At 72.7% G+C, this 57,671-nt stretch carries 48 protein-coding genes (2 of these 48 only partly in view); 33 read left to right on the top strand and 15 right to left on the bottom strand.

Going from position 1 to position 57,671, the window contains the following annotated elements; translation table 11 throughout:
- Together ACIHAA_RS12705 and ACIHAA_RS12700 are read left to right on the top strand one after the other, a co-directional pair.
- Nucleotides 1–184, top strand: the end of a protein-coding gene (locus ACIHAA_RS12705; protein ID WP_399816105.1) for a FecCD family ABC transporter permease. Its footprint begins 854 nt before the window's first position; 184 of the gene's 1,038 nt are visible here — the last part of the coding sequence; the start codon falls outside the window, past its left edge; the stop codon is at nucleotides 182–184.
- The gene (locus ACIHAA_RS12700; RefSeq protein ID WP_399816104.1) at nucleotides 181–1,050 is read left to right on the top strand and encodes an ABC transporter ATP-binding protein; all 870 of its coding nucleotides are present in this window, start codon (nucleotides 181–183) and stop codon (nucleotides 1,048–1,050) included. The genes ACIHAA_RS12705 and ACIHAA_RS12700 overlap by 4 nt, the downstream gene beginning before the upstream one ends.
- Before the next feature lie 56 nt (nucleotides 1,051–1,106).
- Here the strand turns inward: ACIHAA_RS12700 and ACIHAA_RS12695 are convergent, their stop codons facing one another.
- Complete coding sequence (locus ACIHAA_RS12695) at nucleotides 1,107–1,454, bottom strand: alkyl sulfatase C-terminal domain-containing protein (protein ID WP_399816102.1); 348 nt, start codon at nucleotides 1,452–1,454, stop codon at nucleotides 1,107–1,109.
- A gap of 42 nt (nucleotides 1,455–1,496) precedes the next feature.
- Between ACIHAA_RS12695 and ACIHAA_RS12690 the strand changes: the two genes are divergently transcribed.
- From ACIHAA_RS12690 to ACIHAA_RS12670, 5 genes are all read left to right on the top strand, one after another.
- On the top strand, nucleotides 1,497–1,820 hold the full coding sequence (locus tag ACIHAA_RS12690; protein ID WP_399816100.1) for a hypothetical protein: 324 nt from the start codon (nucleotides 1,497–1,499) through the stop codon (nucleotides 1,818–1,820).
- A 7-nt stretch (nucleotides 1,821–1,827) separates the two neighbouring features.
- Nucleotides 1,828–2,643, top strand: a complete 816-nt coding sequence (locus ACIHAA_RS12685) for a TlyA family RNA methyltransferase (protein ID WP_399816098.1) — start codon at nucleotides 1,828–1,830, stop codon at nucleotides 2,641–2,643.
- Nucleotides 2,640–3,545: an NAD kinase gene (locus ACIHAA_RS12680; protein WP_399816096.1), complete on the top strand. Its 906-nt coding sequence runs from the start codon at nucleotides 2,640–2,642 to the stop codon at nucleotides 3,543–3,545. The genes ACIHAA_RS12685 and ACIHAA_RS12680 overlap by 4 nt, the downstream gene beginning before the upstream one ends.
- Before the next feature lie 88 nt (nucleotides 3,546–3,633).
- Nucleotides 3,634–5,376 carry a DNA repair protein RecN gene (recN, locus tag ACIHAA_RS12675; RefSeq protein WP_399816094.1) on the top strand — a complete coding sequence of 581 codons (1,743 nt, stop codon included), beginning with the start codon at nucleotides 3,634–3,636 and terminating at the stop codon, nucleotides 5,374–5,376.
- 560 nt (nucleotides 5,377–5,936) lie between these two features.
- A complete protein-coding gene (locus ACIHAA_RS12670; protein WP_399816092.1) occupies nucleotides 5,937–7,073 on the top strand; it encodes a glycosyltransferase family 4 protein in 1,137 nt (378 codons plus the stop codon).
- Between the two features lie 3 nt (nucleotides 7,074–7,076).
- Here ACIHAA_RS12670 and ACIHAA_RS12665 read toward each other — a convergent pair whose 3' ends face one another.
- The 3 genes from ACIHAA_RS12665 to ACIHAA_RS12655 form a co-directional block, all read right to left on the bottom strand.
- Nucleotides 7,077–8,726: a PucR family transcriptional regulator gene (locus tag ACIHAA_RS12665; RefSeq protein WP_399816091.1), complete on the bottom strand. Its 1,650-nt coding sequence runs from the start codon at nucleotides 8,724–8,726 to the stop codon at nucleotides 7,077–7,079.
- Between the two features lie 67 nt (nucleotides 8,727–8,793).
- A complete protein-coding gene (locus ACIHAA_RS12660; RefSeq protein ID WP_399816089.1) occupies nucleotides 8,794–10,182 on the bottom strand; it encodes an FAD-binding oxidoreductase in 1,389 nt (462 codons plus the stop codon).
- Between the two features lie 286 nt (nucleotides 10,183–10,468).
- Nucleotides 10,469–12,271: a glycoside hydrolase family 15 protein gene (locus ACIHAA_RS12655; RefSeq protein ID WP_399816087.1), complete on the bottom strand. Its 1,803-nt coding sequence runs from the start codon at nucleotides 12,269–12,271 to the stop codon at nucleotides 10,469–10,471.
- A 470-nt stretch (nucleotides 12,272–12,741) separates the two neighbouring features.
- On the opposite strand from ACIHAA_RS12655, the gene ACIHAA_RS12650 reads away from it, so the two are divergent.
- From ACIHAA_RS12650 to der, 14 genes are all read left to right on the top strand, one after another.
- On the top strand, nucleotides 12,742–14,430 hold the full coding sequence (locus ACIHAA_RS12650) for a CTP synthase (protein WP_399816085.1): 1,689 nt from the start codon (nucleotides 12,742–12,744) through the stop codon (nucleotides 14,428–14,430).
- An 86-nt stretch (nucleotides 14,431–14,516) separates the two neighbouring features.
- Nucleotides 14,517–15,143, top strand: a complete 627-nt coding sequence (locus tag ACIHAA_RS12645; protein WP_399816084.1) for an NUDIX domain-containing protein — start codon at nucleotides 14,517–14,519, stop codon at nucleotides 15,141–15,143.
- Nucleotides 15,144–15,300: 157 nt separating this feature from the next.
- Complete coding sequence (locus tag ACIHAA_RS12640) at nucleotides 15,301–17,370, top strand: tetratricopeptide repeat protein (protein WP_399816083.1); 2,070 nt, start codon at nucleotides 15,301–15,303, stop codon at nucleotides 17,368–17,370.
- Nucleotides 17,371–17,515: 145 nt separating this feature from the next.
- A complete protein-coding gene (gene ald / locus ACIHAA_RS12635) occupies nucleotides 17,516–18,631 on the top strand; it encodes an alanine dehydrogenase (RefSeq protein WP_399816146.1) in 1,116 nt (371 codons plus the stop codon).
- A gap of 408 nt (nucleotides 18,632–19,039) precedes the next feature.
- Nucleotides 19,040–20,173: a ParA family protein gene (locus ACIHAA_RS12630; protein ID WP_399816081.1), complete on the top strand. Its 1,134-nt coding sequence runs from the start codon at nucleotides 19,040–19,042 to the stop codon at nucleotides 20,171–20,173.
- Complete coding sequence (locus ACIHAA_RS12625) at nucleotides 20,158–20,733, top strand: hypothetical protein (RefSeq protein WP_399816079.1); 576 nt, start codon at nucleotides 20,158–20,160, stop codon at nucleotides 20,731–20,733. Before ACIHAA_RS12630 ends, ACIHAA_RS12625 begins: the two co-directional genes overlap by 16 nt.
- A gap of 20 nt (nucleotides 20,734–20,753) precedes the next feature.
- Nucleotides 20,754–21,947 carry a segregation/condensation protein A gene (locus ACIHAA_RS12620; RefSeq protein WP_399816078.1) on the top strand — a complete coding sequence of 398 codons (1,194 nt, stop codon included), beginning with the start codon at nucleotides 20,754–20,756 and terminating at the stop codon, nucleotides 21,945–21,947.
- Entirely contained in the window at nucleotides 21,944–22,600 is a 657-nt protein-coding gene (scpB, locus tag ACIHAA_RS12615) for an SMC-Scp complex subunit ScpB (protein WP_399816076.1), read from the top strand. Before ACIHAA_RS12620 ends, scpB begins: the two co-directional genes overlap by 4 nt.
- Nucleotides 22,600–23,667 carry a pseudouridine synthase gene (locus ACIHAA_RS12610; RefSeq protein WP_399816074.1) on the top strand — a complete coding sequence of 356 codons (1,068 nt, stop codon included), beginning with the start codon at nucleotides 22,600–22,602 and terminating at the stop codon, nucleotides 23,665–23,667. The genes scpB and ACIHAA_RS12610 overlap by 1 nt, the downstream gene beginning before the upstream one ends.
- 185 nt (nucleotides 23,668–23,852) lie before the next feature.
- Nucleotides 23,853–24,215: a chorismate mutase gene (gene aroH, locus ACIHAA_RS12605; protein WP_399816073.1), complete on the top strand. Its 363-nt coding sequence runs from the start codon at nucleotides 23,853–23,855 to the stop codon at nucleotides 24,213–24,215.
- Complete coding sequence (locus tag ACIHAA_RS12600) at nucleotides 24,212–25,306, top strand: prephenate dehydrogenase (protein ID WP_399816071.1); 1,095 nt, start codon at nucleotides 24,212–24,214, stop codon at nucleotides 25,304–25,306. The genes aroH and ACIHAA_RS12600 overlap by 4 nt, the downstream gene beginning before the upstream one ends.
- 120 nt (nucleotides 25,307–25,426) lie before the next feature.
- Nucleotides 25,427–26,122, top strand: coding sequence for a (d)CMP kinase (gene cmk / locus ACIHAA_RS12595; RefSeq protein ID WP_399816069.1), 696 nt, complete (start codon nucleotides 25,427–25,429; stop codon nucleotides 26,120–26,122).
- Nucleotides 26,119–26,766: a lysophospholipid acyltransferase family protein gene (locus tag ACIHAA_RS12590; protein ID WP_399816067.1), complete on the top strand. Its 648-nt coding sequence runs from the start codon at nucleotides 26,119–26,121 to the stop codon at nucleotides 26,764–26,766. Before cmk ends, ACIHAA_RS12590 begins: the two co-directional genes overlap by 4 nt.
- 72 nt (nucleotides 26,767–26,838) lie before the next feature.
- Complete coding sequence (gene der / locus ACIHAA_RS12585; RefSeq protein WP_399816065.1) at nucleotides 26,839–28,320, top strand: ribosome biogenesis GTPase Der; 1,482 nt, start codon at nucleotides 26,839–26,841, stop codon at nucleotides 28,318–28,320.
- Between the two features lie 72 nt (nucleotides 28,321–28,392).
- Here der and ACIHAA_RS12580 read toward each other — a convergent pair whose 3' ends face one another.
- Both ACIHAA_RS12580 and ACIHAA_RS12575 read right to left on the bottom strand, forming a co-directional pair.
- Nucleotides 28,393–28,890, bottom strand: coding sequence for a hypothetical protein (locus tag ACIHAA_RS12580; protein ID WP_399816063.1), 498 nt, complete (start codon nucleotides 28,888–28,890; stop codon nucleotides 28,393–28,395).
- Between the two features lie 197 nt (nucleotides 28,891–29,087).
- On the bottom strand, nucleotides 29,088–29,858 hold the full coding sequence (locus ACIHAA_RS12575; protein ID WP_399816061.1) for a hypothetical protein: 771 nt from the start codon (nucleotides 29,856–29,858) through the stop codon (nucleotides 29,088–29,090).
- A gap of 540 nt (nucleotides 29,859–30,398) precedes the next feature.
- On the opposite strand from ACIHAA_RS12575, the gene ACIHAA_RS12570 reads away from it, so the two are divergent.
- Complete coding sequence (locus ACIHAA_RS12570) at nucleotides 30,399–31,085, top strand: transglycosylase family protein (protein ID WP_399816060.1); 687 nt, start codon at nucleotides 30,399–30,401, stop codon at nucleotides 31,083–31,085.
- 85 nt (nucleotides 31,086–31,170) lie between these two features.
- On the opposite strand, the gene ctaD is transcribed toward ACIHAA_RS12570, so the two are convergent.
- Nucleotides 31,171–32,856, bottom strand: a complete 1,686-nt coding sequence (gene ctaD / locus ACIHAA_RS12565) for a cytochrome c oxidase subunit I (protein ID WP_399816058.1) — start codon at nucleotides 32,854–32,856, stop codon at nucleotides 31,171–31,173.
- Nucleotides 32,857–33,293: 437 nt separating this feature from the next.
- On the opposite strand from ctaD, the gene ACIHAA_RS12560 reads away from it, so the two are divergent.
- Nucleotides 33,294–33,509 carry an I78 family peptidase inhibitor gene (locus tag ACIHAA_RS12560; protein ID WP_399816056.1) on the top strand — a complete coding sequence of 72 codons (216 nt, stop codon included), beginning with the start codon at nucleotides 33,294–33,296 and terminating at the stop codon, nucleotides 33,507–33,509.
- A 79-nt stretch (nucleotides 33,510–33,588) separates the two neighbouring features.
- Here the strand turns inward: ACIHAA_RS12560 and ACIHAA_RS12555 are convergent, their stop codons facing one another.
- Entirely contained in the window at nucleotides 33,589–34,614 is a 1,026-nt protein-coding gene (locus ACIHAA_RS12555; protein ID WP_399816055.1) for a phosphatase PAP2 family protein, read from the bottom strand.
- A gap of 238 nt (nucleotides 34,615–34,852) precedes the next feature.
- On the bottom strand, nucleotides 34,853–36,019 hold the full coding sequence (locus tag ACIHAA_RS12550) for a glycosyltransferase family 39 protein (RefSeq protein ID WP_399816054.1): 1,167 nt from the start codon (nucleotides 36,017–36,019) through the stop codon (nucleotides 34,853–34,855).
- Nucleotides 36,020–36,273: 254 nt separating this feature from the next.
- On the opposite strand from ACIHAA_RS12550, the gene ACIHAA_RS12545 reads away from it, so the two are divergent.
- Together ACIHAA_RS12545 and ACIHAA_RS12540 are read left to right on the top strand one after the other, a co-directional pair.
- Nucleotides 36,274–37,887: an MFS transporter gene (locus tag ACIHAA_RS12545; RefSeq protein ID WP_399816052.1), complete on the top strand. Its 1,614-nt coding sequence runs from the start codon at nucleotides 36,274–36,276 to the stop codon at nucleotides 37,885–37,887.
- 156 nt (nucleotides 37,888–38,043) lie between these two features.
- Nucleotides 38,044–39,234, top strand: a complete 1,191-nt coding sequence (locus tag ACIHAA_RS12540) for an acyl-CoA dehydrogenase family protein (protein WP_399816050.1) — start codon at nucleotides 38,044–38,046, stop codon at nucleotides 39,232–39,234.
- An 89-nt stretch (nucleotides 39,235–39,323) separates the two neighbouring features.
- On the opposite strand, the gene ACIHAA_RS12535 is transcribed toward ACIHAA_RS12540, so the two are convergent.
- Nucleotides 39,324–39,761 (bottom strand): cell division protein SepF, encoded by a 438-nt coding sequence (locus ACIHAA_RS12535; RefSeq protein ID WP_399816048.1) that lies wholly within the window; start codon nucleotides 39,759–39,761, stop codon nucleotides 39,324–39,326.
- Nucleotides 39,762–40,297: 536 nt separating this feature from the next.
- On the opposite strand from ACIHAA_RS12535, the gene ACIHAA_RS12530 reads away from it, so the two are divergent.
- The 6 genes from ACIHAA_RS12530 (at nucleotide 40,298) to ACIHAA_RS12505 (ending at nucleotide 47,270) form a co-directional block, all read left to right on the top strand.
- Nucleotides 40,298–41,599: a nitrate- and nitrite sensing domain-containing protein gene (locus ACIHAA_RS12530; protein WP_399816046.1), complete on the top strand. Its 1,302-nt coding sequence runs from the start codon at nucleotides 40,298–40,300 to the stop codon at nucleotides 41,597–41,599.
- 617 nt (nucleotides 41,600–42,216) lie between these two features.
- Nucleotides 42,217–42,408, top strand: a complete 192-nt coding sequence (locus ACIHAA_RS12525) for a hypothetical protein (RefSeq protein WP_399816044.1) — start codon at nucleotides 42,217–42,219, stop codon at nucleotides 42,406–42,408.
- A gap of 73 nt (nucleotides 42,409–42,481) precedes the next feature.
- The gene (locus ACIHAA_RS12520) at nucleotides 42,482–43,552 is read left to right on the top strand and encodes an FMNH2-dependent monooxygenase (protein WP_399816042.1); all 1,071 of its coding nucleotides are present in this window, start codon (nucleotides 42,482–42,484) and stop codon (nucleotides 43,550–43,552) included.
- Nucleotides 43,553–43,799: 247 nt separating this feature from the next.
- On the top strand, nucleotides 43,800–44,582 hold the full coding sequence (locus tag ACIHAA_RS12515; RefSeq protein WP_399816040.1) for a DUF1684 domain-containing protein: 783 nt from the start codon (nucleotides 43,800–43,802) through the stop codon (nucleotides 44,580–44,582).
- Nucleotides 44,583–44,847: 265 nt separating this feature from the next.
- Entirely contained in the window at nucleotides 44,848–45,753 is a 906-nt protein-coding gene (locus tag ACIHAA_RS12510; protein WP_399816039.1) for a S1 family peptidase, read from the top strand.
- Between the two features lie 437 nt (nucleotides 45,754–46,190).
- Complete coding sequence (locus tag ACIHAA_RS12505) at nucleotides 46,191–47,270, top strand: S1 family peptidase (RefSeq protein WP_399816037.1); 1,080 nt, start codon at nucleotides 46,191–46,193, stop codon at nucleotides 47,268–47,270.
- A gap of 128 nt (nucleotides 47,271–47,398) precedes the next feature.
- Here ACIHAA_RS12505 and ACIHAA_RS12500 read toward each other — a convergent pair whose 3' ends face one another.
- A complete protein-coding gene (locus ACIHAA_RS12500) occupies nucleotides 47,399–49,780 on the bottom strand; it encodes an ATP-binding cassette domain-containing protein (protein ID WP_399816035.1) in 2,382 nt (793 codons plus the stop codon).
- A 215-nt stretch (nucleotides 49,781–49,995) separates the two neighbouring features.
- Between ACIHAA_RS12500 and ACIHAA_RS12495 the strand changes: the two genes are divergently transcribed.
- Both ACIHAA_RS12495 and ACIHAA_RS12490 read left to right on the top strand, forming a co-directional pair.
- On the top strand, nucleotides 49,996–53,520 hold the full coding sequence (locus ACIHAA_RS12495) for a DNA polymerase III subunit alpha (RefSeq protein ID WP_399816033.1): 3,525 nt from the start codon (nucleotides 49,996–49,998) through the stop codon (nucleotides 53,518–53,520).
- Nucleotides 53,517–54,494 (top strand): DNA polymerase thumb domain-containing protein, encoded by a 978-nt coding sequence (locus tag ACIHAA_RS12490; RefSeq protein ID WP_399816031.1) that lies wholly within the window; start codon nucleotides 53,517–53,519, stop codon nucleotides 54,492–54,494. The genes ACIHAA_RS12495 and ACIHAA_RS12490 overlap by 4 nt, the downstream gene beginning before the upstream one ends.
- A 30-nt stretch (nucleotides 54,495–54,524) precedes the next feature.
- On the opposite strand, the gene ACIHAA_RS12485 is transcribed toward ACIHAA_RS12490, so the two are convergent.
- From ACIHAA_RS12485 to ACIHAA_RS12470, 4 genes are all read right to left on the bottom strand, one after another.
- A complete protein-coding gene (locus tag ACIHAA_RS12485) occupies nucleotides 54,525–55,307 on the bottom strand; it encodes an ABC transporter permease (protein WP_399816029.1) in 783 nt (260 codons plus the stop codon).
- Nucleotides 55,304–56,293 (bottom strand): ATP-binding cassette domain-containing protein, encoded by a 990-nt coding sequence (locus ACIHAA_RS12480; protein WP_399816028.1) that lies wholly within the window; start codon nucleotides 56,291–56,293, stop codon nucleotides 55,304–55,306. The genes ACIHAA_RS12485 and ACIHAA_RS12480 overlap by 4 nt, the downstream gene beginning before the upstream one ends.
- A 75-nt stretch (nucleotides 56,294–56,368) precedes the next feature.
- Nucleotides 56,369–57,214, bottom strand: a complete 846-nt coding sequence (locus tag ACIHAA_RS12475; RefSeq protein ID WP_399816026.1) for a DUF4097 family beta strand repeat-containing protein — start codon at nucleotides 57,212–57,214, stop codon at nucleotides 56,369–56,371.
- Between the two features lie 82 nt (nucleotides 57,215–57,296).
- On the bottom strand, nucleotides 57,297–57,671 hold the 3' portion of the coding sequence (locus ACIHAA_RS12470) for a hypothetical protein (protein ID WP_399816024.1). Its footprint extends 345 nt past the window's final position; the window shows 375 of its 720 coding nt (coding positions 346–720); its start codon lies beyond the right edge, outside the window — the gene reads right to left on this strand; the stop codon is at nucleotides 57,297–57,299.

The following is a 57,671-nucleotide window of genomic DNA, read 5'->3' as shown; positions in this document are numbered from 1 at the left end:
CTCGCCCGGACCGAACCTGGTGGCCTCCATGGCCATGGGCGCCACCCTGCTGATCGTCGCGGACTGGGCCTCGCAGCGGGCCTTCGGCGCGGACCAGCTGCCGGTGGGCGTGGTCACCGGTGTCCTCGGCGGTGTCTATCTGCTGTGGCTGCTGGTCACCGAGCGCCGGGCGGGCCGCATATGAGTACTCCGATCGCCCTGGGCGCACCCGGACAGAACGACACAAGGAGCACAGTGAACCGCCTCAGCGCCGAGGGCGTCACCCTCGCCTACGACCAGCGTGTGATCGCCGAACGGCTGTCCGTGGAGATCCCGGACAACTCGTTCACCGTGATCGTCGGCCCCAACGCCTGCGGCAAGTCCACCCTGCTGCGGGCGCTGTCCCGGATGCTGAAGCCGTCCCAGGGCCGGGTGCTGCTCGACGGCGAGGTCATCCAGTCGATGCCGGCCAAGAAGGTGGCGCGGACCCTGGGCCTGCTGCCCCAGTCCTCGATCGCGCCGGACGGCATCACCGTCGGCGACCTGGTGGGCCGCGGCCGCTATCCGCACCAGGGGATCCTGCGCCAGTGGTCGAGCGAGGACGAGCGGATCGTCCGGGAGGCGATGGCGCAGACCGGCGTCGGCGAACTGGCCGACCGCTATGTCGACGAACTCTCCGGCGGCCAGCGGCAGCGCGTGTGGATCGCCATGGCGCTCGCCCAGCAGACCCCGCTGCTGCTGCTCGACGAGCCGACCACCTATCTCGACATCCAGCACCAGATCGACGTACTCGACCTGTGCGCGGAACTGCACGAGGAGCAGGGGCGGACGCTGGTCGCGGTGCTGCACGACCTCAACCATGCCGCGCGCTACGCCACCCATCTCATCGCCCTGCGCGGGGGCGAGGTGGTCGCCGAGGGCGCGCCGAAGGACATCGTCACGGCCGAGCTGGTCGAGGAGGTGTTCGGGCTGCGCTGCCAGATCATCGACGACCCGGAGACCGGTACGCCGCTGGTGGTTCCCGCGGCCCGCGGCGCACGGGTGCGTGTCGCGGCCGAAGGGGTCTCCTGACGAGCCGCTGGGGTCTTTCGTTTGGAGCGAGCCCGGCATGATCCAAACGAGAGGCCCTAAAGGAGTTTCCTGAGCCGCAGCAGGTCCAGCAGGGCCGCCTCCAGCTTCACCCGGCCCGAGGCCCAGGCCTTGGCGAAGTGCAGCTCGCCGCCGACCATCGCCACCAGGTCGTCGCCGGTCATCGTCAGCCGGATCTGGGCCTTGCCCGGCGGCGGCCCCTGGAGCGTGTCGAGCACCCGGATCCGGCCGTCTTCCAGACGTCCCACGAAGGTCACGTCCAGATCGGTGATGCGGCAGCTGACCGAGCGGTCGAGAGCCGCGGCCGCGCGTACGTCCCCGTCGGAGCCCGCCAGGGTGTCCGAGAACTTCTCCAGTGCCGTACGGCACTCATCAATCGTCGCCATCGTGAGCGACGGTACCCCAGGCCCAGGAGGTAGCGTCGGGGCATGAGCGACTCTGTGACCGCGGCGCACACCGGACCCGTGGCCGGGCCCGCCGGGGACGCCGGCGCCGGGACCGTCGTGGAGCCCGCCGACGGACCCGAGTCCGACCCGGCGGCCCCGGCTCCGCTGAACGTGGACCGGACCCCCACCGGCAACGCCGAGGTCGACGCCCGGCTGGGGCGGCTGGCCGACGCCGACCACCTCGCCACGGACGGCCACATCGAGGTGTACGAGGATGTACACGGGGGGCTGCGCGACGCGCTCACCGCGCTGGACGCCCGACCGGGACCTCCGGTGCCCCCACGACCGTACGAAAACAGGAGCTGAACCGAACGTGGCAGGAGTGGCACGCCGCCGTCTGGACGCTGAGCTGGTCCGACGGAAGCTGGCGCGCTCGCGCGAGCACGCGAGCCAGCTGATCGCCGCGGGCCGGGTCACCGTCGGCAAGACCGTCGCGACCAAGCCCGCCACCCAGGTGGAGACCGCGGCCGCCATCGTCGTCGTGCAGGACGACAGCGACCCCGAGTACGTGTCCCGGGGCGGCCACAAGCTGGCGGGCGCCCTGGAGGCCTTCGTGCCGCAGGGCCTGCTGGTCGAGGGGCGGCGGGCGCTGGACGCCGGTGCGTCCACCGGAGGCTTCACCGATGTCCTGCTGCGTGCCGGTGCCGCCCGGGTCGTCGCCGTCGACGTCGGGTACGGGCAGCTGGCCTGGTCGCTCCAGAGCGATGAACGCGTCACCGTCAAGGACCGTACGAACGTACGGGAGTTGACGCTCGAAGCGATCGATGGGGAACCAGTGGATCTAGTCGTGGGGGATCTGTCCTTCATCCCGCTCGGCCTGGTGCTGCCTGCCCTGGTGCGGTGCACAAAGCCGGACGCCGATCTGGTGATGATGGTCAAGCCTCAGTTCGAGGTGGGCAAGGAGCGGCTGGGCAGCGGCGGTGTCGTCCGCAGCCCCGAGCTGCGCGCCGAGGCCGTGTGCGGAGTGGCCGAACGGGCCGCGGAACTGGGGCTCGGGGTGAAGGGCGTGACGGCCAGTCCGCTGCCCGGACCCTCGGGCAACGTCGAGTACTTTCTGTGGCTGCGAGCCGGGGCACCCGCACTGGACCCGGCCGACGTAGACCGTGCAGTGGTGGAGGGGCCGCGTTGACACAGCACTCAGCTCGTACTGTTTTCCTGCTCGCCCACACCGGCCGCCCCGCGGCCGTCCGCAGCGCCGAACTGGTGGTCAAGGGACTGCTGAGGTGCGGGATCGGCGTCCGCGTCCTGGAGGCCGAGGCGGAGGACCTGCCGCTGCCGGACGAGGTGGAGCTGATCAAGGAGGCCACCCCGCAGTGCCTCGACGGGTGCGAGCTGCTCATCGTGCTCGGCGGCGACGGGACCCTGCTGCGCGGCGCCGAGTTCGCCCGCGCCTCCGGGGTGCCGATGCTCGGCGTCAACCTGGGCCGGGTCGGCTTCCTCGCCGAGGCCGAGCGCGACGACCTGGACCGGGTCGTCGACCGGGTGGTGATGAAGGCGTACGAGGTCGAGGAGCGGATGACCGTCGATGTCGTCGTGCACAAGAACGGCGACATCGTGCACACCGACTGGGCGCTCAACGAGGCGGCCGTGCAGAAGGTCTCCGCGGAGAAGCTGCTCGAGGTCGTCCTGGAGATCGACGGGCGGCCGGTGACCGGCTTCGGCTGCGACGGCATCGTCTGCGCCACCCCGACCGGCTCCACCGCGTACGCCTTCTCCGCGGGCGGGCCCGTGGTGTGGCCCGAGGTGGAGGCCCTGCTCATGGTGCCGATCAGCGCGCACGCCCTGTTCGCCAAGCCACTGGTGACCTCGCCGGACTCCGTGCTCGCCGTGGAGGTGCAGCCGGACACCCCGCACGGGGTGCTGTGGTGCGACGGGCGGCGCACGGTCGAGCTGCCGCAGGGGGCCAGGGTCGAGGTGCGGAGGGGAGCGGTGCCGGTACGGCTGGCCCGGCTGCACCACGCCTCCTTCACGGACCGGCTGGTGGCGAAGTTCGCCCTTCCCGTGTCCGGGTGGCGCGGCGCACCGCACTAGGGTCTTTCGTTCGGATCGGGCCGGGCCGGGGCGCGGTGTCCCTCTCCGGGGTGACAGGGCCGCTCGCACATCCCCGGCCCGACCTCGTATGGTCTTCTCCGTGTTGGAGGAGATGCGGATACGGTCGCTGGGAGTCATCGACGACGCGGTCGTGGAGCTGTCACCCGGCTTCACCGCCGTGACCGGTGAGACGGGCGCGGGCAAGACCATGGTCGTCACCAGCCTCGGCCTGCTGCTCGGCGGGCGCGCGGACCCGGCGCTCGTACGGATCGGCGCCAGGAACGCGGTCGTCGAGGGGCGGATCACCCTGGCCCGGGACGCCTCGGCCGCCGTACGCGCCGAGGAGGCCGGTGCCGAGCTGGACGACGGCGCGCTGCTGATCAGCCGTACCGTGTCCGCCGAAGGGCGCTCCCGGGCGCACCTGGGCGGCCGCTCCGTGCCCGTCGGGCTCCTCGCGGAGCTGGCCGACGAACTGGTCGCCGTGCACGGCCAGACCGACCAGCAGGGCCTGCTGAAGCTGTCCCGGCAGCGGCAGGCGCTCGACCGGTACGCCGGGGACGCGGTCGCCGTGCCGCTCGCCAAGTACGCCGAGGCCTACCGTCGGCTGCGGGCGGTCGCCACCGAGCTGGACGAGATCACCACCCGGGCCCGCGAGCGGGCGCAGGAGGCCGATCTGCTGCGCTTCGGCCTCGACGAGATCGCGGCCGTGGAGCCGCGGCCCGGTGAGGACGTGGAGCTGGCCGAGGAGGCCGAGCGGCTCGGGCACGCGGAGGCGCTGGCGTCCGCGGCGACCGCCGCGCACGCCGCACTGGCGGGCAACCCCGAGGACCCCGAGGGTGTCGACGCGGCCACGCTGGTCGCGGGCGCGCACCGGGCCCTGGAGTCGGTGCGGTCGCACGACCCCGCGCTGGCCCAGCTCGCCGACCGGATCGGGGAGATCGGGATCCTGCTGGGCGATGTGGCGGGGGAGCTGGCGGGCTACGCCGACGACCTGGACGCCGATCCGCGGCGGCTGGCGGCCGTGGAGGAGCGGCGGGCCGCGCTCACCGCGCTGACCAGGAAGTACGGCGAGGACGTGGGCGCCGTGCGCGCCTGGGCCGAGCAGAGCGCCGCGCGGCTGACCGAACTCGACGGCGACGACGACCGGATCGGTGAACTGACCGCCGAGCGGGACGGGCTGCGCGGCGAACTGGGCGGCCTCGCCCAGGCGCTGACGGACGCCCGGACGGAGGCCGCCGAGCGGTTCGCCGCGGCCGTCACCGCCGAGCTGGCCTCGCTCGCCATGCCGCACGCGCGGGTGTCGTTCGAGATCCGGCAGACGGACGACCCGGAGGGCGTGGAGGTCGGCGGGCGTACGGTCGCCTGCGGGCCGTCGGGCGCCGACGAGGTCGAGCTGCTGCTCGCGCCCCACCCGGGCGCGCCGCCGCGGCCCATCGCCAAGGGCGCGTCGGGCGGTGAGCTGTCCCGGGTGATGCTCGCGGTGGAGGTCGTGTTCGCGGGGACGGACCCGGTGCCCACCTATCTCTTCGACGAGGTCGACGCGGGCGTCGGCGGCAAGGCGGCGGTGGAGATCGGGCGGCGTCTCGCCCGCCTGGCGAAGACCGCGCAGGTCGTCGTCGTGACCCATCTGCCGCAGGTGGCGGCGTTCGCCGACCGGCAGCTGCTGGTGGAGAAGACGAACGACGGGTCGGTGACGCGGTCGGGTGTGAAGGTGCTGGAGGGCGAGGACCGCGTCCGCGAGCTGTCCCGGATGCTCGCGGGCCAGGAGGACTCCGAGACCGCCCGCGCCCACGCGGAGGAACTCCTCGCGGCGGCCCGGGCCGACGCGTAGCGGCACGGGGTATCCGTGCTGCTCGTGCTCGTACGGGTCGTGCGTGCCGCCCGTGCTCTTCGAGGCCGCGCGCTGCCCGGGCCGGGGGACCGGCCGCCGGGCGGGAAGCGCCGCCGGGCGGCCGCCCGGGGGTGACGGGACGACCATGTGCGGCGGCGCCGTCCCGCGCCGTCGTTCCGGCGCCTTTCCGTGGTGCCGTCCCGCGCCGTCGTCCCGGCCCTTCGCCGGGTCGTCCCGGCGCCTTTCCGCGGGGCCGTCCGCGCCGTTGTCCCGGCGTCCTTCCTCGGCGCCGTCCCGCGCCCGCGTTCCGGTGCCCTTCCGTGGTGCCGTCGCGGTGTCACCCCGGCGCGCCCCCCGTCCGTGATCACTCGGGGGAGTGAGCGGGAGCGCCGCCGGACGCTCCGCCCGCCCCCCTGGGGGCACTCCGCCGGTGCCGCACCACCCCTGCTCCCTGGCATGCTTGAGTCATCCGCGGAGCACTTCGCGCGGTCCGCCCCCGTCGCGTGATCCTTCTGTACGTTTCTTCGTGACCGCCCGACGCCGAACCAGGAGCCCGGCACGTGAGCCTCGCGAGCAGCCACTCAGCGCACGGCCGGACGCCGCTGCGCACCGTGCAGGTGCTCGGCGGGGGCAGCGCGGGCAGCAGTGCGCATGTGCGGTCCCTGGCCGCCGGACTGGTCGCCAGGGGCGTGCGGGTCACCGTGTGCGCCCCCCTTGAGGCCGAGCGCAACCACGAGTTCACCGGCGTCGGCGCCCAGCACGTCCCCGTGGACCGCAGCACCGAGCCCGCCGCCCTGGCCGCGCTCCGCGCCGTCTGCGCCGACGCGGACCTGGTGCACGCCCATGGGTTGCACGCGGGACTGCGCACCGCGCTCGCGCTCGGCGGACGGCGCATTCCCTTTGTGGTCACCTGGCACACGCGGGCGCATGTGGACGGCGCGCGCGCCCAGTTGAGGCGCCTGCTGGAACGCCGGGTGGCCCGGGCCGCGTCGGTGGTCCTCGGCACCTCCTCCGACCTGGTCGACCGGGCCCGCCGCCGGGGTGCCCGCGACGTCCGGCTCGCCGCTGTCGCCCTGCCGCTCCCGCGCACGGCCCCCGACCACGACGACCCCGACCGGCTGCGCTCCAAGACCCGGGCGGAACTCGGCGCCACCGGGCGCCCCTTGCTGATGGCGGTCGGCTCGCTGGAGCGCTACCGCGGCTATGACGTGCTGCTCGACGCCGCCCGCGTCTGGCGGCGGCTGGACCCGGTACCCCTGGTCGCCGTCGCGGGGGAGGGGCCCCGGCGGACGGTCCTCCAGCGGCGCATCGAGGACGAGGGGCTGCCGGTGCGGCTCCTCGGGCGGCGCGAGGACGTGGCCGAACTGCTCTCCGCCGCCGATCTGGCACTGCTGCCCAGCAGCTGGGAGTCCCGCTCGCTTCTCGCCCAGGAGGCACTGCGGGCGGGGGTGCCGCTGGTCGCCACCGCCGTCGGCGGCACCCGCGAACTCGTCGGCGACGCCGCCGAACTCGTCCCGTACGGTGACGCCGAGACGCTCGCCACCACCGTCGTAGGGCTCCTGGACGACCCGGAGCGGCGCGCGCTGCTGCGGGAGCAGGGCGCCCGGCAGGCCGCGACCTGGCCCACCGAGGACGAGACTGTGGCCCAGGTGCTCAGCGTCTACGACGAGTTGACGCAGCTCCGGCCCTACCCGTGAGCCCTACTGCTGGGGTGCGTGGCGGCGGGCCCGCAGGGCGAGGCTGAGGGTCAGGACCGTCTCCGGGTCGTCGAGGTCCGTGCCCAGCAGCTCCCCGATCCGGGCCAGCCGGTTGTAGAGGGTCTGCCGGTTCAGATGCAGTTCACGGGCGGTCTCCGCCTTGCGGCCCGCGTGCGCCAGATACGTTTCCAGGGTGGGCAGCAGCGGCGGCCTGGAGCGGTGGTCGTGGTCGCGCAGCGCACCGATCGCACGGTCTACGAACGCCGCCAGGTCCGGATGGTCCCGCAGCCGCCACAGCAGCAGGTCGATGTCGAGGCGCCGGGCGTCGTGCCAGGGCCGCTCCGGCAGCCCCTGGGCGGCCGTCGCGGTCTCCGCCGCGTGCCGCAGTCCGGTCGACGCCGCCGCCCAGCCGCCCGCCGCCACCCCGACCACCACGACCGGCGGCCGGGCGCCCGGCCGCTGCATCCCGGCCCGCTCCACCCCCGCCCGCAGTGCTGCGGCCACCCGGTCGGCGACCCCGGCCCGCTCCGACTCCGCGCGCAGCCCCAGCAGCAGCGGCACCCGGCCCTCCACCGGCCGCACCCCGAGCAGCACCGGCACCCCCACCGACCCCAGCTCCTCCGCGACCGCGCGGGCCAGCACCGCCCAGCCTCCGCCGCCCGGTGCGGGACCGTCCGCCAGCCGCATCACCACCGGCAGCAGCGGCCCGCCGCCCGGCTTGAAACCGAGCACCCGGGCCTGCGCGGGCGCGTCCTCGGCGGTGATCCGGCCCTCGGCGAGATCACTGAGGAAGTCGCCGCGCCCCCGCGCCGCCAGCTCCTCCTCCTGGCGGGCCTGCATCAGCACCACCGCGAGCACGGCCGCGGCACGCTCGGCGGCGATCCGGTGCACCGGCGCCACCGGTGCCGTGACCGGCAGCAGCACCAGCCGGGCCCGTACCGAGCCGGTGCCCGGGCCGCCGCCCGGCACCTCCACGATGGTGGTGCCCGCCGGGGGCGCGTCCTGGTGCTGGCCGCGCAGGCCCTCCCACACCTGGAGCGGATCGGTGTCGCCCGGCCCGGCCCCGGCGGCGTAGAGCAGCCGTCCGTCGGCGGTCTCCAGGAACACCGGGTTGCCGCCGAAACCGGCCAGGATCTCCAGGACCTGCGGCACCCCGCCCCCGCCGAGCAGCGCCCCGGTGCACCGGCGGTGCACCTCCTCGGCCCGCTGGAGCAGCGCGTAGTGCCCGTTGACGATCTCGGTGTGGATCTCCTCGGTGACCGCCACGAAGGGCACCTCGCGGTGCAGCTGGACCAGCGGCAGCCCCGCCGTGCGGGCCGTCTCCACCAGGGCCGCGGGCAGCCGGGAGAAGCGCGGGCCCAGTTCGACCACCAGGGCCGCGATGCCGCGTTCGGCCAGGGTGCGGACGAAGGCGCGCTGGTCGGCGGGGCGGGTGCCGAGGCCGTAGCCCGTGGTCAGCAGCAGTTCGCCGCCCTTCAGCAGCGAGGCGATGTTCGGGACCTCCCCGGCGTGCACCCAGCGCACCGTGCGGTGCAGCCGGTCGGCGCAGGCGAGCACCTCCGGCAGTCCGCTGCGCAGCCCGGGCAGCTCCAGCGCCCGCTGCACGGTGATCCCGGTTTCCGGGGAGCCCTGGGGGTCGAAACGGCTGTCCATGCGGCGACGCTACCTGCGCGGACGCCCCCGGCGCACCGGGGACCCCGCCGGGCAGGGGGTCCGTCGCTCAGGCGGGCCGGATGTTGTGGTTGTAGCGGAAGACATTGTCCGGGTCGTACTGGCGTTTGACCCGCGCCAGCCGGTTGAGATGCTCGGCACCGAATCCGGCCACCACCCGGTCCCTGCCCTCGTCCCCGATGAAGTTGAGATAGACCGCCCCCGTGCTCCAGGGCCGGGCGGCCGCGCGCAGGTCCCGCACCCAGCCAAGGGCCCGTTCGTCGTCCGCCGGGTCCGCCCAGAGCCCGAAGGGGTGCACGGCCCAGGCCGCGTCCCGGTAGGGCACCGGGTACTCCGCCGGTCCGGCGGCGATCGCGCCGCCCTGCGGGAACAGCGCCTGCTGGCAGCCCGGCGCGGCGGGCATCGCGGGGGCCAGCGCGCAGAAGGCGTCGACCAGCTCACCGGGAAGGGCACGCACATACTCGACCGACCAGCGGTTGCGCAGCCCGGGCGGGGCGTCCAGCAGGCACTGCACCTCGGCGTACGGCAGCGCGGCGACCATCTCGGACGCGTGCGGCAGCGCCAGCAGCGGCCGGGCGAGCTTGCGCAGCTCCTCCTCGCCGCCCAGGAAGGTGACCAGCGCCGCGCACAGCAGCGTGCCCACCAGGTGTCCGGGGACGAAGGGCGCGGGCGGCCCGGTCAGGTACAGCACGGCGCCGCCTGCCTGCGGGGGGCCGTCGGCGAGGAGGTCGCGGTAGGTCCTGACCACGTCCGGGCCGCGCTCGGGCGGGAAGAGCAGCAGGGCGATCGAGAACTCGGGCAGCTCGTGCAGTCTCAGCGTCAGGGCCGTGGCCACACCGTAGTTGCCGCCGCCGCCGTGCAGCGCCCAGAACAGCTCGGGGTTCTCGTCGGCGCTCGCGCGTACGGGGGTGCCGTCCGCGGTGACCAGCTCCACGCCGAGCAGATTGTCGGCGGCGAGCCCGAAGGCCCGGTCCAGCCAGCCGGTGCCGCCGCCGAGTACGAAGCCGCCGACGCCGGTGGTGGAGACCCGGCCACCGGTGGTGGCCAGGCCGTACGGCTGGGTGGCCCGGTCCAGCTGGCTCATCAGGGCACCGCCCTCCACCCGCACCCAGGCGGTGCCCGGACCGGGGTGGACCGTGACCCGGCGCATCCGGCGCAGGTCCACCACCAGGCCGTTGTCGTTGACCGCCATCCCCGCGACGCTGTGGCCGCCGCCGCGGACCGCGATCTTCAGGTCCAGGTCCCGGGCGAAGCGCACCGCCCGGATGACGTCGACCTCGCCCGCGCACTGCGCGATCACGGCGGGGTGGCGGTCGATCATCGCGTTGAAGACGGTCCGGGCCTCGTCGTAGCCGGGGTCGCCGGGAGCGACGACCTCGCCCTCCAGCTGTGCGCGGAGCGCGGCGAGCGCCGCACCGGCCTTCGAAAGGGGAGCCATGGCGGCCGGGCCCCTTCCCGCAGGGGACAGAACTGCCTTTCAGCCTAGGCGGACAGGGCGCGCCAGTCCTGTTCGCCCGGCGCACGCGGGCCTGCGGCTTTCGCCCGAAGCGCGCCGCAGCCCCCACCGCGCGCCCCACGCACCCGACGCGCGCATCCGCCATCACGCGCCCCACGCGCCCGCCCCGCACGCCCTCGTACGCCCTCGTACGCGCCGAGGCCGTCAGCCGCCGCGGGCGCCGACCGCTGCCGTACGGGCCGGGCGCAGCCCCACGCCCCCGAGACCGTCAGCCCCCGTACGCCCCCGAGGCCGTCAGCCGCAGGGCCGTGTCGATCAGCGGGACATGGCTGAAGGCCTGCGGGAAGTTGCCGACCTGGCGCTTGAGCCGCGGGTCCCACTCCTCGGCGAGCAGACCGAGGTCGTTGCGCAGCGCGAGCAGCTTCTCGAAGAGCTTGCGGGCCTCGTCGACCCGGCCGATCATCGCCAGGTCGTCGGCGAGCCAGAACGAGCAGGCCAGGAACGCGCCCTCGTCGCCCGGCAGCCCGTCCACGCCCTCGTCCTCGCCCGAGGTCGGATAGCGCAGGATGAAGCCGTCGGGCGTGGACAGCTCGCGCTGGATCGCCTCGATCGTGCCGATCACCCGCTTGTCGTCCGGCGGCAGAAAGCCCATCTGCGGGATCAGCAGCAGAGAGGCGTCCAGCTCCCGGGAGCCGTAGGACTGGGTGAAGGTGTTGCGCTCCTTGTCGTAGCCCTTCTCGCACACGTCCCGGTGGATGTCGTCGCGCAGCTCGCGCCACTCCTCCAGCGGACCGTCCGCGTCACCGGACTCGATCAGCTTGATGGTGCGGTCCACCGCCACCCAGGCCATGACCTTGGAGTGCACGAAGTGGCGGCGCGGGCCGCGCACCTCCCAGATGCCCTCGTCGGGCTCGTCCCAGTGCTGCTCCAGATAGCGGATCAGCTTGAGCTGGAGCAGGGAGGCGTAGTCATTGCGGGCCAGGCCCGTCATATGGGCCAGGTGCAGGGCCTCGGTGACCTCTCCGTACACATCCAGCTGCAACTGGTGTGCGGCTCCGTTGCCGACGCGCACCGGCGCGGAGTTCTCGTAGCCGGGGAGCCAGTCCAACTCGGCCTCGCCGAGTTCCCGTTCGCCCGCGATGCCGTACATGATCTGGAGGTTCTCGGGGTCGCCCGCCACGGCGCGCAGCAGCCATTCGCGCCAGGCGCGCGCCTCCTCGCGGTAGCCGGTGCGCAGCAGCGAGGAGAGGGTGATCGCGGCGTCGCGCAGCCAGGTGTAGCGGTAGTCCCAGTTGCGGACGCCGCCGATCTCCTCGGGCAGCGAGGTCGTGGGCGCGGCCACGATGCCGCCGGTCGGGGCGTAGGTGAGGGCCTTGAGCGTGATCAGGGAGCGGACCACGGCCTCGCGGTAGGGGCCGTGGTACGTACAGTGCTCCACCCAGTCGCGCCAGAAGTCCTCGGTCGCCTCCAGGGACTGCTCGGGCTCGGGCAGCGACGGCGGCTCCCGGTGCGAGGGCTGCCAGGAGATGGTGAACGCGATCCGCTCGCCCGGGCCCACCGTGAAGTCCGCGTAGGTCGTCAGGCCCTTGCCGTAGGTCTCGGCCTGTGTGTCGAACCACACCGAGTCGGGTCCGGCGACGGCCACCGTGCGGCCCTCGTGCTTGTGCACCCAGGGGACCACGCGACCGTAGGAGAAACGCATCCGCAGCGCCGAGCGCATCGGCACCCGGCCCGTGACGCCCTCCACGATCCTGATCAGCTGGGGCGCGCCGTCACGCGGCGGCATGAAGTCGGTCACCCGGACCGTGCCGCGCGGGGTGTCCCACTCGGAGTCCAGGATCAGGGACTCACCGCGGTAGGAGCGCCGGGTGGCCGCCGGGGGCTCGATGTCCGCCGCGTGCGCCGGGCCGAGCCGCCAGAAGCCGTGTTCCTCGGTACCGAGCAGTCCCGCGAAGACGGCATGGGAGTCGAATCGGGGCAGGCACAGCCAGTCCACGGTGCCGTCCCGGCAGACCAGCGCCGCGGTCTGCATGTCTCCAATGAGTGCGTAGTCTTCGATGCGCCCGGCCAATGCAACTCCAGTCGAACGGCCACGACGCCCCTCAAGGGGCGCTCGCTCTTTGCGGTCATGGGGTCGGTGAGAAAGACGTTGTCCACCGACCTGTTCGAAAACGAAGCAGCCGGTGTTCAACGAACTGACGAGCTGTTGTAGTTCCGGTGACGGCCGGGGGTGGTGCCGTTTGCCGGGAGTGCTCGGCAGCGATCGTCCGAGCAGGATACGACGCACGTGGAGGGTGCGCGTGTCTGTCCGGCCTACGGTACGGCTCCGAACGAGTGAGGCGACAACGGCCGCGTCGGGTCCGTGGTGAGCCATGCGCGGAGCGTGGCCGGAAGCAGCCCCCTCCGGGCGCTGATACGCTGGTAGCCCGTGGACCGGTGGGCACGAAACCCCCGAACCGCAGCGACGGCACCGCCGGAAGATCCCTACCGGGCGAGCCGCACCGCACCAGATACCGCGACCACGGGAGCCCCCTCTTGGCCATGCCGCCCGCTGCTTTCCGAAACAGCACAGCCACGACGACCAAGCACATCTTCGTCACCGGGGGTGTCGCCTCTTCGCTCGGCAAGGGCCTGACGGCCTCCAGCCTGGGCATGCTGCTCAAGGCGCGTGGTCTGCGCGTCGTGATGCAGAAGCTCGACCCGTACCTGAACGTCGACCCGGGCACGATGAACCCCTTCCAGCACGGTGAGGTGTTCGTCACCAACGACGGCGCCGAGACCGACCTGGACATCGGCCACTACGAGCGCTTCCTCGACCGCGACCTCGACGGCTCCGCCAATGTCACCACGGGCCAGGTCTACTCGACGGTGATCGCCAAGGAGCGGCGCGGCGAGTACCTGGGCGACACGGTCCAGGTCATCCCGCACATCACCAACGAGATCAAGCACCGCATCCGCCGCATGGCCACCGACGAGGTGGACGTCGTGATCACCGAGGTCGGCGGCACCGTGGGCGACATCGAGTCGCTGCCGTTCCTGGAGACCGTCCGCCAGGTCCGCCACGAGGTCGGCCGCGACAACGTCTTCGTGGTGCACATCTCGCTGCTGCCCTACATCGGCCCCTCCGGCGAGCTGAAGACCAAGCCCACCCAGCACTCGGTCGCCGCGCTGCGCAACATCGGTATCCAGCCGGACGCGATCGTGCTCCGCTGCGACCGCGAGGTGCCGACCGCCATCAAGCGCAAGATCTCGCTGATGTGCGACGTCGACGAGGCCGCCGTGGTCGCCTGCCCGGACGCCCGTTCGATCTACGACATCCCGAAGGTCGTCCACACCGAGGGCCTGGACGCCTATGTCGTCCGCAAGCTGGACCTCCCCTTCCGCGACGTGGACTGGACGACCTGGGACGACCTGCTCGACCGCGTCCACAACCCCACGGACGAGATCACCCTCGCCCTGGTCGGCAAGTACATCGACCTGCCCGACGCCTATCTGTCGGTGACCGAGGCGCTGCGGGCCGGCGGCTTCGCCCACAAGGCGCGCGTGAAGATCAAGTGGGTCACCTCCGACGACTGCAAGACCCCGGCCGGTGCCAAGGCGCAGCTCGCCGACGTGGACGGCATCTGCATCCCCGGCGGCTTCGGCGACCGCGGTGTGCTCGGCAAGGTCGGCGCCATCCGCTACGCCCGTGAGAACCGGATTCCGCTGCTCGGTCTCTGCCTCGGCCTCCAGTGCATCGTGGTCGAGGCCGCGCGCAACCTGGCCGACATCCCGGACGCGAACTCCACCGAGTTCGACTCGGCCACCGCCCACCCGGTGATCTCGACCATGGCCGAGCAGCTGGACATCGTCGCGGGCGAGGGCGACATGGGCGGCACCATGCGCCTGGGCATGTACCCGGCCAAGCTGGCCGAGGGCTCGCTCGTGCGCGAGGCGTACGACGGCAAGGAGTACGTGGAGGAGCGACACCGCCACCGCTACGAGGTGAACAACGCCTACCGGGCCGAGCTGGAGAAGAAGGCCGGCATCGTGTTCTCCGGCACCTCGCCGGACGGCAAGCTCGTGGAGTACGTCGAGTACCCGCGCGAGGTGCACCCCTACCTGGTGGCGACGCAGGCCCACCCCGAGCTGCGCTCCCGCCCGACCCGCCCGCACCCGCTGTTCGCGGGGCTGGTGAAGGCCGCCGTGGAGCGGCAGCGGGGCACCTCCGCCGGGGCGGACGGCAAGTAGCCGAGGAGCTGTACGGTGGCCGGGGTGCGCGTCCTTCGGGAGGCGTACCCCGGTTTTCGTGCACGGTGTGGGAGGAACAGGGCGACATGACGATCAAGGACACTCCCGAGGAGTGGGAGATCAGGGCGACCGAGACCCCGTTCACCGGCAAGAAGACCTCCGTCCGCGCCGACGACGTGGTCATGCCGAACGGTGCGGTGGCCCGCCGCGACTACCAGGTCCACCCGGGCTCGGTGGCCGTCGTCGCCCTCGACGAGCAGGACCGGGTGCTGGTGCTCAAGCAGTACCGCCACCCCGTGCGCCACAAGCTCTGGGAGGTCCCGGCCGGTCTGCTGGACATCCCCGGGGAGAACCCGCTGCACGCCGCCCAGCGCGAGCTGTACGAGGAGGCGCACGTCAAGGCTGAGGACTGGCGGGTGCTGACCGACGTCTACACCTCGCCGGGCGGCAGCGACGAGGCCGTACGGATCTTCCTGGCCCGCGATCTGTCCGAGGCCGACGGCCGGCGCTTCGAGGTCGAGGACGAGGAGGCCGACATGGAGCTGGCCCGGATCCCCCTGGCCGAGCTGGTCCGCGGGGTACTGGCCGGTGACCTCCACAACACCTGCCTCGTCGTCGGTGTCCTCTCCCTGGTGGCCGCGCGCGGCGGCGAGGGCCTGGACGCCCTCCGGCCCGCCGGGGCCCCGTGGCCCGCCCGGCCGTTCGAGTCCTGACGGCCCGTCTGTCCGGTCGTACCATCGCCTGATCCGATCGGGGGACCCCTGCGCCATGCTCGGCCGGGATCGTCGCAGAGCGTGAACTAGGCTCTGGGGGACGACCCGCCCCATTACCCGGCGGGCCGGTGTGCGCAGTGGGACGGGAGCGTGGCCCGTGACGGATCAGGCGGTGACGGCCGGCGGCGACGGGCGGTCTGCGGACGCCCGGCGCCCCTCCACCACGGAAAGTCAGTTCCTCGGGCGCACAAGGGAGTTGAAAGAACTCCGGCTCGACATCGAACGCGCGGGCCTCGACACGCTCTCCGGCCGCAAGGCCCCGCGCGCCCGGGTGCTCCTCATCGCGGGACGCCCCGGCTCCGGACGTACCGCCCTCGCCGAGGAACTGGTCCGCCAGATCGCCCACCGTTACCGCGACGGTGTCCTCCGCGCCCGCCTCAGCGAACCCGACGGCACCCCGGTGCCGACCGAGCGCACCGCCCGCGCCCTGCTCACCGGCCTCGGCCTGCCCACCCCGGCGGGCGCCGCCGAGGACGAACTCGGCCAGCAGGTGCGCGACGCCCTCACCGACCGCCGGGTGCTGCTCCTGCTGGACGACGCGGTGGCGGCCGAGCAGGTCGACGCGCTGCTCCCGGACACCCCGGAGTGCCTGGTCGTCGCGGTCTCCGCGGGACCGCTGACCGGGATCGCCGACGTCCGCCCGTGCACCCTGGGCGGTCTGGACACCAAGTCGGCCCTCGACCTGCTCAACCGGTACACCGGCGCGGTACGGATCACCGTCGACCCCAGCGCCGCCGAACGGCTCGTGGAGGAGTGCGCGGGCCAGCCCGCCGCGCTGGTTCTGGCCGGGGGCTGGCTCGCCGCCCACCCCAAGGCCGCCGTCGCCGATCTCGCCCGGCAGCTGCACACCGCGCCCGACGAGGGAACACCGACGGCCCGCGCCTTCCGGCTGTCCTGCGCGGCGCTGCCCGGTCCCGCACAGCGGATGCTGCGGCTGCTCTCCCTCGCCCCCGCCGGTCTCGTCGACCCGCACACCGCCTCCGCGCTGGCCGGCTGCTCGGTGGAGTCCGCCCACGGCCTCCTGGACGACCTCACCGCCCTGGGCTTTCTGCACCGGGTGGCCTCGCCCCTTCCGGAGTACGAGGTCCCCGGCTGTCTGCAACCGCTGCTGACGGCGCTGGCCGCCGCCGAGGAGCGCCCGGCCGAGCTCCAGCTGTCCCGCGCCCGCATGCTGGAGCGGATCGTGCGGCTGCTCCAGTCCTGCCGCGCGATCACCGAGACCGACAGTCCGGAAGCCCGCCAGAAGCTCGCCGTGCTGCCCCGGGTTCTGCGCTTCGCCACCCCCGCGGCCGCCGAGGAGTGGCTGCGGCTGAGGCAGCCCGCGCTGCTGGGCGCCGCCCGGCTCGCGGTCGCCGACGGCGAGCTGGACACCCTGGCCCGGCGGCTGATGGCCGCCCTGGTCAGGGCCATGGTCGCGCACTTCGGCACCCAGGCGGCGGCGCCCGAGCTGTACGGCATCCACCGGCTCGTCCTCGATGTCGCCGAGCGCCGTGGACTGCACCGCGAGAAGACCGCCGCCCTGCTGAACCTCGCCGACCTGGACGCGCAGACCGGCCGTACGGCGCAGGCGCTGGCCCGCTACCGGGCCGCACTGGACGCGGGGCGGGAGGCGAACGACCCGTATGCGACCGGCCGCGCGATGGAATCCGTGGGCGGCGCGCACCAGGAGCTGGGCGACTACGACCGGGCCGCCGACTGGTACGGCAGGGCGCTCGCCCAGCGGCTCGCCCGCGACGAGCGCACCGACGCGGCCCGGCTCTACGGCCGGATCGCTGCCGTCCACACCTATGCGGGCCGCTACGGGGAGGCCCAGCGCAACTGGCGGGCGGCGATCGCGGCCCACCGCAGGAGCGGGGATGTGGCGGCCCACGCCCGGGCGCTGAGCGAGCTGGCCCGGGTCCAGGAGTACGCCGGGCGGCCCGAGGAGTCGCTGCGCACCTGCCAGGAAGCGGTCGAGTGGGCGCTGCGCGCCGAGGACGCGCGGCTGCTGGGGGCGCTGCGGATCCGGCTGGCCGACACCCTGGAGCGGCTCGGCGACCCCGCGGCGGCCCACCTGCACCGCGCTGCGGCCAAGCGCATCCTGGGGGATGAGGGACAGGAGGACACGACGGTGCCGACACATGCCACGGGTACCTGCGAAATCCGCAGTGCTTCTGCTGAAGATTGATGTAATGAAAGGCTAGACAGCGGCAACGCCTTCATTAGACTGGCTCTACCGCACGTTCTCCTGCGGTGTCTCCGGCTGTGCCCTCGTACGCCGGGGAATCTCCAGCAAAACCCCCACATCCCCTGAGCCAAGGACCGTGATCGACGTGAAGGTCGGCATCCCCCGCGAGGTCAAGAACAACGAGTTCCGGGTGGCCATCACCCCCGCCGGTGTGCACGAGCTGGTGCGCCACGGCCACCAGGTGGTCGTCGAGCGGAATGCCGGAGTCGGCTCCTCGATCCCGGACGACGAGTACATCACCGCCGGTGCGCAGATCCTGGAGACCGCCGACGAGGTCTGGGCCGCCGCCGACCTGCTGCTGAAGGTCAAGGAGCCCATCGCGGAGGAGTACCACCGCCTCCGCAAGGACCAGATCCTCTTCACCTATCTGCACCTGGCCGCCTCCAGGGAGTGCACGGACGCGCTGCTCGCCTCCGGCACCACGGCCATCGCCTACGAGACCGTCGAGCTGCCGAACCGCGCCCTGCCGCTGCTCGCCCCGATGTCCGAAGTCGCGGGCCGGCTGGCCCCGCAGGTCGGCGCCTACCACCTGATGGCCGCCAACGGCGGCCGCGGTGTCCTCCCCGGCGGCGTCCCCGGCGTCCCGGCCGGCAAGGCCGTGATCATCGGCGGTGGCGTCTCCGGCTGGAACGCCGCGCAGATCGCCATCGGCCTGGGCTTCCACGTCACCCTGCTCGACAGGGACATCAACAAGCTCAAGGAGGCGGACAAGATCTTCGGTACGAAGATCCAGACCGTCGTCTCCAACACCTTCGAGCTGGAGAAGGCCTGCCTCGACGCGGACCTCGTCGTGGGTGCCGTCCTGATCCCGGGGGCCAAGGCGCCGAAGCTGGTCACCAACGAGCTGGTCTCCCGGATGAAGGCGGGAAGTGTCCTTGTCGACATCGCGATCGACCAGGGCGGCTGCTTCGAGGACTCCCGTCCGACCACGCACGCCGAGCCGACCTTCCGGGTCCACGAGTCGGTCTTCTACTGCGTCGCCAACATGCCCGGCGCCGTGCCCAACACCTCCACCTACGCGCTGACCAACGCGACGCTGCCCTACATCGTGGAGCTGGCCAACCGCGGCTGGGTCGACGCGCTGCGCCGCGACGCCGCGCTGGCCAAGGGCCTCAACACCCATGACGGCAAGGTCGTTTACAAGGAGGTCGCCGAGTCGCACGGCCTGGAGCACGTGGAGCTGGCCTCGCTGCTCGACTGAGCGCGGCACGACCGGGTTCGAATACCCGGCGTTCCAAGGCGATCGGTCAACTCACGTCGTCAACACATCGCAATCGGCCGGACCTTGCCCGACAAGGTCCGGCCGGATGTGTGTATGGTCACTTTGCGACACTCGTTCAACTCGCCTCGAACGCAACTCTTCTACCGTTTCGCACACCGGTGAAACCTGGCGAACGGTGCCCGGACACCCTTGACAGCGGGATGTTTCATTGCCGACACATCGTGCCGGGTCCGGCGGATTGTGTTGCTGCGGACCGCTGACACGCCATAGAGTCGCCAACCGTCGGCATGGTGCCACGCTGACCTATCTAGAAGTTTCCTGGTCACCAAGGAGGTAAGACGACTTGTGAATGAGTCGACATTTACTCCCGGGGGTGGTCAACCAGGGATGCCTGCGCGGGGCGCGGGCCCCACGGGGCTCGAGGCTGTCGGCTCCGTCGCTGTCCGTACCTTCTCAGCCCACCAGAGCCAGCCCCCCCACCTGGCTCCGACAGCACACCAGAGCATGGATGGCCCACACGTGAACGCCATGGCCGGCGGCCCGAGCGGCGAGGTCCACAACAACTTCGCCGACTACGACGAACTGCCCGAAGGGCACTTCTACGACCCCGACGCCGAGTACGAGCCCGATCCCGAGTACGCGGCCACGCTCGCGCCCGACGCGGCCCGCCAGCGCCGCGAGCGCATCGGCCCCACCGGCCGTCCGCTGCCGTACTTCCCGATCCCCGGCCCGCTGACCGACCACGGTCCGGCGAAGATCATCGCGATGTGCAACCAGAAGGGCGGCGTCGGCAAGACCACGTCGACCATCAACCTGGGTGCCGCGCTCGCGGAGTACGGACGCCGGGTGCTGCTCGTCGACTTCGACCCGCAGGGCGCGCTCTCCGTGGGCCTCGGCGTCAACCCCATGGAACTCGACCTCACCGTCTACAACCTGCTCATGGAGCGGGGCATGTCCGCGGACGAGGTCCTGCTGAAGACCGCGGTCCCCAACATGGACCTGCTGCCGAGCAACATCGACCTGTCGGCGGCCGAGGTCCAGCTGGTGTCGGAGGTCGCGCGCGAGTCGACGCTCCAGCGGGCCCTGAAGCCCCTGATGGCCGACTACGACTACATCGTGATCGACTGTCAGCCCTCGCTCGGCCTGCTCACCGTCAACGCGCTCACCGCCGCGCACAAGGTGATCGTGCCGCTCGAGTGCGAGTTCTTCGCGCTGCGCGGTGTCGCACTCCTCACCGAGACCATCGAGAAGGTGCAGGAGCGGCTCAACCCCGACCTGGAACTCGACGGCATCCTCGCCACGATGTACGACTCGCGGACCGTGCACAGCCGCGAGGTCCTGGCCCGGGTCGTCGAGGCGTTCGACGACCACGTGTACCACACGGTGATCGGCCGGACCGTGCGCTTCCCGGAGACCACGGTCGCCGGTGAGCCCATCACCACCTACGCCTCCAACTCCGTCGGTGCCGCCGCCTACCGCCAGCTCGCCAGGGAGGTGCTCGCCCGGTGTCACGCCGAGTGAGTCTGCCGGGGGCCGACGAACTGTTCCGTACCACCGGGGGAATGGGGCTCCAGGCGTCCGCCCCCAGGCGCCAGGCCAACGGCGAGGCCCGGGTGCCCGCTCCCGCGGGTGAGAGCGACGCGACGGCCGCGGGGGAGGACGCGCCGCCGTCGGTGCCCGTGCGGGGCGGCGACGGCGAGGGCGACGAACATGTGGCGGCGGACACCGCCGAGGCGGAGGCCGGTCAGTCGCGGACGCGCTCCCTGGGCGCCGAGCGGCCCGCGCGGCGGCAGCCCGCGCCGGAGGGCCCCGGTGCCGCCGCGGCCCAGCCGCGCAAGCGGGGACGCGCGTCCGGACGGCGGATGCCCAGCGGACGGGAACGGCACGACGAGAAGATCACCGTCTATGTCTCCGCCGAGGAACTGATGGACCTGGAGCACGCCCGGCTCGTACTGCGGGGCGAGCACGGGCTCGCGGTGGACCGCGGGCGGATCGTGCGCGAGGCGGTCGCCGTGGTGCTGGCCGACCTGGAGTCCCGCGGGGACGCGAGCATTCTCGTACGTCGGCTCCGGGGGCGGTAAGCAGGTAGCCTGCGACGGCTATGACCTCGTACGACGGCTCCGCCCCCGCTTCCGGTCCGCCAGGTTCCGGTGGCCGTCGGCGTGCTCTGGGACGCGGGCCGGGCACCGTGGCGCCCGCCCACGGGACCGCCCCCTCGCGCCCCGCCGTCGCCACCGGGCCCGAACCCGGCCAGGAGCCCTCCGCGCGCGCCACGCCCGCACCGGCCGACCCCCTCCCGGAGGCCGCCCTCGCGACCGCCGTGCCGCCGGGCCACGACACCCCGCAAGAAGCCCCTGCTCCCGCCGCGGACCGGGAGGCCCCCGGGCAGGGCACCGAGCCCCTGGAGCCCGCGGTGGCCGCCGCGCCCTCCCTGGAGGCCGGGACCGGGCCCTCCGACGGTCCGGAGGATCGGGTGCAGCCCGGTGACGGTGTCTTCACCGTGCGGCTGGTCAACTTCGAAGGCCCCTTCGACCTCCTCCTCCAGCTGATCTCCCGGCACAAACTCGATGTCACCGAGGTCGCCCTGTCCAGGGTGACCGACGAGTTCATGGCGCACATCCGGGCCATGGGACCGGACTGGGACCTGGACCAGACGACCGAGTTCCTGGTCGTCGCCGCCACCCTGCTCGACCTCAAGGCGGCCCGGCTGCTCCCCGCCGCCGAGGTCGAGGACGAGGCGGACCTCGCGCTGCTCGAAGCCCGGGACCTGCTCTTCGCACGGCTCCTCCAGTACCGCGCGTACAAGCAGATCGCCGAGATCTTCCAGCGGCGTACCGAGGACGAGGACCGGCGCTACCCCCGCACCGTGGGCCTCGAACCCGAGCACGCCGAGCTGCTGCCCGAAGTCGTGCTCGGCATCGGCGCCGAGGGGTTCGCCCGGCTCGCCGTCAAGGCGATGCAGCCCCGGCCCAAGCCGCAGGTGTACGTCGACCACATCCACGCCCCGCTGGTCAGCGTGCAGGAGCAGGCCCGGATCGTGGTGGCCCGCCTCCGGGAGCTGGGGGAGGCCCCCTTCCGCGCCCTGGTGGCGGACACCGAGGACACCCTCACGGTGGTCGCCCGCTTCCTCGCGCTGCTGGAGCTGTACCGGGAGAAGGCCGTGGCACTGGAGCAGGAGACCGCGCTCGGGGAGCTGCTGGTGCGCTGGACCGGCGGGGACGGCGGCGAGGCACCCGTGGTCACGGACGAGTTCGACCGGGGGCCCGAGCAGCCCGAGGAGGAAGTGAAGGCGTGAGTGAGGACACCGTGGAGATCCCGGCCGGTGCGAGCACGGTGGCCGGACTCGATCTGAAGCCCGCCCTGGAGGCCGTCCTCATGGTGGTGGACGAGCCCGCCACCGAGGAGCACCTGGCGAAGATCCTGGAGCGGCCCCGGCGGCAGATCGCCGACGCGCTGCGGGAGCTGGCCGACGAGTACACCGTGCAGGGACGCGGATTCGAGCTGCGCTTCGTGGCGGGCGGCTGGCGTTTCTACACCCGGGCCGGGTACGCGCCCGCCGTGGAGCGCTTCGTTCTCGACGGCCAGCAGGCCCGGCTCACCCAGGCCGCCCTGGAGACCCTGGCGGTGGTCGCCTACCGTCAGCCGGTCAGCCGCAGCAGGGTCTCCGCGGTCCGCGGGGTGAACTGCGACGGCGTGATGCGCACCCTCCTCCAACGCGGTCTGGTCGAGGAGGCGGGCACGGAACCCGAAACAGGTGCGATCCTGTACAGGACGACGAACTACTTTCTGGAGCGGATGGGCCTGCGCGGCCTGGACGAGCTTCCGGAGCTCGCGCCCTTCCTCCCGGAGGCGGAGGCGATCGAGGCCGAGACCCAGGAGGGCACCTTGTCGTTCGACCCGGACGCTCCCGATGCTCCGGACGCACCCGACGATCACACGGAATTTTGATGCGAAGCAGCGGCAGCGGCAGGAACGACGGACGCGGCAACTCCCGCGGTGCCGGCAACAACAGGGACGAGAGGCAGGGCCAGGGGCGCCCCAAGAAGCCCCGCCCGGAGGAGCGCCGCTACGACGTGGGCCCCGGCGCCTCCCCGGACGGCCCCAAGTCCGGGCGCGGCGGCTCCGCGCGCGGTGGCGCCAAGGGCGGCCCCAAGCAGTCCCAGCAGCGCAGCGGCGGACGCACGGCGCCCGCGCGCTCCCGGGAGTACGACGCGCGCTCCGAGGAGCGCAACCGTGACCGGTACGCGGGCAAGAAGGACATCAAGCTGCCCAAGACCTTCCCCGGCGCCGAGCAGGAGGGCGAGCGCCTCCAGAAGGTCCTCGCCCGTGCCGGTTACGGCTCCCGGCGGGCCTGCGAGGAGCTGATCGAGCAGGCCAGGGTCGAGGTCAACGGCGAGATCGTGCTTGAGCAGGGCCTGCGGGTCGACCCCGAGACGGACGAGATCCGGGTCGACGGACTGACCGTGGCCACGCAGTCGTACCAGTTCTTCTCGCTCAACAAGCCGGCCGGTGTCGTCTCCACCATGGAGGACCCGGAGGGGCGCCAGTGCCTCGGGGACTACGTCACCAACCGCGAGACCCGGCTCTTCCACGTCGGGCGGCTGGACACCGAGACCGAGGGCGTCATCCTGCTCACCAACCACGGAGAGCTGGCGCACCGCCTGACCCACCCCCGGTACGGCGTCCGCAAGACCTATCTCGCGCACATCGTCGGCCCGATCCCTCGGGACCTCGGCAAGCGCCTGAAGGACGGCATCCAGCTGGAGGACGGGTACGCGCGCGCCGACCACTTCCGGGTGGTCGAGCAGACCGGCAAGAACTACCTCGTCGAGGTCACCCTGCACGAGGGCCGCAAGCACATCGTGCGCCGGATGCTCGCCGAGGCCGGTTTCCCCGTCGACAAGCTGGTGCGCACCGCCTTCGGGCCGATCACCCTCGGCGACCAGAAGTCGGGCTGGCTGCGCCGTCTGTCGAACACCGAGGTCGGCATGCTGATGAAGGAAGTCGAGCTCTAGAGCTCCGGGGTGGGGCCTGCTGGAGGACCGCAGCCCGTCGAAGCGGCCGGTTCCCCTGGGCGGGGGACCGGCCGCTTCGTGTCCCGGCGGGTGGTCCCGGCGGGTGGCGGCCACCGCAGCGGCCGGGGCTGACTACGCTGGTCACCAGAGGCAGCAGGATCAGCACAGCAGCGAGGAGCATCACCGTGCCGGTACGAGCGGTCCGGGGCGCCGTCCAACTCGATCGGGACGCGGCCGGGCACATGGAGGAGCAGGTCGGGGCGCTGCTCACTGCCGTCCTGGAGCGCAATGGCCTCTCCGCGGACGACCTGATCAGCATCTGGTTCACCGCGACGCCCGATCTGCGCAGCGACTTCCCGGCGGCCGCCGCCCGGGCGCTCGGCATCGTCGACGTGCCCCTGATCTGCGCCCAGGAACTGGACGTCGAGGGCGCGATGCCGCGGGTCGTGCGCATCCTCGCCCATGTGGACTCCGACCGTCCGCGCGCCGGAATCTCCCATGTCTACCTCGGTGCCGCGGCCGCCCTGCGCAAGGACATCGCCCAGTGAGAACCGCACTCGTCATCGGCACCGGCCTGATCGGCACCTCGGCGGCCCTGGCGCTCGCCGCCCGGGGGGTCGCCGTGCACCTCGCCGACCACGACCCCGAGCAGGCCCGCACGGCCGCCGCGCTGGGCGCGGGCACCGACGAGGCGCCCGAGGGCCCCGTCGACCTGGTGATCGTCGCGGCCCCGCCCGCGCATGTGGCCGCCACGCTCGCCGACGCCATGCGGCGCGGCCTGGGACGCGGCTACCTCGACGTGGCCAGCGTCAAGGGCGGCCCGCGGCGGGAGCTGGAGGCCCTGGGCGCCGACCCGGCGGCCCTGGCCCGCTACCTCGGCACCCACCCGATGTCGGGCCGCGAGAAGTCGGGCCCGCTGGCGGCCAGCGGCGATCTCTTCGAGGGCCGCCCCTGGGTGCTCACCCCGACCCGGGACACCGACACCGAGGTGCTGAACCTCGCCCTGGAACTGGTCTCGCACTGCCGTGCCGTGCCGGTCGTCATGGACGCCGACGCCCACGACCGGGCCGTCGCCCTGGTCTCCCACATGCCGCACCTCGTGTCCAGCATGGTGGCCGCGCGCCTGGAGCACGCCGACGAGGCCGCCGTACGGCTGTGCGGGCAGGGCATCCGGGACGTGACCCGGATCGCGGCCTCCGACCCGCGGATGTGGATCGACATCCTGTCGGCGAACCCCGGCCCGGTCGCCGATCTGCTGGCGGACCTCGCCGGGGACCTCGACGAGACCGTGCAGGCCCTGCGCTCCCTCCAGGCCGCCGACGCGGAGAAGCGGCGCACGGGCGCCCTGGGCGTGGAGGACGTGCTGCGCCGCGGCAACGCGGGCCAGGCCCGGGTGCCCGGCAAGCACGGCAGCGCCCCGCGGGCCTACGAGACGCTCGCCGTGCTCATCTCCGACCAGCCCGGCCAGCTCGCCCGGATCTTCGCGGACGCGGGCCTGGCGGGGGTCAACATCGAAGACGTCCGGATCGAGCACGCCACCGGGCAGCAGGCCGGCCTGGTCCAGTTGATGGTGGAGCAGAAGGCGGCCCCGGCGCTGAGCGCGGCGCTGCGGGAGCGGGGCTGGACGATCCGCCAGTAGCGCGGCGGGCGGCCCCCGCCGTCCGTCCGTCATACCGGGTCCGGGGAGCCAGTAACCTTGTGCGGGGCGCCCTCGCGCCCCGCCCACACCACCACCCCGCACCAGGAAGGTGTCCCCACCGTGGAAAACGGCGCCGCCCGGACCGCCCCGGCAGTGATTGTCGCCATCGACGGCCCCTCCGGCACGGGCAAGTCCAGCACCTCGAAGGCCGTGGCCGCGCAGCTCGGGCTGAGCTACCTGGACACCGGGGCCCAGTACCGGGCGATCACGTGGTGGATGGTCAGCAACGGCATCGACATAACGGACCCGACCGCGATCGCCGCCGTGGCGGGCAAGCCGGAGATCGTCTCCGGCACCGACCCCTCGGCGCCCACCATCACCGTGGACGGCACGGACGTCTCCGGCCCGATCCGCACCCAGGAGGTCACCTCCAAGGTCAGCGCGGTCAGCGCGGTCCCGGAGGTGCGGACCCGGATCACCGAGCTGCAGCGTTCGCTGGCCGCGTCCGCGCCGGTCGGCATCGTCGTCGAGGGCCGGGACATCGGCACCACCGTGCTGCCGGACGCCGACCTGAAGATCTTCCTCACCGCCTCCGCGGAGGCCAGGGCCGCCCGCCGCAGCGGTGAGCTGAAGGGCGCGGACCTGCACGCCACCCGCGAGGCGCTGATCAAGCGGGACGCGGCCGACTCCAGCCGCAAGGCCTCCCCGCTCGCCAAGGCGGACGACGCCGTGGAGGTCGACACCACCGAGCTCACCCTCCAGCAGGTCATCGAGTGTGTCGTGACCCTCGTCGAGGAGAAGCGGGCGGCGAAGTGACCGAGGCTCCGTCCGAGCGGGCCGCCGAGGTGGGGCGCCGCATCGGCGTCCCCCTGATGTACGGGCTGTTCAGACCGCGGGTCCTCGGCGCCTGGAAGGTTCCCGCGACCGGCCCGGTGATCTTCGCGGTGAACCACTCCCACAACGTCGACGGACCGATGGTCATGGGCGTGGCACCCCGGCCGACGCACTTCCTGATCAAGAAGGAGGCGTTCGTCGGCCCGCTGAACCCCTTCCTGACCGGGATCGGCCAGCTGAAGGTGGACCGCACGACCACCGACCGCACGGCCGTCACCCGGGCACTGGGCGTGCTGGGCAACGGGGGAGTCCTCGGTATCTTCCCGGAGGGCACCCGCGGCGAGGGCGACTTCACCTCGCTGCGCGCCGGACTCGCCTACTTCGCGGTCCGCAGCGGGGCGCCGATCGTGCCGGTCGCGGTGCTGGGCAGTGCGGGGCGGCACGGACGGCTGATCAAGGCACTGCCCCCGCTGCGCAGCCGGATCGACGTCGTCTTCGGCGACCCGTTCGAGGCGGGCGACGACAGCGGGCGGCGCACGCGCAAGGCGCTGGACGAGGCGACCGTGCGCATTCAGAAGCGGCTCACTGAGCACCTGGAAAACGCCAGGCGCCTCACCGGGCGCTAGGCGACACTTGAGTAGTGGATCACCGCGGGTGCGGTGCCCACCGATCACCACGATGAACGAGGTACGGACTTCATGAACGACGACATCCAGCCCGAGGGCTCGGCAGAGCACGAGTACGACCACGGGGCGCTCGGCGACGTCGAGTACGCGGAGTTCATGGAGCTCGCCGCGGAAGAGGGCTTCGACCTCGAGGACGTCGAGGGCGCCATCGAGGAGGCCGGACACGGCCCGCTGCCCGTGCTGGCCGTCGTAGGCCGCCCCAATGTCGGCAAGTCGACTCTGGTCAACCGCATCATCGGCCGCCGCGAGGCGGTCGTGGAGGACAAGCCCGGCGTCACCCGCGACCGGGTCACCTACGAGGCGGAGTGGGCGGGCCGCCGCTTCAAGGTCGTCGACACCGGCGGCTGGGAGCAGGACGTGCTCGGCATCGACGCGTCCGTGGCCGCCCAGGCGGAGTACGCGATCGAGGCGGCCGACGCGGTGGTCTTCGTCGTCGACGCCAAGGTCGGTCCCACCGACACCGACGAGGCCGTCGTACGCCTGCTGCGCAAGGCCGGGAAGCCCGTGGTGCTCTGCGCCAACAAGGTCGACGGCCCGAGCGGTGAGGCCGATGCGGCCTACCTGTGGAACCTCGGCCTCGGCGAGCCCCACCCCGTCTCCGCCCTGCACGGCCGCGGCACCGGCGACATGCTGGACGCGGTCCTGGACGCCCTGCCCGAGGCGCCCGCCCAGACCTTCGGCGCGGGCGGAGTCGGCGGCCCCCGCCGTGTCGCCCTGATCGGCCGCCCCAACGTCGGCAAGTCCTCGCTGCTGAACAAGGTCGCGGGCGAGGAGCGCGTGGTGGTCAACGAGATGGCCGGCACCACCCGCGACCCGGTCGACGAGCTGATCGAACTCGGTGGCAAGACCTGGAAGTTCGTCGACACCGCCGGTATCCGCAAGCGGGTCCACCTCCAGCAGGGCGCGGACTACTACGCCTCGCTGCGCACCGCGGCCGCGGTCGAGAAGGCCGAGGTGGCCGTGGTGCTGATCGACGGCTCCGAGAACATCTCGGTCCAGGACCAGCGCATCGTCACCATGGCGGTGGAGGCGGGCCGCGCGCTCGTCCTCGCCTACAACAAGTGGGACACCCTGGACGAGGAGCGCCGCTACTACCTGGAGCGGGAGATCGAGACCGAGCTGGGCCAGGTCGCCTGGGCGCCGCGGGTGAACGTCTCGGCGCGCACCGGACGCCACATGGAGAAGCTGGTCCCGGCGATCGAGGCCGCGCTGGCGGGCTGGGAGACCCGGGTCCCGACGGGCAGGCTGAACGCCTTCCTCGGCGAGTTGGTCGCCGCCCACCCGCACCCGGTGCGCGGCGGCAAGCAGCCCCGCATCCTCTTCGGCACGCAGGCGGGCACCAAGCCCCCGCGGTTCGTCCTCTTCGCCTCCGGCTTCATCGAGGCGGGCTACCGCCGCTTCATCGAGCGGCGCCTGCGCGAGGAGTTCGGCTTCGAGGGGTCGCCCATCCACATCTCCGTCCGGGTCCGGGAGAAGCGCGGCAAGAAGAAGTGAGCTGAGAGCTGATACGCGGGTGGGGCGGGCCTGATTCAGGCCCGCCCCACCCGCATGTCGCACGCCGGTCGCTCAGAGCCCCCTGCGGGGCGCCGGGGGCAGCGCCGCGACGGGGTGCATCCCCCGGGCCTGCCGCGCCACCTGCTGCCAGACGGCGGCCGCCGGGGCCGTGTGGCCGTGCTGGGCGGTCAGCTGGCCCGTGGCGTGCTGAGGGGTGCCGTGGCGGGTGCCGTACGCCCCCGTGTCGTAGGTCCCCGTGTCGTAGGACCCGGTGTCATAGGTGCCCGTGTCGAAGGTCCCTGTGTCGTAGGACCCGGTGGCATACGTCCCGGTGCCGTAGTTCCCGATGCCGTACGAGCCCGTGTCGTGCGGCGAGCCGGAGAAGGGGACGAAGCCCAGCTCCTCCTCGCCGCTGCGGTCGCCCGGGCAGGTCCGGAAGGCGCGGACGTACTCCGCGCAGAGGTCGTCGAAGATCGGCGTGGGCGAGGAGCCGGCCGAGGGGTCCTGGGCCACTCGTCCGGAGGGGATCGGCGGATAGGACTGGCGGCGGGGGACGTCGTATGCGTGCACGTAGTCCCAACGACCCCGCCGTCCAAGGGATGCGGTCGATTCGTCCGGTTCGCCGGGGTCCGCCGCCCCGGAGTGTGCGCCGCTCCGGGCATGCGGCGGCGCACCCCGGGCCGTGGGTGTTCAGGAGCCACCCGCGGGCGCGGAGGACCCGCGCGGGGCCGCGGCCGGGCCCCGCGCCCGCCGGACGGGCCCGGGGCTCAGGTCCCGGCGAGGGGCAGGGCCGCGGCGACGAGCTTCCCGTTCGCCGCCGCCTTGTCCAGGGCGTCCCGCAGCAGGTCCTCCCGCGGCTGACGGCCGATCGAGCCCACGGGGGCCGCGAACATCAGCACCTGCTGGTGCTTGTTGGCCGCCGCCCGCCAGCCGTCGGTGACCTGGAGCGGCTGGTGCGCCTGCCACCAGGCGATCTGCTGCCCGCCACCGCCGGGCTGGAGGACCGCGTGCAGCTGGCCCACGGCGAGCAGCACCGACCAGCCGTGCAGCACGGGCGGCACCCCGGTGATCTGGGTGAGCGGCATGAAGCCCTGCTCGATCAGCAGCGGCAGGAAGTCGTCGCCGATTCCGGTGCCGCCGGGCCGCACGATGGGCGCGGTCGGCTCCACGACGAGCGCCGGATGCAGCTCTCCGGCGATGAGGACGAGTCCGCTGGTGACGCCCAGCACCGCCTGTTCGGGAGCGCCCTGGAGGCCTCCCGTGTCGGCGGCGATGGAGCGGACGGCGCCCTGCAACTGCTCCTCGGTGACCTGGACGACCTGGGAGGGCAGGCAGGTGGCATGGGCGAAGGCGAGGACGGCGGTCTCCTCGCCGATGAACAGGACGGTGCTGGTGCGCTCCTGCTCGGAGTCGCCCGGGGTGCGGCAGGACGTGCAGTCGTAACTGCCCGGGGCGTTCTCTCCGGCGAGCAGCCGGTCGGCTTCTTCGTCGCCGATCTCGGCGCGTACGGCGTCGCTGACGTCGAGCATGCGCGGCACGGGTGGCTCCCTCGGGATGCGGTGCGTGACGGTGCCGGGTGGCTCCCGGCCCATGAGCGCGGGGGTCCCCGGCTCATGAAGATGACAACGGGCGATCTGTGGCCGGAGTCACGCCCGGACGCGAACGGAATCGAACCATCCGAAGCACACGGTGAGGGGCGGGGCGGAATGCGTCACTCCATGTCAACTCGCAGGCTCCGCACGTCAGTTGGTTGCGTGAAGTGAGTCACAGACCGCGAAGGGGGGTGGTCGAAAAATCCTGAAATGAGCGAATGAAAGGGTTGGCCGGAAAAAGGCGATACCGCCGGTAACAGCGAACTGGCCTGGAATGACGGGCCGTTGGTTGAAGACGGGCGGCCCACCTCCATACATTCCTCCGCCGTGTGCATCGAGCACCGCCCGGGAACGTCCACCGGCCGCGCCGCACAGCCGGCGCGCAGCACCATCACCGGTGGACGGGGCGGCGCGCGACGACCGCGTGACCTGCGCGGCCGACGTGCTCCGCCTTGGGGGACCCCGGGTTTGTGGAGAGGGAAATACATGTCTGAATGTGCCGACAGCGCCCGTAAGACCCGCATGACCCGTACCTCGGCGGTCCTCACCGGAGCGGCCCTGCTCGCCCCGCTCGGGCTGCTCGCCGCGACCGGCAACGCCGCCGCGGCCGACGGCGCGGTGTGGGACCGCATCGCCCAGTGCGAGAGCGGCGGGAACTGGCACATCAACACCGGCAACGGCTACTTCGGGGGACTCCAGTTCTCCGCCGGCACCTGGCGCGCGTACGGCGGCTCCGCCTACGCCCCGACCGCCGACCAGGCCTCCAGGGGGGCCCAGATCGCCGTCGCCACCAAGGTCCAGCAGGCGCAGGGCTGGGGCGCCTGGCCGGTCTGCTCCTCCCGCGCCGGAGCGGGCGGGTCCGCGCCCGCCGCCCCCGACGCCGGGGCGGCCGGACACCCGGCCTCGGGCACCGCGTACTCGACGCACTCGTCCCCGCGGTCCGCCGCCACCGGATCCGCCCCCTCGCGGCAGCACGCGAAGGCCCCCGAGCGCACGACGGAACCCGTCTCCCGCGGTGCCTCCCGCGGCGACTACACGGTCCGCGAGGGCGACACCCTCAGCGTCATCGCCGAACGGCACGGCACCACCTGGCAGCAGGTCTACGCGCGCAACCGGGCCGTCATCGGCGGCGACCCCGATCTGATCGTGCCCGGGCAGCGGCTCGCCCTCTGACCGGCCCGGCCCCGCGGGGCCCGGCATCCGTCCCCGGACGGCGCCGGGGCCCGCGGGGCTTCCGCCGTCCGGCGCGTGGCGGGCCTCAGTCCTCTTCGGCTTGATGCCGTTTCGGCTCCGGCTGGGGGATCTGGGCGGCGTACTGGGGGTGGTGCAGATCGAACGCCGGGGCCTCGGAGCGGATCCGGGGCAGGGTGACGAAGTTGTGCCGCGGCGGCGGGCAGGAGGTCGCCCACTCCAGTGAACGGCCGAAGCCCCAGGGGTCGTCGACCTCCACCGGGACGCCGTGGCGCGCGGTCCGCCAGACGTTGTAGAGGAACGGCAGCGTCGACGTCCCCAGCAGGAACGCGCCGATCGAGGAGACCGTGTTGAGCGCGGTGAAGCCGTCGGCGGCCAGATAGTCCGCGTAGCGGCGCGGCATGCCCTCGGCGCCGAGCCAGTGCTGCACCAGGAACGTGAGGTGGAAGCCGACGAACAGCGTCCAGAAGTGGATCTTGCCGAGCCGTTCGTCGAGCATCTTCCCCGTGAACTTGGGCCACCAGAAGTAGAAGCCGCCGAAGGTGGCGAAGACGACCGTACCGAAGACGACGTAGTGGAAGTGGGCCACCACGAAGTAGGAGTCGGTGACGTGGAAGTCCAGCGGCGGCGAGGCCAGGATCACCCCGGTCAGCCCGCCGAACAGGAAGGACACCAGAAAGCCGGTCGCCCACAGCATCGGCGTCTCGAAGGACAGCGAGCCCCGGAGCATCGTGCCGCTCCAGTTGAAGAACTTCACGCCCGTGGGCACCGCGATCAGGAAGGACATGAAGGAGAAGAACGGCAGCAGCACCGCGCCCGTCGCGAACATGTGGTGCGCCCACACGACCACCGACAGCCCCGTGATCGCCATCGTCGCGCCGACCAGCGTCAGATAGCCGAAGATCGGCTTGCGGCTGAACACCGGGATGATCTCCGTGATGATCCCGAAGAACGGCAGCGCGATGATGTACACCTCGGGATGGCCGAAGAACCAGAACAGGTGCTGCCACAGCAGCGCGCCGCCGTTCGCCGCCTCGAACACCTGGGCGCCGAACCGCCGGTCCGCCTCCAGTGCCAGCAGCGCCGCGGCCAGCACGGGGAAGGCCATCAGGACGAGAATCGACGTGAACAGCGTGTTCCAGGTGAAGATCGGCATCCGGAACATCGTCATGCCCGGTGCCCGCATCCCGACGATCGTGGTCAGGAAGTTGACCGCGCCGAGGATCGTGCCGAAGCCCGCCAGCGCGAGGCCCATGATCCACATGTCGGCGCCGACGCCCGGGGTGTGCTCCAGGCTGTTGAGCGGCGCGTAGGCGAACCAGCCGAAGTCGGCCCCGCCCTCCGGGGTCAGCAGCGAGCCCAGCACGATCAGGCCGCCGAACAGGAACAGCCAGAACGACAGCATGTTCAGCCGGGGGAACGCCACATCGGGAGAGCCGATCTGAAGCGGCATGATCTCGTTCGCGAAGCCCGCGAAGGTGGGGGTCGCGAACAGCAGCAGCATGATCGTGCCGTGCAGCGTGAACAGCTGGTTGTACTGGGTCTCGCTCATGATCTGGAGGCCCGGCCGGGCCAGCTCGGCGCGCATCAGCAGCGCCATGACGCCCCCGACCAGGAAGAACGCAAAGGATGTGACCAGATAGAGGTGGCCGATCCGCTTGTGGTCGGTGGTGGTGAGCCAGGCGACGACCCGTTGCCCCGGCCGCCTCGCCGGGAGGGCCTCCGCGGTCGCCCGTGCGGTGTCCGTCCCCATCGCCTGCCCCCTCGTTCCTCGGGTACCGGGCCCGCCACGGGCGCGGCGGTTCGCGCGCTCGCGGCCCCATGACCCGCCGCGCGCCCCCGTGCATGCTCCGCCGGGTGTGTGCGGGGATTCTGTGCCGAAGCCATGTGTTTCTCATGCGGGGCCGGGCGGTGCGCGCGATTCCAGGACCGGAATGGAAAGGACCGGGGAAAACTGCGGACCGCGCTTTCCGCGGGGTTATGACGAACGCGTTCCGAGCCTGCTCGAACCTGCTCCGAATTGCGTTCGAAGAGGTGCGTGGCGGCCGCGGAACCCCTCATACGTGTGACGCGGTTGAGGCGAAACGGGTGCCGTGGTTCTGTGACAGAAGTGTGACCGGAGGGGCATGAGTGGCCTCTGGGACGGCGGATGCACTTCCCTGCCGGGGGACCGCGGCCTAACGTGGCGGCATGGCACCCATTCCCGCCCCCGGCGACGAACCCGAGGACTCCCCGGACGCCTATGTGGGCCTGGAGGCGCACCGGGCCGAGCGGCTCGCCCGCGAACGCGGCTGGAGCACCGTGCGCTCCCTGCCGCCGGGCACGATCATCACCATGGAATACCGCGTGGGACGGCTGAACTTCGAGGTCGTCGACGGCCGCGTCGGGCGCTGCTGGAAGGGCTGAACGGCCGAAGGCCCCGGCTCGCGGTGAGCCGGGGCCTTCGTGGCGCGGGGAGGTTGTGCGTACCGGTCCCCGCGGGTCGTCAGCCGCCCGCCAGGGGCCGCGCCGGTGCGGTGCCGCGGGGCATCCGGTCCGAGTGCGGCGGGCGGCGGCTGCCCGCCGGGGTGACCGGGCTGCGCTCACCGCGGGTGGTGTGCGGTCCGGGGGCCAGATGGACACCGGCCCTGGCCGTACGGGCGGTGGCCGCGGGCTCCCGGGCCGGGGGCTCCTCGCCGGTGGCCGCGAGCGGGGCGACGACTCGCGGGCGGGCGGCCACGGGGGTGGCCGGGGCGGGCGCCGGGACGGCACGGCCGCTGCGCAGACGGTCCCGCAGCTCGAAGACGGCCTCCTCCGCGCGGGCGGTCAGCGGCTCGAACCAGGGCAGGGCCAGCAGGATCAACAGGCCCGCCGCCCAGCCCAGGAGTACATCGCTGAGCCAGTGCGTACCGAGGTAGACCGTGGTCAGGCCGACGCCGAGGGACGTCACCGCGGAGAGCGCGGACAGCCAGCGCCTGGCCCGCGGGGTGGAGGCCAGATAAGCCAGGATGCCCCAGGTCACCACCGCGTTGGCGGTGTGGCCGGAGGGAAATATATCGCCGCCGCGCCACATCTCGTTCGATCCGATGACGGTCGCGTAGTGCGGGCCGAGGCGGCCCATTCCGTACTTGGCGGCGCCCACCGTGATGTTCAGCAGGAGCAGCGCGGCGCCCAGCGAGAGCAGCGGGCGCAGGGTGTGCTGCCGCCAGGAGCGCCAGCCCAGCCAGGACGCGACCATCACCGCGGTGGGGCCGCGCTGGCCCAGCACCACGTAGTAGTCGAGGAACGCGTGGATCTGCGGCCACTGCTGGTACGGCCGGAAGAACATGACCTGCCAGTCGAGCCGGACCAGCCAGGAGGAGACGACGACGGCCCACACGATCGCGGTGTAGAAGGCCAGGGTGGCCGAGAAGAGAACCACTCGGTGCCGGCTCATCCGGGGCACGTCAATGTGGGCCGGGCGTTCAGGCTCACGGTCCAACCGGGCGAAGACCCGGTCCAGACGTCGGCTCAGCTTTCGTTGGGTACGCACTCAATCGACGTTACAGCGAGTGAGCTGCGGGCCCGGCCGAATCACCGGGTTTGTGATGACGATGTGATGTGGGATTCCTCTCAACAGGGGGTTTATTTCTATGGATTCTGTTATCGGAGTGTCGCCAGGTCTTCAATTCCATTGATCGCCACGGGGCTTGGTTATATGGCCATTGCCTATGCGTTCACCGAATGCTGGCGTGGAATTACCCGGCCGATCACCGGCCGTCCGGAGCGGATCATGGCGGACCGGAGCCGTTCAGCCAGAACGCTCCGTATGCGGCCGACGCCAGGGCGACACCGCCGAGAACCGCCGCGGACCTGGTCGGACGCACCCGGGCCAGCGCCCGGGCAACGGGGAGCAACAGGGGGAAAGCGGGCAGCAGCAGCCGCGGTTTCGAGCCGAAGTAGCTCGACGCGCACAGGGCCAGCAGGACGACCACACCCGTGTACACCAGCAACGCCAGGGGCTGGCCCTGCCGGACGCACAGCATGTACAGCCATACGACCAGAGCCACTCCGACGACCAGTCCCGCACCGGCGAGGGCGGCGGGCCAGGAGGTGAACTTCTCCGCGACGAAACGGGCGAAGGCGTAGCCGCCGTCGAATCCGTTGCGCCAGCCGGCCTGGACGTCGAGATAGCCGAGAGGCCCCCGGCCGGTGCGGTGGCCGACCCACAGGATGTAACCGGCGGCGCCGAGCGGGGCGATCAGCAGGCCGAGCGCCCGGCGCAGCCACGGAACCCCGGCCGCCGGGCGGGTGCGCCGCTCGCGCGCCCAGGAGACGGCCGCCGCCGCCCAGACCGCGGCGACGACGGCCGCGCCCACCGGCCGGGTCAGACCCGCGAGCGAGGCGAGCACCCCCGCCGTCACCCAGCGGCCGCTGAGCACCGCGTACAGCGACCAGGCGGCCAGCGCCGTGAACAGTGACTCGCTGTACGCCATCGACTGCACGATCCCCACCGGCAGCACCGCCCACAGCAGCGCCAGGCAGACGCCCGTCCGGCGGCCGTACAGACGGTCCCCGACGGCGAAGATCCCCCAGGCCGCCGCCAGCGAGGCCAGCGCGGCCACCACCAGACCCGCGTCGGCGCAGGACAGCGGGGACAGGGCCGCGCCGAGCCGCTCCAGCCAGGGCAGCAGCGGGAAGAAAGCCAGATTCGAGTGCACATCGCCGTTCGGCAGGCGGACCTCGTAGCCGTAGCCGAGAGCGGCGACCCGGGTGTACCAGAGCGAGTCCCAGCGGGCGGCCAGCAGGGTGTGCGGGCTGGTGCCGCGCGCCGCGCTCCACAGGGCGAGGGCGACGAGACCCACGGCGCGTACCGCCGCGTATCCCAGGAGGGCGGGGGCGGCCCGGCGCAGGGCGCCGGGCGGGGAGGGCGCCGGGCGCCGGGGTTGCTCGTCCATCCGCCCGATTATCGAGGGCGCGGGGAACCGGGGCCGTCGGCGTCGCGTGGTCCTCCGCGGGGAGGTGGCGCACGCCACACCGTCTCCCCGGGGAACCTGAGAGGTCCGCCACGCGGCCGCTCGGGGAACTCGCGTACTCTGGCGACTCACTCGCTTCGGCCGTCCCCCGGGAGAACCGCTCCTCCCGGTACCGGCGCGGGGCGTCCCCACCCCCGTGCACCGCCGGAGCGAGGGACCATCAGGGAGGTACCTCTATGTCCGGGACGACCACGGCCGCCATCGCGGCTCGCCGTCGGGCGGCCGGGGCAGGTGCGAGTCGCTGGGTCGTCCTCGTCGTCCTCTGCGTCAGCCTGCTGCTCGTCGCCGTCGACGCCACCGTGCTGCATGTCGCGATGCCCGCCGTCACCGAGGATCTCAAGCCCGGTGCGATGGAACTGCTCTGGATCGTCGACACCTATCCGCTCGTCTGCGCCTCGCTGCTGATCCTCTTCGGCACGCTGGGCGACCGCGTCGGCCGCAGACGCGTTCTGCTGCTCGGCTACGGCCTGTTCGGCGTCGCCTCCGGGGTGGCCGCCCTCGCCCAGGACGCCCAGGTGCTGATCGGCGCCCGGGCGCTGCTCGGCGTGGGCGGCGCGATGATCATGCCCGCGACCCTGTCCATCCTGCGCCAGGTCTTCCCGGACCGGCGCGAGCGGGCCCTCGCCATCGGCATCTGGAGCGCGGTGGCCGCGGTCGGCGCGGCGATCGGGCCGCTGCTGGGCGGCTTCCTCCTTGAGCACTTCTGGTGGGGCTCGGTCTTCCTGATCAACATCCCGCTGATGCTGGTCAGCCTGCCGGTCGGACGGCTGCTGCTGCCGGAGTCCAAGGGCGAGGGCGACGGCCCCTGGGACGTGCTCGGCGCACTGATGGCGGCGGGCGGCCTCTTCGGTCTGGTGCTCGCCGTGAAGCGGCTCGGCGCCGGGGAGTCGCCGCTCGACCCCTACACCCTGCTGCCGCTGCTGGCGGGCGTGGGCCTGATGACCGGCTTCGTACGGCGGCAGCGGCGCCGCACCCACCCGCTGGTGGATCTGCGGATGTTCGCCCGCCCGGCGTTCGGCACTTCGGTCGGCTGCATCGTGCTGGCGATGCTGGCGCTCGTCGGCCTCGAACTCATCGCGGCCCAGTACCTCCAGCTGGTGCTGCGCCTGTCACCGCTCCAGACGGGACTGCGGCTGCTGCCGCTGACGTTCGCCGCGATGGCGGCGGGCCTGGTCGGCTCGCAGCTGCTCCAGCGCTTCGGCCCCCGCCGGATGGTGGTCTCCGGCTTCCTGCTGACGGCCGCCGCGGTGCTCACGCTCACCCTGATGGGCGGTCACGACAACCCGGGCCTGCTCCTGTCCGGTTTCGTCCTGCTCGGCTTCGGCCTGGAGACCACGCTGTTCGGCGCCTACGAGTCGATGCTGAGCGAGGCGCCCCAGGCGCAGTCCGGCGGTGCCGCGGCGATCGGCGAGACCTCGTACCAACTGGGCGCGGGCATCGGGATCGCGCTGCTCGGCAGCGTGATGAACGCGGCGTACACGCCCGGACTCTCCTCGGTGCAGGGCGTCCCCGCCTCGGCGGCCCGGGACGCCGGCCAGTCGCTCGGCGAGGCCTACCAGGTGGCGGACCGGCTCGGTGGCGCCCGGGGCGCGGCCCTGCGCCACGCGGCGCGCGACTCCTTCGTCCACGGTCTGCATCTGACGCTCCTGGTGAGTGCCGGACTGCTGCTGCTGGGCGCGGTGATGGCACTGCGGCTGCCGCGGGCCATGCAGTGCGAGGCGCCGTCCCCGGCGGGCGAGGCCGCCGTTCCGGCGCCGCGCAGGACCGAGGACGCGCGCGTCTCGGCCTGACCCGGGCGCCGGGGTGTGCGCGGGGGCGCGCGGCCGGGGGTCCACGGGCGCCCGGCGCGGGGCCCGGTACTGGACGCCCGGCGCGGGGCGTCGTACGGTCGGCCCGTCCAGTCCTGGCTAGCGCTGCTAGTTTTCAGTGTCACGGAGGCTGCCCCCATGACCCCGTCCCCGTCCCTGCCCCCCTTCGACCCCGCCGACCCGCTGGGGATCGACGACCTGCTGGACGCCGAGGACCTGGCCATCCGCGACACGGTGCGGACCTGGGCGGCGGAGCGCGTACTGCCCCATGTCGCCGAGTGGTACGAGCGGGGCGAACTGCCTCAGATCCGTGAACTCGCCCGGGAGCTGGGCTCGCTGGGCGCCCTCGGCATGTCGCTCAGCGGCTACGGCTGTGCGGGGGCCAGCGCCGTGCAGTACGGCCTCGCCTGCCTGGAGCTGGAGGCCGCCGACTCCGGGATCCGCTCCCTGGTCTCCGTGCAGGGCTCGCTCGCCATGTACGCCGTGCACCGCTTCGGCAGCGAGGAGCAGAAGCAGCAGTGGCTGCCCCGGATGGCCGCCGGTGAGGTCATCGGCTGCTTCGGGCTCACCGAGCCCGACCACGGCTCCGACCCCGCCTCGATGCGCACCCACGCCAAGCGCGACGGCTCCGACTGGGTCCTGAACGGCCGCAAGATGTGGATCACCAATGGCTCGGTCGCCGGGATGGCCGTGGTGTGGGCGCAGACCGACGAGGGCATCCGGGGGTTCGTGGTGCCCGCCGGGACCCCCGGCTTCTCCGCCCCCGAGATCAAGCACAAGTGGTCCCTGCGGGCGTCCGTCACCAGTGAACTCGTCCTGGACGACGTGCGGCTGCCCGCCGACGCCGTACTGCCCGCCGTGGTCGGGCTCAAGGGGCCGCTCGGCTGCCTCTCCCACGCCCGCTACGGCATCGTGTGGGGGTCGATGGGGGCGGCCCGCTCCTGCTTCGAGTCCGCCGTCGCCTACGCGCGCAGCCGGGAGCAGTTCGGCCGGCCCATCGGCGGCTTCCAGCTCACCCAGGCCAAACTGGCCGACATGGCCGTCGAACTGCACAAGGGGATCCTGCTCGCCCACCACCTGGGGCGGCGGATGGACGCCGGACGGCTGCGGCCCGAACAGATCAGCTTCGGCAAGCTCAACAACGTACGCGAGGCCATCGACATCTGTCGTACCGCGCGGACGGTCCTCGGTGCCAACGGGATCTCCCTGGAGTATCCCGTGATGCGGCACGCCACCAATCTGGAATCGGTGCTCACCTATGAGGGCACCGTCGAAATGCACCAGCTCGTGCTGGGCAAGGCGCTCACCGGGCTCGACGCCTTCCGCTGAGCCTGGGTCTGGGTCTGGGGCTGGGGCTGGGTCTCGGCCCGGGTCCGGGTCGGGGCCCGAAGCGGGCAGGGCCGGTGAACGGCCCTGCCTCAGCTCTGGTTGAAGAACCCGTCCTGCGGACGGCTCGCGGCGTCGCCGCTGACGATCTCCGTGTGCGCCGGGGTCAGCAGGAAGACACGGCTGGAGACCCGGTCGATCGAGCCGCGCAGACCGAAGATCAGCCCGGCCGCGAAGTCCACGACGCGTTTGGCGTCGCCGGACTCCATGTTGGTGAGGTTCATGATGACCGGGACACCGTCCCGGAAGAGCTCGCCGATGGCCCGGGCGTCCCGGAAGCTGTCCGGGGTGACCGTGCCGATCCGGCGGCCCTTCTCCTCCGCCGTGTCGGACGCCACCTGCACCCGCGGGTCGGTCACCCAGGCATCGCCGTGGTCCTGGCCCTCGGCGTAGTCGTCGTCGTAGTAACGCTCGTCATCGTTGTCGTCGACGAGGCCCAGCCAGGCACTCGCCTTGCGTACCGATCCCATGGACGCCTCCTCTCACAGCGGTCTTTCAAGCCGTCCGCACCTCCATGGTCGTCCATGATGCGGATGTGGCGCCAAGGGGATAGACGCCGCGCGGGGGTTTCGTGACGGTACTGGTGCACAGTCAGTACGTCGAGAGCCCGCGTGTCCCAAGGGCCGTACGGCAAACCACTGCTGACTGAGAGTGAAATAATATTTGCGGCGGCGTATGGGTGACGCGTCGTGCGTACGGGTGAACGAGGTGGCAGTTGAGCCGCCGTGGATCACCGTGGCCCCACCGGACATCCGGCTTGCAGCAGCAATTCTGACGCTGCCTCAGAAAAATCCGGGGTGCGAAGTTCCCTCGTCCGAGCGAGGGGGAACGAGAGAGGACAGGACGGGGCGGGTCGGGAAACTGCGGAAATACTGTTTCCGATCCGTAAAACAAGCACATGATGTGGTGACCGGTGCGGCAACGGGTCGTTGGTCGGTCGCGGGACCCTTTCCGGCCGTCCCTACGCCCCGGCCTCCACGACCCCGCCCCTACCCAAGGCAGGTCCGTGCACCTCACCATCCGCGCCCGGCTGCTGAGGACCCTCGTCCTCGCCCTGGCCGTGCTGCTCGCCCTGCTGGGCGCGGCCGCTGCGGAGCAGCTCTCGGCATACCGCGACGCGGCGGCCGCCGCCGCGAACGCCCGGCTCTCCGCCACCCTTCAGGGACTGGTCCACGCACTTCAGAAGGAGCGCGGACCGACCACCGGATACCTCGGCGGCGCACGGCAGTTCCGCGCGGCGCTCCCCGCGCGCCGCAGAGCCACGGACGCCGCACGGGCCCGGCTCGCCGAGGCGCTCAGGGGCCGCGACGGCACGGCAGCCGCCTCCGTGCGCGCGACCCTGCCTCGGCTCGACGTGCTCACGGAGGTCCGCCGCCGCACCGACGACGGCAGCGGCACGGCCGCGGAGGCCTTCGACGGCTTCACCGCCGCCATCACCGCCCTCGACCGGCCCGGGCTCGGCCTCGACGACGCCCGCGACAGCCGGCTGCGCGCCGCCTGCCAGGCGCTCAGAAGCCTCGGCCGCGCCAAGGAGTTCACCGGCGAGGAGCACGCCCTGGTCCTCGGCTCGGCGGCCGCCGGACGGTTCCGCGCCGACGGCTACCTCCGCTTCCTCGGCCTCCGCGCGGGCAGGCTCGCGGCCCTGGACGACTTCACCCTTTCGGCCACCGCGGCCCAACGGCGGTGGCTGGACGCCGCGCTCGCCGCACCGGCCGCCGTCCGCACCCTCGGCTACGAGAACGCCGCGCTGCACGGCGGCGGCCGGATCGGCCCGCACGGCGTGACCCCCGAGTCCCGGTGGAAGTCCGCCGACTCGGCCCTCGACGGCCTGCGCACCGTGCAGCTCTCCCTCGGCCGGGACGTCGAGGACCGCGCCGCCGGGCTGGAAGGAGCGGCCCGGCGCGCCCTGGTGCTGTTCGCGCTGTTCGCCCTCGGGACGGTCACCGCGCTCGGCCGTCTCGCCCTGGACTGCGTCCGCGCGGTCTCCACCCCGCTCGTCCAACTCGCCGCGCAGACACGGGAGACGGCCGGGATCCGGCTGCCGCTGACACTCGCCACCGTGCAGCACCGCGGTCCCGGCCGGACGCCGCCGCCCGAGCCGCTCGCCGTGCCCGGCCGGGCCGCGCCGGAGGTGCTCCAGGTCGCCGCGGCGTTCGACCGGGTGCAGCGGCTCGCCTACGACCTCGCCGTGGAGCAGGCGGTGCTGCGCCGGGACACCGCGCGGGCCGCCGCCGGGAAACGCGGTCGGGACATACCGGGGCCCCGGCGGGCCGGACGGCTCGACGTACGGGAGCGTGAGGACGCCTGACGCCTGACGCCTGACGCCTGACGCCTGACGCCTGACGGCTGGGGCGTCTCAGCTTTTCGCTCGCGGCGGCCGGGGCGTCAACTCCTCGTCCCTGACGGCCGGGACGGCCGGGACGGCAGGGACGAAGAGCAGGGAGGGGAGGGGAGAAGCGTGTGTGAAGGCGAGGGAAGAGCGCATGGGGCGGCCCTGATCAGGGCGTGCGGTGCATGCGGCGGGGTCGGCTCAACAGGAGGAGGACCACACGCGACCGAAGTCGATGTGGGAGCGGGTGACCAGCCGCTGCTGTGGGCGCATGTCCTCAGTGGAACAGGCGTCCCCTTCCACGTCAACTGACGTGAGACGCACGGCTCACAGTACGGACAACCTTGACAGGCCGGGGAAACGCCCACGTACTCTCGGTGCACGGCTCTGCTGAGGGGCTCGGCCGTACAGCACGTCCGTGTGAAGGCACCACCCGTGTTCGATCCGACGCATCACGGAGCCTTCCTATGCCTGCCCCTGCCCCACGGGCCACGGCCGCCCGAAAGGCCACCCTCCCGCCTGCCGTCCCGCTCGGCAGCGTGCGTCACGCCTCGGCGAAGTACCCCGCCCGCGCCGCGGAATGCGGAATGCGGCCGATGAGAGGCGCACGCCGTTCGCTGGTGATCGTCGGAGGAGTCGGGCCGCGGGACACCGGCTATCTGGAGCGGATCGCCGCCGCCAACGCGCCCGAACCGTACGCCGGTTCCTTCCTGGGCGTGCACCCGGTGGACCGGCTGGACCCGGTGGGTCCGCACACCGATGCCCGGGGCGCGGGCATCGCCGCCTGAACGGCACAGGCCGCCCACACGACTTCGGGGCCGGTGCCCGTACTCCGGGCCCGCCCAAGAAAGGTTTCCTCAGATGACCTCATGGCACGGCCGGGGCATGCTGCACCTGGCCGCCGCGGTCGACGTCCGGGTGGCCCGCGACAGCGGAGCTGCCGTGGAGCTGATCCGGCTCGCGGAGCGCGGGGCACTGGACTTCGTGACGCTCGGGGACGGGCTCGCGGAGGGCGGTTCCGGTGAGTTCGGGGGTGGTTCCGGTGGGTCCGGTGACGGCTCGGCGGGCCCTGGTGCGGCCTGGGAGGGGTGCGCTGCGCCCGGCTCCGACGCCCTCGGTGTCCTGCTCCGCGCCGCTTCCGCCACCGGCCGTATCGGCCTGGTGGCCGACCTGGCCGACCTGGCTGTCGGCCGCGGAGGCCCGTTACCCGTTCCGGCGGCGGTCGAGGCCCTCGACCGGGTCAGCCGGGGGCGGGCCGGCTGGCGGTACCGGGAGACGGGCGGTCCGGGCGGGACGCCCCCGCTGCCGTCCGTCCCGCGGCAACTCCCGTACGGGATGACGGAGGAACGGGAGCGCGTTCCGGCGCGAGGGCACCCCGTCCGGGTCGTCGACGCCACCGACCCGGGCGCCCGCCGTGCCGCGGGCCGCCATGCCGATGTGGCGCTGGTACGGGCGGAGAGCCTCGCCGCGGCCGTCGCCGCGCGCACCGAACTCCTCCACGCGGCAGCGGAGTCGGGCCGGAACCCCGGGAGCCTGCGCGTCCTGGCGGCGCTGATCGTGGACCTGGGCGAGGGGGAGTGCGCGGCCGAGCCGGGGTGGGGCGGCCTCCGGCCCCGGGCGGCCCGCGGGCGTGGGGGAGCCGTCGGGGGATCCCGGCGGACCGGGTGCGGTCCGCTTTACCGGGGCGGTCCCGTCGACCTGGCCGAGCTGATCGCCGCCTGGCACGAGACCGGTGCCGTCGACGGCTTCCACCTCACCCCGGTCGAGCCGCGCCGCGACCTGGAGCGGCTCGTCAACGGCACGGTCGCACTGCTCCAGCACCGCGGCCGGTTCCGCACCTTCTACCCGGGCAGCACGCTGGGGGAGCACCTCGGGATCACCGGGACCGGCCGCCGCCCGCGCCCGTCCACCGTGACCGGGGGGACACCATGACCGTTGCCGTACGGCACGCCGTCCCCCAGACCTACGGCACGCCGTCCCCCTGCCGTCCGGCCCGTACGGCACGCCGTCCCCTCCCGGCCGTCCAGCTCGTAGGACACGCCGCCCCTCCCCGGCCGTCCGGCTGAGGCGGGCCCCGTCGCCGTAGGGCGGAAGGGGTTCCTCCGGACGGACGCGGCCGATGGGTTCATCCTCGTATCGCCTCCCGGCGCGGGGGGTCCGCTGTGGAAGGGTTGAGCACATGACGACGGACGCATCCGACGAGTGGAAGCAGTGGCACGAACGCCGCACCGAGCAGGTGTCGGCGCCCGACGGGCCGCTCGCCCTGACCGGTACCTACTGGCTGGAGGATCTTCCGGACGGTCAGCTTCCGGCCATTCCCGGAAGCTGGCGGGCCGAGGAGGACGGGGTGGTGCTGTCGGCCGCCGCGGACGACGGCCTGACCGTCGACGGGGAGCCCTTCAGCGGTGAGGTCCGGCTCGGTCCCGATCCCGGCCCCGCCACCCGCTCCCGGGTCGCGGCGGGCGGCCGCCGCCTGGTCGTTCTGGTCCGCGAGGAGGTCTGGGGCGTGCGCGTCTACGACCCGGACGCCCCCGGACGCAGTGCCTTCCGGGGCATCGATGCCTCTCCCCACGACCCGCGCTGGTCCGTCGAGGGACACTTCACCCCGTACGGGGAGCACCGCACCGTGCTCGTCGAGAACGCCGACGGCCGCCACCGCGGTCTCGCGCTCGGCGGTGTCCTCGCCTTCACGCTCGACGGACAGGACCTCACCCTCCAGGTCTCGGTGGAGGAGGACGGCTCGCTGTGGGCGGTCTTCGCCGACGCCACCAGCGGGGACAGCAGTTATCGCTTTCGCTTTCTGCGGCCGCCCGCGCCCGACGCCGAGGGGCGTACGACGGTGGACTTCAACCGCTCCCTGCTGCCGCCGTGCGCCTTCGCGGACCACTTCGTCTGCCCCTTCCCGCCGCCGGGCAACACACTGGGCGTCGCGATCGAGGCGGGGGAGCGCATCTTGCGATAGCGGAGCGCGGCGCACCCTGTCGTAGAAGGGCGCACCCTGCGGTGGACAGGGGCCGCGGGTCTTCACCTTCCCCGGCAGACCGGTCAGTTGAAGGCTGTACGGCCGAAAGGCGCCCTTGCGTCGGTCGGCCACGCGGCCGAATACTCCCCCCAGCGCTTGTCAGGAGCACGGCACGTATGCGGACCCCGACGAGCCGGCTCCCGGCTGCGCCTCACGGGCCCCATCCCCCACGTGGGCCCCCGACTTCCCTTGGAGGGAACGACACGTGAGGAACAAGCGCACCAACCCCACGAGCGGCCTCGCGAGACGGACCCGGCTGATCGCCGTGGCCACCGGACTCGTGGCCGCAGCCGCGTTCGCCGTCCCCAGCGCGAACGCGAGCGACGCCCGCACCTTCAGCGCCCACCAGCTCAGCCAGGCCGGTGACTCGGTGCTCACGTCCGATGTCCCGGGCACCGCCTGGGTCGTCGACCCCGCGGCACACCGCCTGGTCGTCACCGTCGACAGCAGGGTGTCCGGGGCGGAGATCGCGAAGATCAAGGAGGCGGCCGGCAGCAACGCCGGTGCCCTCACCATCCGGCACACCCCGGGCCGCTTCAACAAGCTGACCTCCGGCGGCGATGCCATCTACGCGAGCAGCTGGCGCTGCTCACTCGGCTTCAACGTCCAGGACTCCAGCGGAAACTCCTACTTCCTGACCGCCGGACACTGCACCGACGGCGCGGGCACCTGGTGGACGAGCACCTCCCACTCCACCACGCTCGGCACCACGGCCGGTTCCAGCTTCCCCGGCAACGACTACGGCATCGTGCGCTACACCAACAGCTCGGTGACCAAGTCGGGCACCGTGGGCAGCGTGGACATCACCAGCGCGGCCACGCCGTCCGTCGGCACCACCGTCTACCGCCGCGGCTCCACGACCGGCGTCCACAGCGGCCGGGTCACCGCACTCAACGCCACGGTCAACTACGGCTCCGGCGACGTCGTCTCCGGGCTCATCCAGACCACGGTCTGCGCCGAACCCGGCGACTCCGGCGGACCGCTGTACTCCAACGGCGGTGTCGCCTACGGTCTGACCTCCGGCGGCAGCGGTGACTGCACCTCCGGTGGTACGACCTTCTTCCAGCCGGTGACCGAGGCCCTGAGCGCCTACGGGGTCCACGTCTACTGATCCCCGGCCCGCCGGGGCCACCGCACGGTCCGATCCGCGTTTTCTCAGCAGCAGGGGAGCCCCCGCGTCCGGTCTCTTGGGCGCGGGGGCTCCCTCGTGTGCCTCCGTCCGTCCTGCGCGGCCCCGGCCCGGCAGGGTCGACATCCGGACAGGACTAGACCTCGTGGCCGACACAGGGTTAACCCTCTTCCGGCGTTTGCAGTGGGAATGCACAAGGAGGACAGGGGGCAGGGGGTATCCGTCAAAGGGCGTAGGCCTGTTGGTATCCGGGCGTCCTGAAGTCGACCTTGTGTGCTCCCTGTGAGCCTCGGAATAGTGTCCTCCACACGGCGGGTGCGGACGTGGCTGCTGCCTACGCCGCCTTCGTGCTCGCACGCCTTCGGCCGCCGCCGGGCCCCCACAGCCCCCGCGGCCGACCCCCCACAGGAGGACGTGAGTTGAAGCACCGACGCATAACCAGGCGGCGGGCCGCGCTGGCCGGAGCGGGCGTCACTGCACTGATCGCCGCGGGTGTCACCTTCCAGAATGCGAACGCGAGCGAGGCCCCGGCAACCCCCTCGCCCCACACCCTCTCCCTCGGCGCGGCCGGAAAGCTCGCCTCGACGCTCCGTCAGGACCTGGGCGCCGACGCGGCCGGAACGTACTACGACGCACAGGCCAAGCAGCTCGTCGTCAATGTGCTGGACGGCTCCGCCGCGAAGGCCGTACAGGCGGCGGGCGCGCGGGCCAGAGTGGTCCGGAACTCGCTGACCGAGCTGGCCGGGGCCCGCACCCTGCTCCAGAAGGACGCGACCATCCCGGGCACCTCCTGGGCGACCGACCCCCGCACCAACACGGTGGTCGTCACGGCCGACCGGACCGTCTCCAAGGCGGCCTGGAAGAAGCTCTCCCAGGTGGTCGACGGTCTCGGCGGAAAGGCCGAACTCAAGCGCTCACAGGGCGCCTTCAAGCCCTTCATCGCGGGCGGCGACGCCATCTCCGGCTCGGGCGGCCGCTGCTCGCTCGGCTTCAACGTGGTCAAGGACGGCAAGCCGTACTTCCTGACCGCCGGGCACTGCACCCACGCGATCACCAGCTGGACCGACTCCGACGGCAAGGCGATCGGCGAGAACGCGCAGTCCCACTTCCCCAACGACGACTTCGGTCTGGTCAAGTACACCGCGGAGGTCGACCACCCGAGCGCCGTGGACCTCTACAACGGCTCCACGCAGAAGATCACCAAGGCGGCGGACGCGACCGTCGGTGAGAAGGTGACCCGCAGCGGTTCCACGACCCAGGTCCACTCCGGCACGGTCACCGGTCTGGACGCCACCGTCAACTACTCGGAGGGCACGGTCAGCGGTCTCATCCAGACCGATGTCTGCGCCGAGCCCGGTGACAGCGGCGGCGCGCTCTTCGACGGCGAGAGCGCGGTCGGTCTGACCTCCGGCGGCAGCGGCGACTGCACCGCGGGCGGCCAGACCTTCTTCCAGCCGGTCACCGAGGCCCTCTCGGTGACGGGCAGCACCATCGGCTGACCGGCTGACCGGCTGACCGGCTGACCGGCTGACCGGCTGACCGGCTGACCGGCTGACGGCTCGAACGGCAGTCCCGCCCCGCACGTCCGGGGGCGGGACTGCCTGCCGTCGGTCGCGCGGGCCGTGGGTCAGGCGCCGACGTAGGACGCGAGATGCTCGCCGGTGAGGGTGGAGCGGGCGGCGACGAGATCGGCGGGCGTGCCCTCGAAGACCACCCGGCCGCCGTCGTGCCCGGCCCCCGGGCCGAGGTCGATGATCCAGTCGGCGTGCGCCATGACCGCCTGGTGGTGTTCGACGACGATCACCGACTTGCCGGAGTCCACGAGCCGGTCCAGCAGGCCGAGCAGTTGCTCGACATCGGCGAGGTGCAGCCCCGCGGTCGGCTCGTCGAGGACGTAGACGCCGCCCTTCTCCGCCATGTGCGTGGCCAGCTTGAGCCGTTGCCGCTCGCCGCCGGACAGCGTGGTGAGCGGCTGCCCGATGGTGAGGTAGCCGAGCCCGACATCGGCGAGCCGCTCCAGGATGCGGTGCGCGGCCGGGGTGCGCGCCTCGCCGTTGCCGAAGAACTCCTCGGCCTCGGTCACCGGCATCTCCAGGACCTCGCTGATGTCCCGGCCGCCGAGGCGGTACTCCAGGACCGATGCCTCGAACCGCTTCCCCCCGCAGTCCTCGCAGGTGGTGGCGACACCGGCCATCATCGCCAGGTCGGTGTAGACCACCCCGGCGCCGTTGCAGGTGGGGCAGGCGCCCTCGGAGTTGGCGCTGAACAGCGCGGGCTTCACACCGTTGGCCTTGGCGAAGGCCTTGCGGATCGGTTCCAGGAGGCCCGTGTAGGTGGCCGGATTGCTGCGCCGCGAACCGCGGATCGCGCTCTGGTCCACCGAGACCACCCCCGCGTCGGCCGGGATCGACCCGTGGACCAGCGAGCTCTTGCCGGAACCGGCGACACCGGTGATCACGGTCAGCACCCCGAGCGGGACGTCCACATCGACATCGCGCAGGTTGTGCGCGCTCGCACCGCGGATCTCCAGGGTGCCCGAGGACGTGCGCACCGTCTTCTTGAGCGCGGCCCGGTCGTCGAGATGGCGGCCGGTGACGGTGCCCCCGGCCCGCAGCGCCTCCACGGTGCCCTCGAAGCAGACCGTGCCGCCCGCCGTACCGGCGCCGGGGCCCAGGTCCACGACATGGTCGGCGATCGCGATGACCTCCGGCTTGTGTTCCACGACGAGCACCGTGTTGCCCTTGTCCCGCAGCCGCAGCAGCAGGCCGTTCATCCGTCGGATGTCGTGGGGGTGCAGGCCCGTGGTGGGCTCGTCGAAGACATAGGTGACATCGGTGAGCGAGGAGCCGAGATGGCGGATCATCTTGGTGCGCTGCGCCTCGCCGCCCGAGAGGGTGCCCGTCGGGCGGTCCAGCGAGAGATAGCCGAGGCCGATCTCCACGAACGACTCCAGGCTGTGCTGCAACGCGGTGAGCAGCGGCGCGACCGACGGTTCGGCGAGACCGCGCACCCAGTGGGCCAGATCGCTGATCTGCATCGCGCAGGCGTCGGCGATGCTGATGCCCTTGATCTTCGACGCCCGGGCTCCCTCGCTGAGCCGGGTCCCGTCGCACTCCGGGCAGACGGTGAAGGTGACCGCCCGGTCCACGAACTCCCGGATGTGCGGCTGCATCGCCTCCCGGTCCTTGGCGAGCATCGACTTCTGGATCCGCGGGATCAGACCCTCGTAGGTCATGTTGATGCCCGCGATCTTCATCCTGGTCGGCTCGCGGTGGAGGAAGTCGTGCAGCTGCCGCTTGGTGTAGTCGCGGATCGGCCGGTCCGGGTCGAAGAAGCCGGACTCGCTGTACAGCCGGTAGTTCCAGCCGCCCGCCTTGTAGCCGGGGATGGTGAGCGCGCCCTCGTTGAGCGACTTGGAGTCGTCGTAGAGCTGGGTGAGGTCGAGGTCGGTGACCGAGCCCCGGCCCTCGCAGCGCGGGCACATGCCACCGGTGCGGTTGTAGACCGCCTTCACGGCCTTGCGCTCACCGCGTTCGACCGTGATCGCGCCGCTGGCCCGGACCGAGGGGACATTGAAGGCGTACGCGCTGGGCGGCCCGATGTGCGGCTGCCCGAGTCTGCTGAAGAGGATGCGCAGCAGCGCGTTGGTGTCGGTGGCGGTGCCGACCGTGGACCGGGGGTCGGCGCCCATCCGCTGCTGGTCGACGATGATCGCGGTGGTCAGCCCGTCCAGGACGTCGACCTCGGGCCGGGCCAGGGTGGGCATGAAGCCCTGCACGAAGGTGCTGTAGGTCTCGTTGATCAGCCGCTGCGACTCGGCGGCGATCGTGTCGAACACCAGTGAGCTCTTGCCCGAGCCGGAGACACCGGTGAACACCGTCAGCCTGCGCTTGGGGATCTCGACGCTGACGTCCTTGAGGTTGTTCTCCCGCGCGCCGTGCACACGGATCACCTCGTGGCTGTCGGCCGCATGCGGCGCAGCCGGCTGCGCGTCCGTCCTCTTGGCCATAGCTCTTGTGTCTCCATCTGTCCGATGCGCGGCCACCCGGCCCGATCCAAACGAAAGACCCTACCCCCTGCTGGTGCGCCGGGGCGTTTGCGCAGGTGGGGCGGGGGCTCGCGGAAGTAGCACGCCAGTTCGAAAATTGGTCTATGGTGGGGGTGGGATAGATGGGAACGGATGTTCGATAGCCCCTCCGGGGCGCACGACTGCGGGAGGTGCGGATGCCGGACTTCACGCATCTGCACACCGTCTCCGGGTTCTCCCTGCGCTACGGCGCCTCACATCCGGAGCGGCTGGCCGAGCGCGCCGGTGAGCAGGGCATGGACGCCCTCGCGCTCACCGACCGGGACTCCCTCGCGGGCACGGTCCGCTTCGCCCGCGCCTGTGCGGCGGCGGGCGTACGGCCGCTGTTCGGGGCGGAGTTGGCGGTGGCGGAGCCCGCCACCCGGCCCGGAGGTGCTCCGGGCCGGGCCGGGGAGGAGGGCAGGCGCCGCGCTCCCGTGCGCGGGGGCGCCTTCATCGACGAGTCGGCGCCCCGCGCGGTCTTCCTGGCCCGCGACGGCGCCCGCGGCTGGGCCGACCTGTGCCGCCTGGTCACCGCCGCCCACACCGCCGAGCGGGGCTCCCCGCTGCTGCCCTGGGCCGACAACCACGCCGACGGACTGACCGTCCTGCTGGGGCCCGACTCCGAGGTGGGCCGCGCCCTCGCCGCGGGGCGCCCGGACCGCGCGGCACGGCTCCTGGCGCCCTGGCGGGAGGTCTACGGCGGCGCCCTGCGGCTGGAGGCCGTCTGGCACGGCCGCACCGGAACCGGCCCCGGCTCCCTGCGCCTGGCCGCCCGCACCGTCGGCTTCGCCGCCGAGCAGGGGGTGCGCCCGGTGCTCAGCAACGCCGTCCGGTACGCCGAGCCCGGCCTCGGCCCGGTCGCCGACGTCCTGGACGCGGCCCGCCGCCTCGTCCCCGTCGACCCCGCCAGGGGGCTGGACTCCGGGGAGGCCTGGCTCAAGGACGCGGGAGCCATGCTGGCGGTCGCCGAGCGGGTCGTCGAGGCCGCCGGATACCGCCGCGACACCGCCCACCGCCTGCTGGAGCAGACCCGGGCCACGGCCGCCGAGTGCCTGGTGGACCCCGAGGACGACCTCGGGGTCGGCACGGTCCACTTCCCCGAGGCCCGTCTCGTCGGCGCCGGCCGCCGCACCGCGCAGCGCGCGCTCGCCTCCCGGGCGGCGGCGGGCATGGTGCTGCGCGGCTATGCCGACCGGCGCGCCTACTGGGAGCGGATGCACGACGAACTGGACATCATCGCCCACCACGGCTTCGCGTCCTACTTCCTCACCGTCGCCCAGGTCGTGGACGACATCCGGACCATGGGCATCAGGGTGGCCGCGCGCGGCTCCGGCGCGGGCTCCCTCGTCAACCATCTGCTCGGCATCGCGCACGCCGACCCGGTCGAGCACGGACTGCTGATGGAGCGCTTCCTGTCCAGGCGCCGTCAGGCCCTGCCCGACATCGACATCGACGTGGAGTCCGCCCGGCGGCTGGAGGTCTACCGCGCGATCATCGGCCGCTTCGGCACCGAGCGGGTCGCGACGGTCGCGATGCCGGAGACCTACCGCGTCCGCCATGCGATCCGGGATGTGGGCGCCGCCCTGTCCATGGACCCGGCCGACATCGACCGCATCGCCAAGTCCTTCCCGCACATCCGCGCCCGCGACGCCCGCGCGGCGCTGGCGGAACTGCCCGAACTGCGGCGGCTGGCGGGCGAGGCCCGGCAGGAGAAGGAGACCTACGACAGGCTGTGGGGGCTGGTCGAGGCGCTGGACGCGCTGCCGCGCGGGGTCGCCATGCACCCGTGCGGGGTCCTGCTCTCCGACGCCTCCCTCCGCTCCCGGACCCCGGTCGTGCCGACCGGCGGCGAGGGCTTTCCCATGTCCCAGTTCGACAAGGACGACGTCGAGGAACTGGGGCTGCTCAAGCTCGATGTGCTCGGGGTGCGGATGCAGTCGGCCATGGCGCACGCGGTGGCGGAGGTGGAGCGGGCCGAGGGGGAGCGGATCGACCTGGACGCCCTGGCGCCGGGCGACCCGGAGACGTACGGCCTCATCCGCTCCGCCGAGACCCTGGGCTGCTTCCAGATCGAGTCGCCGGGCCAGCGGGACCTGGTCGGGCGGTTGCAGCCGTCCACCTTCGACGATCTGGTCGTGGACATCTCGCTGTTCCGGCCGGGGCCGGTCGCGGCCGACATGGTGCGGCCCTTCATCGAGGCGCGCCACGGGCGGGCGCCCGTCCGCTGTCCGCATCCCGACCTGGAGGGGCCGCTGAGGGAGACCTACGGCGTCGTCGTTTTCCACGAGCAGATCATCCACATCCTGGACATCATGACCCGCTGCGGGCGCGACGAGGCGGACCGGGTGCGGCGGGGGCTGTCCGACCCGGAGTCACAGGGGCGGATCCGGGTCTGGTTCGCCCAGCAGGCGGCGGCGAACGGCTACGGCGCGGAAGTGATCCGGCGCACCTGGGAGATCGTCGAGGCGTTCGGCTCGTACGGCTTCTGCAAGGCGCACGCGGTCGCGTTCGCCGTGCCGACGTACCAGTCGGCGTGGCTGAAGGCCCATCACCCGGCCGCCTTCTACGCGGGACTGCTGACCCACGACCCCGGGATGTACCCCAAGCGGCTGCTGCTGGCGGACGCGCGGCGGCGCGGGGTGCCGATCCTGCCGCTGGACGTGAACACCTCGGGAGCCGCACACCGTATCGAACTGGTGTCTGAAACTGGGTCGGGTGCGGGGCGGTGGGGGCTCCGGCTCGCCCTCAATGACGTGCACGGCATCAGTGAGGCCGAGGCGCGGCGGATCGAGGCCGGACAGCCCTACTCCTCCCTGCTCGACTTCTGGGACCGGGCCCGGCCCAGCCGTCCCGTCGCCCAGCGGCTCGCCCAGGTCGGCGGGCTGGACGCGTTCGGCGCCAACCGCCGCGATCTCCAGCTGCATCTGACCGAACTGCACCGGGGCGCCCGGAGCGGAGGCGGCGGCCAGCTCCCCCTGGCGGGCGGGCGCCGGACGGCCTCCGCCGGGCCGCCCGACCTCTCCCCGGCGGAACGGCTCAGCGCCGAGCTGGGCGTGCTCTCCATGGACACCTCGTACCACCTGATGGAGGACCACCGCGCCTTCCTCGACGAACTGGGCGTGGTGCCCGCCCGTCGGCTGCGCACGGCGCGGCACGGTGAGACGGTGCTGGTCGCGGGCGCCAAGGCGGCCACCCAGACCCCGCCGATCCGCTCCGGCAAGCGGGTCATCTTCAGCACGCTCGACGACGGCACGGGCCTGGTCGACCTCGCCTTCTTCGACGACTCCCACGACGCCTGCGCCCACACCGTCTTCCACTCCTGGCTGCTGCTGGTGCGCGGGGTGGTGCAGCGGCGGGGGCCGCGCAGCCTCAGCGTGGTGGGCTCCGCCGCCTGGAACCTCGCCGAACTGGCCGGGCTGCGGGCCGAGGGCGGCCTCGACGTGGTGGCGGCCCGGCTGGCGGCGCCCGCGCCGGGACGGCCGGACGGCGATCGCGACGGCGACGGCGGTGACGACGGCGGTGGCGATCGTGACGGCGGTGGCGGGGATGCGGCACACGGCCGCCGCATCCGGATGTCCACGGGGTACGAGATGAACCCCTGGGCCGATCTGCGTCCCGCGGGCGAAGGCCCGGCGGGCGGAAGGAAGTTGTGGCACCAGAGTCCGGGGAGTGCGGGATGACCATCCTCTGCGTACGTTTCCAGCTGCCTCCGATGTACGAGGCGGCCCTGCCGGGGCTGCTCGGACTCCTGGAGGAGTTCACCCCCGTCGTCGAGGCGTTGCCGCCGGACGGGGCACTCGCCGATCTGCGCGGCGCCGAGCGGTACTTCGGGCGCGACGCCACCGGACTGGCCGCGCTGATCCGGGTACGGGCCCTCGCCCACCACGGGGTGGACTGCGCGATCGGGGCCGGGCCCGGACCCGTGCTGGCCCGGATGGCCCTGCGGGAGGCGGCGCCCGGCGCGGTCCGGGTGGTGCCCGAAGAGCCCGGCGCCATCAGGGAGTTCCTCGACGGGCAGCCGGTCGGCGCCCTGCCCGGGGTCGGCGCCGTCACCGCCCGCACCCTGTGCGAGTACGGGCTCGACACCGTCGGCAAGCTCGCCGCGGCCCCGCTGTCGACGGTGCAGCGGCTGACCGGCGCCCGGGCCGGGCGCGCCCTGCACGAGAGGGCGAACGGCATCGACCGCGGCCGGGTCGTGCCCAATGCCGTGCCCTCCCGCTCCCTGTCCGCCGAACACCCCTTCACCCGCGACGAGCTGGACCCCGACCGCCACCGGCGCGCCCTGCTGTCGGCCGCCGGGGAACTGGGCGCCCGGCTGCGCAACCTGGAACGGGTGGCCCGCACGCTCACCCTCACGGTGCGCTACGCCGACCGCTCCTCGACGACCCGGACCCGCACCCTCGCCGAGCCGACCGCGCACTCGGCGGCGCTCACGGCGGAGGCGTACCGCATGTATACGGCGCTCGGGCTCCAGCGTGCCCGGGTCCGCGCGGTCGCCCTGCGCGCCGAGGGCCTGGTCCCCGCCGGACAGGCGGCCCATCAGCTCACCTTCGACCCGGTGGACGAGAAGGTCCGCCGCCTGGAGGAGGCGGCGGACCGCGCGCGGGCCAGGTTCGGCCCGCGCGCGGTGATCCCGGGGACGCTGGCGGCGTGACCGCTCCCGGGTGCCGGGAGCGGCGGGCGCTCAGCGCTTGGTGGTGCTGTTGAACAGGGAGCGCGACCAGAGGTAGCCGGTCAGGCCGATACCGGCGCACCAGGCGAGGGAGATCCAGCCGTTGTCGCCGATCTCCGAGCCGGAGAGCAGGCCGCGCAGGGTCTCGGTCATCGGGGTGAAGGGCTGGTACTCGGCGAACCAGCGCAGGCCCGGGGACATCGAGTCGGCCGGTACGAACGCGGAGCCCAGGAACGGCAGGAACTGCACCAGCAGGGGTTTGTTGCTCGCGGACTCGACCGTCTTGGAGATCAGGCCGAGCGCCGCCGACAGCCAGGTCACCGCGAACGCGATGGCCGCGAGGAGGCCCGCGGCGGCGAGCCATTCGAGCGGGCTCGCGTCCGACCGGAAACCGAGGGCCAGAGCGACCGCCACCACCAGCACCAGGCTCACCATCGTCTGGATCACGCTGCCGACGACATGGCCGGTCATGAACGACGACCGGGTGATGTTCATGGTGCGGAAGCGGTTGATGATGCCCTCGGTCATGTCGGAGCAGACCGCGATGGAGGTCGACATCGCCCCGGCCGCCACCCCCATGACGATGACGCCGGGGGTCAGATACGTCAGATAGGTGCCCCGGCCGCCGCCCATTCCGGCGCCGATCGAGTCCCCGAAGGCGTAGACGAACAGCAGCAGCATCAGGATCGGGGTGAGGGCGCTGCCGAGCGAGACGCTGGGATAGCGGATCGCGTGTCTGAGGTTGCGCCGCAGCATCGTCATCGAGTCGTGCGCGGCGTGGGTGAGGGTGCTCATCGGAGGGTCTCCTTGACGTGAAGCGCGGTACCGGTGCCCTCACCGGTCAGGGCGAGGAACACGTCGTCGAGGTCGGGGGTGTGCACGGAGAGGTCGGCGGCCCGGACACCGGCGGCGTCGAGCCGGTCGAGCAGGGTGCGCAGCGCGTCCAGGCCGCCGTCGCCCGCCACCCGCAGGGCGAGGTTCTGGTCGTCGCAGGCCGCGCCGGGGAAGGCGGCGGCCGCCCGCTCGTACTCGTCGGGGCCGGTGAACCGCAGCCGTACATGGCTGCCGGGGATCCGCGCCTTGAGTTCGTCGGCGGTGCCCTCGGCGACGATCCGGCCGCCGTCCAGCACGGCGATCCGGTCGGCCAACTGGTCGGCCTCCTCCAGGTACTGGGTGGTGAGGAAGACGGTGGTGCCGCCCGCGACCAGCGACCGCACCGTGTCCCACATGGTGCGGCGGCTGCGCGGATCGAGCCCGGTCGTCGGCTCGTCCAGGAAGATCACCTGAGGGTCGCCGACCAGTGTCATGGCGATGTCGAGCCGGCGCCGCATACCGCCGGAGAAGGTCGCGGCCCGCTTGTGCGCGACATCCGCGATGCCGAACCGCCGGAGCAACTCCTTTGTACGGGAGCGCCCTTCCTGCCTGCCGAGGCGCAGCAGGTCGGCCATGAGGAGCAGATTCTCCTCCGCGGTGAGCAGGTCGTCGAGCGCGGCGAACTGCCCGGTGACGCCGATGGCGGCGCGCACCCCGTCCGGTGCGGTGGCGATGTCGTGCCCCGCCACCTGGGCCTGCCCGCCGTCGGCGGCGATCAGCGTGGACAGGATCTGCACGGTGGTGGTCTTGCCCGCGCCGTTGGGCCCGAGCAGGGCGAACACGGACCCGGCCGGGATGTGCAGATCGATGCCGTCGAGCACGGTCTTGTCGCCGTACGCCTTGCGCAGGCCGAGGGCGGAGACGGCGGCGGGCGGCAGCGGAGCGTCGCCCAACCTGGTCGTGGGCATGACAGATGAAGGCATGGGGATCCCCGTGTGAAGGCTGAAGTGGCGCTGAAAGGAAGCGAGTTGGAAGGGGGCGGGTCAGGCCCGGGCGCGGCGCACGTCGATGTTGCCCCAGCGGGTGCGGGCGTGGACCTTGACGGTGTCCTCGGTCTGCTCCGGGGTGCCGGAGGCGGAGAGCGTGTTGCGCACCTGCCCGCGGTCGGAGCTGGCGTCGAGCCAGGCGGCGGTGCCCTCGCGGATACCGACCTCGATGGAGCCGAAGGCGGTCTCCAACTGGACGGTGCCGCAGGCGACATCGGCGACGCGCAGGGTGCCGTGGGCGGTGGTGGCGACGACCGAACCTTCGGCGCGTGCGATGTCGATGTCACCGTGGGCGCCGCTCACCCGCAGATCGCCCGTCACGGCCCCGATGGTGGTGGTGCCGTGCGAGTTCTTCAGGACGGCGGGACCGTCGACGGTGCCGACGCGCAGGCTGCCGGAGCTGGCGGTGATCTCCGCCATGCCCTCGACCCGGTCGACGGTGATCGAGCCGTGGGAGGTGGTGAGTTGCAGCGGTCCGGTCGTGTCGAGACGGACGTCACCGGTCGAGGACTTCACCCGGACCTCGCCGAGCCGCCCCTCGCCGATCACCTGGGTCGCGGCACCCGTCATGTCGATACGGGAGCCGGTGGGCAGTTCGACCGTCACATCGATGCAGCCGTTGCGCGGAAGGAGATAGCGCAGCTTGGGCGCGGTGATGGTCAGGACGCCGTTCGCGCAGGTGACCTGGGTCTGCTTGGCCGCCCGCACGTCGTGGTCCCGCTGGGGGTCGCGGGGCCGCACCTCGACCACCGTGTCGAGTCGGTCGCCCGCGGTGAACCGGACGGAACCGGCGTCCACCTGAGCGGTGACCGACAGGGGTTCGGGGGTGTCGAAAACAGACATGGCTGTACCGTCCTCTTGAGTCCGTGGATCGTCCCCGCAGGTGGGACGTGGTGTGAGTGAAGTGGGGCGGGTGCGGCCGGGGTCAGCGCACCCAGCCCGTGAAGCTCTGTCCGATGGTGCGGGTCCGCTCCGCCGTCTGCGGCCGCGCCCCGCCCTCGACCGCGGCCGAGACGGCCCGCACCAGCCAGGCGTTGACCGACAGGCCCTCGCGGCCCGCGGCCTCCTCGGCGCGCGCCTTGAGGTGGGCCGGAAGCCGCAGGTTGACGCGGGCGGTGCCGCCCTCGTCGCTGTCGGCGGGCGCCGGTGCGGCGAGGTGTTCGACGGGCGCGGCGGCCGCTTCCGTGGGGGGGGCCCCGGGGGGGGGGGGGGGGGGGGGCCCCGCGGGGGGGGGGGGGCCGCCCCCGTCATAAAGCCCGGCCGGGGGGGGGGTGGGGGGGGTTTCGGGGCGCACGCGGGG

This window comes from Streptomyces sp. NPDC052040, assembly GCF_044548405.1.
Lineage (GTDB): Bacteria > Actinomycetota > Actinomycetes > Streptomycetales > Streptomycetaceae > Streptomyces.
This window is presented reverse-complemented; position numbering and strand designations above follow the sequence as displayed.

Bases quoted from the DNA above. Each gene is read 5' to 3' on its own strand.
- ACIHAA_RS12700 (WP_399816104.1), top strand. From the start codon at position 181: ATGAGTACTCCGATCGCCCTGGGCGCACCCGGACAGAACGACACAAGG.
- ACIHAA_RS12695 (WP_399816102.1), bottom strand. From the start codon at position 1,454: ATGGCGACGATTGATGAGTGCCGTACGGCACTGGAGAAGTTCTCGGAC.
- ACIHAA_RS12690 (WP_399816100.1), top strand. From the start codon at position 1,497: ATGAGCGACTCTGTGACCGCGGCGCACACCGGACCCGTGGCCGGGCCC.
- recN (WP_399816094.1), top strand. From the start codon at position 3,634: ATGGTCTTCTCCGTGTTGGAGGAGATGCGGATACGGTCGCTGGGAGTC.
- ACIHAA_RS12665 (WP_399816091.1), bottom strand. From the start codon at position 8,726: ATGGACAGCCGTTTCGACCCCCAGGGCTCCCCGGAAACCGGGATCACC.
- ACIHAA_RS12660 (WP_399816089.1), bottom strand. From the start codon at position 10,182: ATGGCTCCCCTTTCGAAGGCCGGTGCGGCGCTCGCCGCGCTCCGCGCA.
- ACIHAA_RS12650 (WP_399816085.1), top strand. From the start codon at position 12,742: ATGCCGCCCGCTGCTTTCCGAAACAGCACAGCCACGACGACCAAGCAC.
- ACIHAA_RS12645 (WP_399816084.1), top strand. From the start codon at position 14,517: ATGACGATCAAGGACACTCCCGAGGAGTGGGAGATCAGGGCGACCGAG.
- ACIHAA_RS12630 (WP_399816081.1), top strand. From the start codon at position 19,040: ATGCCTGCGCGGGGCGCGGGCCCCACGGGGCTCGAGGCTGTCGGCTCC.
- ACIHAA_RS12620 (WP_399816078.1), top strand. From the start codon at position 20,754: ATGACCTCGTACGACGGCTCCGCCCCCGCTTCCGGTCCGCCAGGTTCC.
- ACIHAA_RS12610 (WP_399816074.1), top strand. From the start codon at position 22,600: ATGCGAAGCAGCGGCAGCGGCAGGAACGACGGACGCGGCAACTCCCGC.
- der (WP_399816065.1), top strand. From the start codon at position 26,839: ATGAACGACGACATCCAGCCCGAGGGCTCGGCAGAGCACGAGTACGAC.
- ACIHAA_RS12570 (WP_399816060.1), top strand. From the start codon at position 30,399: ATGTCTGAATGTGCCGACAGCGCCCGTAAGACCCGCATGACCCGTACC.
- ctaD (WP_399816058.1), bottom strand. From the start codon at position 32,856: ATGGGGACGGACACCGCACGGGCGACCGCGGAGGCCCTCCCGGCGAGG.
- ACIHAA_RS12560 (WP_399816056.1), top strand. From the start codon at position 33,294: ATGGCACCCATTCCCGCCCCCGGCGACGAACCCGAGGACTCCCCGGAC.
- ACIHAA_RS12550 (WP_399816054.1), bottom strand. From the start codon at position 36,019: ATGGACGAGCAACCCCGGCGCCCGGCGCCCTCCCCGCCCGGCGCCCTG.
- ACIHAA_RS12545 (WP_399816052.1), top strand. From the start codon at position 36,274: ATGTCCGGGACGACCACGGCCGCCATCGCGGCTCGCCGTCGGGCGGCC.
- ACIHAA_RS12540 (WP_399816050.1), top strand. From the start codon at position 38,044: ATGACCCCGTCCCCGTCCCTGCCCCCCTTCGACCCCGCCGACCCGCTG.
- ACIHAA_RS12535 (WP_399816048.1), bottom strand. From the start codon at position 39,761: ATGGGATCGGTACGCAAGGCGAGTGCCTGGCTGGGCCTCGTCGACGAC.
- ACIHAA_RS12525 (WP_399816044.1), top strand. From the start codon at position 42,217: ATGAGAGGCGCACGCCGTTCGCTGGTGATCGTCGGAGGAGTCGGGCCG.
- ACIHAA_RS12520 (WP_399816042.1), top strand. From the start codon at position 42,482: ATGACCTCATGGCACGGCCGGGGCATGCTGCACCTGGCCGCCGCGGTC.
- ACIHAA_RS12515 (WP_399816040.1), top strand. From the start codon at position 43,800: ATGACGACGGACGCATCCGACGAGTGGAAGCAGTGGCACGAACGCCGC.
- ACIHAA_RS12500 (WP_399816035.1), bottom strand. From the start codon at position 49,780: ATGGCCAAGAGGACGGACGCGCAGCCGGCTGCGCCGCATGCGGCCGAC.
- ACIHAA_RS12495 (WP_399816033.1), top strand. From the start codon at position 49,996: ATGCCGGACTTCACGCATCTGCACACCGTCTCCGGGTTCTCCCTGCGC.
- ACIHAA_RS12490 (WP_399816031.1), top strand. From the start codon at position 53,517: ATGACCATCCTCTGCGTACGTTTCCAGCTGCCTCCGATGTACGAGGCG.
- ACIHAA_RS12485 (WP_399816029.1), bottom strand. From the start codon at position 55,307: ATGAGCACCCTCACCCACGCCGCGCACGACTCGATGACGATGCTGCGG.
- ACIHAA_RS12480 (WP_399816028.1), bottom strand. From the start codon at position 56,293: ATGCCCACGACCAGGTTGGGCGACGCTCCGCTGCCGCCCGCCGCCGTC.
- ACIHAA_RS12475 (WP_399816026.1), bottom strand. From the start codon at position 57,214: ATGTCTGTTTTCGACACCCCCGAACCCCTGTCGGTCACCGCTCAGGTG.